This is a genomic window from Micromonospora fulviviridis, assembly GCF_014648395.1.
Classification (GTDB): domain Bacteria; phylum Actinomycetota; class Actinomycetes; order Mycobacteriales; family Micromonosporaceae; genus Micromonospora; species Micromonospora fulviviridis.
The window spans coordinates 1-47373 of sequence record NZ_BMRA01000004.1; the positions used below are offsets into that span (position 1 = coordinate 1).

The 47373-nt window shown below is 74.1% G+C and carries 39 protein-coding genes; 31 read left to right on the forward strand and 8 right to left on the reverse strand.

Going from position 1 to position 47373, the window contains the following annotated elements; translation table 11 throughout:
- Positions 1-695: 695 nt before the first annotated feature.
- The gene (locus tag IEY96_RS11365; protein ID WP_373293564.1) at positions 696-2396 is read right to left on the reverse strand and encodes a beta-N-acetylhexosaminidase; all 1701 of its coding nucleotides are present in this window, start codon (positions 2394-2396) and stop codon (positions 696-698) included.
- Positions 2397-2787: 391 nt separating this feature from the next.
- Here IEY96_RS11365 and ppdK point away from each other — a divergent pair, with 391 nt between their 5' ends.
- The 4 genes from ppdK to IEY96_RS11385 all read left to right on the forward strand — a co-directional run bounded on the left by ppdK (position 2788) and on the right by IEY96_RS11385 (position 8132).
- Positions 2788-5496: a pyruvate, phosphate dikinase gene (ppdK, locus tag IEY96_RS11370; protein ID WP_189194798.1), complete on the forward strand. Its 2709-nt coding sequence runs from the start codon at positions 2788-2790 to the stop codon at positions 5494-5496.
- A 125-nt stretch (positions 5497-5621) separates the two neighbouring features.
- Positions 5622-5972, forward strand: coding sequence for a VOC family protein (locus IEY96_RS11375; RefSeq protein ID WP_091269257.1), 351 nt, complete (start codon positions 5622-5624; stop codon positions 5970-5972).
- A gap of 3 nt (positions 5973-5975) precedes the next feature.
- Positions 5976-7220: a deoxyguanosinetriphosphate triphosphohydrolase gene (locus tag IEY96_RS11380; protein WP_229791538.1), complete on the forward strand. Its 1245-nt coding sequence runs from the start codon at positions 5976-5978 to the stop codon at positions 7218-7220.
- 72 nt (positions 7221-7292) lie between these two features.
- A complete protein-coding gene (locus tag IEY96_RS11385) occupies positions 7293-8132 on the forward strand; it encodes a siderophore-interacting protein (RefSeq protein WP_189194799.1) in 840 nt (279 codons plus the stop codon).
- A gap of 20 nt (positions 8133-8152) precedes the next feature.
- On the opposite strand, the gene IEY96_RS11390 is transcribed toward IEY96_RS11385, so the two are convergent.
- Positions 8153-8830 (reverse strand): hypothetical protein, encoded by a 678-nt coding sequence (locus IEY96_RS11390; protein WP_189194800.1) that lies wholly within the window; start codon positions 8828-8830, stop codon positions 8153-8155.
- A gap of 82 nt (positions 8831-8912) precedes the next feature.
- Here IEY96_RS11390 and IEY96_RS11395 point away from each other — a divergent pair, with 82 nt between their 5' ends.
- The 5 genes from IEY96_RS11395 to IEY96_RS11415 all read left to right on the forward strand — a co-directional run bounded on the left by IEY96_RS11395 (position 8913) and on the right by IEY96_RS11415 (position 13495).
- On the forward strand, positions 8913-9887 hold the full coding sequence (locus IEY96_RS11395; protein WP_189194801.1) for an ABC transporter ATP-binding protein: 975 nt from the start codon (positions 8913-8915) through the stop codon (positions 9885-9887).
- On the forward strand, positions 9884-10735 hold the full coding sequence (locus IEY96_RS11400) for an ABC transporter permease (protein WP_189194802.1): 852 nt from the start codon (positions 9884-9886) through the stop codon (positions 10733-10735). Before IEY96_RS11395 ends, IEY96_RS11400 begins: the two co-directional genes overlap by 4 nt.
- Before the next feature lie 10 nt (positions 10736-10745).
- On the forward strand, positions 10746-10997 hold the full coding sequence (locus IEY96_RS11405; protein WP_189194803.1) for a helix-turn-helix transcriptional regulator: 252 nt from the start codon (positions 10746-10748) through the stop codon (positions 10995-10997).
- A gap of 69 nt (positions 10998-11066) precedes the next feature.
- On the forward strand, positions 11067-12959 hold the full coding sequence (gene dnaG, locus IEY96_RS11410) for a DNA primase (protein ID WP_189194804.1): 1893 nt from the start codon (positions 11067-11069) through the stop codon (positions 12957-12959).
- A complete protein-coding gene (locus tag IEY96_RS11415; RefSeq protein WP_091319361.1) occupies positions 12959-13495 on the forward strand; it encodes a hypothetical protein in 537 nt (178 codons plus the stop codon). Before dnaG ends, IEY96_RS11415 begins: the two co-directional genes overlap by 1 nt.
- A gap of 4 nt (positions 13496-13499) precedes the next feature.
- On the opposite strand, the gene IEY96_RS11420 is transcribed toward IEY96_RS11415, so the two are convergent.
- The 5 genes from IEY96_RS11420 to IEY96_RS11440 all read right to left on the reverse strand — a co-directional run bounded on the left by IEY96_RS11420 (position 13500) and on the right by IEY96_RS11440 (position 20554).
- Positions 13500-14468, reverse strand: coding sequence for a TAXI family TRAP transporter solute-binding subunit (locus tag IEY96_RS11420; protein ID WP_189194805.1), 969 nt, complete (start codon positions 14466-14468; stop codon positions 13500-13502).
- Entirely contained in the window at positions 14465-14857 is a 393-nt protein-coding gene (locus IEY96_RS11425; RefSeq protein ID WP_091319365.1) for a roadblock/LC7 domain-containing protein, read from the reverse strand. Before IEY96_RS11425 ends, IEY96_RS11420 begins: the two co-directional genes overlap by 4 nt.
- The gene (locus tag IEY96_RS11430; RefSeq protein WP_189194806.1) at positions 14854-17322 is read right to left on the reverse strand and encodes a sensor histidine kinase; all 2469 of its coding nucleotides are present in this window, start codon (positions 17320-17322) and stop codon (positions 14854-14856) included. Before IEY96_RS11430 ends, IEY96_RS11425 begins: the two co-directional genes overlap by 4 nt.
- Before the next feature lie 65 nt (positions 17323-17387).
- Positions 17388-18407, reverse strand: a complete 1020-nt coding sequence (locus IEY96_RS11435; RefSeq protein ID WP_189194807.1) for a TAXI family TRAP transporter solute-binding subunit — start codon at positions 18405-18407, stop codon at positions 17388-17390.
- A complete protein-coding gene (locus tag IEY96_RS11440; protein ID WP_189194808.1) occupies positions 18404-20554 on the reverse strand; it encodes a TRAP transporter permease in 2151 nt (716 codons plus the stop codon). The genes IEY96_RS11435 and IEY96_RS11440 overlap by 4 nt, the downstream gene beginning before the upstream one ends.
- A 406-nt stretch (positions 20555-20960) precedes the next feature.
- Here IEY96_RS11440 and IEY96_RS11445 point away from each other — a divergent pair, with 406 nt between their 5' ends.
- Positions 20961-21893, forward strand: coding sequence for an ABC transporter ATP-binding protein (locus IEY96_RS11445; RefSeq protein WP_189194809.1), 933 nt, complete (start codon positions 20961-20963; stop codon positions 21891-21893).
- A 57-nt stretch (positions 21894-21950) separates the two neighbouring features.
- Positions 21951-22484, forward strand: coding sequence for a hypothetical protein (locus IEY96_RS11450; protein WP_189194810.1), 534 nt, complete (start codon positions 21951-21953; stop codon positions 22482-22484).
- 79 nt (positions 22485-22563) lie between these two features.
- On the opposite strand, the gene IEY96_RS11455 is transcribed toward IEY96_RS11450, so the two are convergent.
- On the reverse strand, positions 22564-22809 hold the full coding sequence (locus IEY96_RS11455) for a flavin reductase (protein ID WP_189194811.1): 246 nt from the start codon (positions 22807-22809) through the stop codon (positions 22564-22566).
- A gap of 270 nt (positions 22810-23079) precedes the next feature.
- Between IEY96_RS11455 and IEY96_RS11460 the strand changes: the two genes are divergently transcribed.
- The 20 genes from IEY96_RS11460 to IEY96_RS11555 all read left to right on the forward strand — a co-directional run bounded on the left by IEY96_RS11460 (position 23080) and on the right by IEY96_RS11555 (position 47371).
- Positions 23080-23883, forward strand: a complete 804-nt coding sequence (locus tag IEY96_RS11460; RefSeq protein ID WP_229791539.1) for a helix-turn-helix domain-containing protein — start codon at positions 23080-23082, stop codon at positions 23881-23883.
- On the forward strand, positions 23874-24065 hold the full coding sequence (locus IEY96_RS11465) for a DUF397 domain-containing protein (protein ID WP_189194812.1): 192 nt from the start codon (positions 23874-23876) through the stop codon (positions 24063-24065). Before IEY96_RS11460 ends, IEY96_RS11465 begins: the two co-directional genes overlap by 10 nt.
- 157 nt (positions 24066-24222) lie before the next feature.
- On the forward strand, positions 24223-25017 hold the full coding sequence (locus IEY96_RS11470) for an ABC transporter permease (RefSeq protein ID WP_373293547.1): 795 nt from the start codon (positions 24223-24225) through the stop codon (positions 25015-25017).
- A gap of 12 nt (positions 25018-25029) precedes the next feature.
- Complete coding sequence (locus tag IEY96_RS11475; protein ID WP_189194814.1) at positions 25030-25839, forward strand: ABC transporter permease; 810 nt, start codon at positions 25030-25032, stop codon at positions 25837-25839.
- A 64-nt stretch (positions 25840-25903) separates the two neighbouring features.
- Positions 25904-26920, forward strand: coding sequence for a YihY/virulence factor BrkB family protein (locus tag IEY96_RS11480; RefSeq protein WP_189194815.1), 1017 nt, complete (start codon positions 25904-25906; stop codon positions 26918-26920).
- Between the two features lie 241 nt (positions 26921-27161).
- Positions 27162-28340: an ROK family transcriptional regulator gene (locus IEY96_RS11485; RefSeq protein WP_189194816.1), complete on the forward strand. Its 1179-nt coding sequence runs from the start codon at positions 27162-27164 to the stop codon at positions 28338-28340.
- A 29-nt stretch (positions 28341-28369) separates the two neighbouring features.
- Positions 28370-29932 (forward strand): sugar ABC transporter ATP-binding protein, encoded by a 1563-nt coding sequence (locus tag IEY96_RS11490; RefSeq protein ID WP_373293548.1) that lies wholly within the window; start codon positions 28370-28372, stop codon positions 29930-29932.
- A complete protein-coding gene (locus IEY96_RS11495; protein ID WP_189194817.1) occupies positions 29929-31038 on the forward strand; it encodes an ABC transporter permease in 1110 nt (369 codons plus the stop codon). Before IEY96_RS11490 ends, IEY96_RS11495 begins: the two co-directional genes overlap by 4 nt.
- A gap of 91 nt (positions 31039-31129) precedes the next feature.
- A complete protein-coding gene (locus IEY96_RS11500) occupies positions 31130-32173 on the forward strand; it encodes a substrate-binding domain-containing protein (RefSeq protein ID WP_189194818.1) in 1044 nt (347 codons plus the stop codon).
- A 20-nt stretch (positions 32174-32193) separates the two neighbouring features.
- Positions 32194-33399: a Gfo/Idh/MocA family protein gene (locus IEY96_RS11505; protein WP_189194819.1), complete on the forward strand. Its 1206-nt coding sequence runs from the start codon at positions 32194-32196 to the stop codon at positions 33397-33399.
- 258 nt (positions 33400-33657) lie between these two features.
- The gene (locus tag IEY96_RS11510; protein WP_189194820.1) at positions 33658-34806 is read left to right on the forward strand and encodes an inositol-3-phosphate synthase; all 1149 of its coding nucleotides are present in this window, start codon (positions 33658-33660) and stop codon (positions 34804-34806) included.
- Complete coding sequence (locus IEY96_RS11515) at positions 34803-35690, forward strand: SCO3242 family prenyltransferase (RefSeq protein ID WP_189194821.1); 888 nt, start codon at positions 34803-34805, stop codon at positions 35688-35690. The genes IEY96_RS11510 and IEY96_RS11515 overlap by 4 nt, the downstream gene beginning before the upstream one ends.
- Positions 35687-36937, forward strand: a complete 1251-nt coding sequence (locus tag IEY96_RS11520) for a sugar phosphate isomerase/epimerase family protein (RefSeq protein ID WP_229791540.1) — start codon at positions 35687-35689, stop codon at positions 36935-36937. The genes IEY96_RS11515 and IEY96_RS11520 overlap by 4 nt, the downstream gene beginning before the upstream one ends.
- Positions 36938-36969: 32 nt before the next feature.
- The gene (locus IEY96_RS11525) at positions 36970-37590 is read left to right on the forward strand and encodes an EboA domain-containing protein (RefSeq protein WP_189194822.1); all 621 of its coding nucleotides are present in this window, start codon (positions 36970-36972) and stop codon (positions 37588-37590) included.
- Positions 37590-38441: a TatD family hydrolase gene (locus tag IEY96_RS11530; protein ID WP_189194823.1), complete on the forward strand. Its 852-nt coding sequence runs from the start codon at positions 37590-37592 to the stop codon at positions 38439-38441. The genes IEY96_RS11525 and IEY96_RS11530 overlap by 1 nt, the downstream gene beginning before the upstream one ends.
- Positions 38441-39628: a metabolite traffic protein EboE gene (eboE, locus tag IEY96_RS11535; RefSeq protein WP_189194824.1), complete on the forward strand. Its 1188-nt coding sequence runs from the start codon at positions 38441-38443 to the stop codon at positions 39626-39628. The genes IEY96_RS11530 and eboE overlap by 1 nt, the downstream gene beginning before the upstream one ends.
- A complete protein-coding gene (locus tag IEY96_RS11540; protein ID WP_189194825.1) occupies positions 39625-41019 on the forward strand; it encodes an alkaline phosphatase family protein in 1395 nt (464 codons plus the stop codon). Before eboE ends, IEY96_RS11540 begins: the two co-directional genes overlap by 4 nt.
- Positions 41016-42083 carry a polyprenyl synthetase family protein gene (locus IEY96_RS11545; RefSeq protein WP_189194826.1) on the forward strand — a complete coding sequence of 356 codons (1068 nt, stop codon included), beginning with the start codon at positions 41016-41018 and terminating at the stop codon, positions 42081-42083. Before IEY96_RS11540 ends, IEY96_RS11545 begins: the two co-directional genes overlap by 4 nt.
- Positions 42084-42369: 286 nt before the next feature.
- Positions 42370-45204 carry a ricin-type beta-trefoil lectin domain protein gene (locus IEY96_RS11550; protein ID WP_189194827.1) on the forward strand — a complete coding sequence of 945 codons (2835 nt, stop codon included), beginning with the start codon at positions 42370-42372 and terminating at the stop codon, positions 45202-45204.
- Between the two features lie 58 nt (positions 45205-45262).
- Positions 45263-47371 carry a lectin gene (locus IEY96_RS11555; RefSeq protein ID WP_189194828.1) on the forward strand — a complete coding sequence of 703 codons (2109 nt, stop codon included), beginning with the start codon at positions 45263-45265 and terminating at the stop codon, positions 47369-47371.
- Positions 47372-47373 lie beyond the last annotated feature (2 nt).

Genomic DNA, 47373 nt, shown 5'->3' on the forward strand with positions numbered 1-47373 from the left:
CCGGTGGTGCGTGGTCCGGGGGATGTTAACGACCGGCGGGGGCCGGTCATTCCGACCGGCAGCCCCTGGGGGCGGGTACTGCGCGGTCTGCCATGTACAACGACCCCGACCCCCGCCATGATTCCGCCCCGGCGGTGGCCCCGACCACCCGTCATCCCGGTCGAAACGGGACACCAGCGAGTCAACCCGCCCACCGCGAACCGGACATCAACCCCAGGCCACGCAGCCGGGCGTCCCGGCTGCACACCCTCGCCTCGGCGGCCTAGCCCCCGCACGGAGCGGGCCGCGACTTTCGGCGTTGATCAAGAGGTTTGCGTCGTACATGGGGCGGTTTCAGACGCAAACTTCTTGGTCAACTCGGGTGGGCGTGTGGGCGTGTGGGCGCGTGGGCGTGGGGCTGGGTCAGGGATGGGGTCGGCCGTGGCGGCGAGAGGGCGGCCGGTACCTGGCACCGCGACGGTCTTCCGCGATCTTGGACAGTTTCCGTTCGCTGCGAACGGAAACTGTCCAAGATCCGCGCGAGTCGCGTTGCAGGCGCACAGCCGACGAGGCGGTGAAGGCCAACCCTGAGCGGTCAGCGAGGTTCGAACCGGACATCCACTCAGCTCGTCCCGGGGGTTCGGACGGTGAGTGGAACGCCATGGGTGTCTCGTGGGGCCTGAGACACCCATGGCGTTCCACTGGAGCGCCGGCGATCAGTGGGTGTCGGCGGTGGTGTCGCGGGTGCGTTGGGTGGGAACGGTGGGCGTCGTGGGCCAGGGGACGTCGGGGGAGGGGTGGAAGGTGATGCCGGCAGCCGTCCAGCGCGGGCCGTGGCCCGCGAGCCGCTGGCGGAACCCGGCCCAGTCGTGCGTCGACCGGGGCGACCAGGCCAGTTCGGCGACGGCGGGCAGGCGGGGGAAGAGCATGAACTCCACCTCGGCCAGGGTGGCGACCGACTCGGTCCAGAGCGGCGCCTCCACACCCAGCACCGCCTCGGCCGGTACGCCGGTGAGGTGGGTGCCCGGATCCCAGTCGTACGCGCGGTGCACGTCGATGAGGCCGGCCCAGTCGTGCCCGATCGGGGTGTCGGCGGCGTACTTCATGTCCAGGTAGACCCGGTTGCCGGGGGAGAGGATGAGGCGGGCGCCCCGGCGTACCGCCTCGGCGGTCTCCGGGTCGTCGCCGTTGGTGCCCCACCACTGGAGCACCCGCCCGTCGACGTGCCCGGCGGGGGCGAGCTGGTGCCAGCCAACCACGGTCTTCCCGGTCGCGGCGACCAGTGCCTGGGCCCGCTCGACGAAGGCGCGGTAGGTGTCCGCCGGCACCTTGAACGCCTCGTCGCCGCCGAGGTGCAGCCAGGGGCCGGGGGTCAGGGCGGCCACCTCGCCGACCACGTCGGCGACGAAGGCGTACGTGCGCTCGTCGGCGGGGTCGACGTAGCTGAAGCCGACCTCGGTGCCGGTGTACGGCGGCGGCGGGACCTTGCCGGGTGCCAGCTCCGGGTAGGCGACCAGGGCCGCGTTGGTGTGCCCCGGCAGGTCGATCTCCGGCACCACGGTGACGTGGCGGCGGGCGGCGTACGCGACGATGCGCCGGTAGTCGGCCTGCGTGTAGCAGCCGCCGGGGCCGCCGCCCACCTCGGTGGCGCCGCCGACCTCGGCGAGGCGGGGCCAGGAGTCGACGGCGATCCGCCAGCCCTGGTCGTCGGTGAGGTGCAGGTGCAGGTGGTTGAGCTTGTACCGGGCCAGGTGGTCGACCACCCGGAGCACGTCCTCGACCGGGAAGAAGTGGCGGGCCACGTCGAGCATGGCGCCCCGGTAGGGGAAGCGCGGCCGGTCGACGATGGTGCCGCCGGGCACCGCCCAGCGCTCGGCCGCCGGGGTGGCGCCGTCGATGGCGGCGGGGAGGAGCTGCCGCAACGTCTGCGCGCCGTGGAACAGCCCGGCCGGGGTGGCGGCCGTGATCCGCACCCCGGACCCGGTCACGTCGAGCCGGTAGCCCTCGTCACCCCACCCGTCGACCGAGCCCCCGTCACCGGCGCCGACCGGAGCCGCCGCGTCGACCGGAGCCGCCGCGCCGACCGGGCCTGCCGCGTCGACCGGAGCCGCCGCGCCGACCGCATCTGCCGCGCCGGCGAGGGGCGCCTCCGACAGGGTCAGCACGAGCGGGCCGTCGGCTTCAGGCGCGTCGGTGACCGGCAGTGGGAACCCGGTGGCGGGGCGCAGCCACTCGGCGAGCTGCTCGGAGACGTCCCGGCCCGCCGGGCTCACCCGGATGACGGCGTCCGCGGTCAGCGTGAAGTCGGCCGCCGGGTCGGGGAGCACCCGCTCCGGGGCGGGCACCACGTCGCCGAGCCGGACCGGTGCGGGCGGGGCGAGCAGGTCGCCGGCCCGGCGGGCGGCGGTGCGGGCCAGCTCGGCGGCGTCCGGCTGCTGGCCGGGGAGGCGGTCGAGCGGCTCGCGGCCGCTCTCGGTGGGGGCGGCGGGGTTGGTCGGCACGGCGACGGCTCCGGGGTGTATTTGCGCGGGATATGGCAAAGGTCAGGTTCAGCAAAACCAGTGCCGTCAAGAGTACGAGGGGATCGGAATTGCGTGATCGTGCGCGTGGAAGCGTTCCCAAAAACCGGTACGGACGCGGATAGTGGTGACCGTTGTGCCGATTGTCACCGAACGGTCCCAGGCCACTCGAAGTTCGCTTAACCTTCGCCCACCGATCGCTGACGAGCCGGGATTACCGGTGGTCGCTCCCGGGGTATGTCCGAACTGAACCTTCGTTAAGTGTCAATGGCGCGCGTGGGAGGCTCTGGTGGCAGCGCAAGAGACGGTCGAGCACAAGTACGTCTACGACTTCGCCGAGGGCAACAAGGACCTCAAGGACCTGCTCGGCGGCAAGGGGGCCAACCTGGCCGAGATGACCAATCTCGGCCTGCCGGTCCCGCCCGGCTTCACGATCACCACCGAGGCCTGCAAGGCGTACCTGACGACCGGCCGGGAGCCGGACGGGCTGGCCGCCCAGATCGAGGCGCACCTGGAGTCCCTGGAGCGGGAGATGGGCCGCAAGCTCGGCGACCCGCAGGACCCGCTGCTGGTGTCCGTCCGCTCCGGCGCCAAGTTCTCCATGCCCGGCATGATGGAGACCGTCCTCAACGTCGGCCTCAACGACCGCAGCGTCGTCGGGCTCAGCGCGCAGGCGGGTGGGAACGACCGGTTCGCCTGGGACTCCTACCGGCGGCTGATCCAGATGTTCGGCAAGACCGTCTGCGAGGTGCCGGGCGAGGAGTTCGAGCACGCGCTGGACGAGGCCAAGCGCGCCAAGGGTACGCAGAACGACCTCGACCTGGACGCCGACGACCTGCGCGGGCTGGTCGACGCGTACAAGAAGATCTTCGCGAAGCACACCGGGCGCGAGTTCCCGCAGGAGCCGCGCGAGCAGCTCGACCTGGCCATTCGCGCGGTCTTCGAGTCGTGGAACGCCGAGCGCGCGGTGGTCTACCGCCGGCAGGAGCGGATCCCGGCCGACCTGGGCACCGCGGTCAACGTGGTGGCCATGGTCTTCGGCAACCTCGGCTCCGACTCCGGCACCGGCGTGGCCTTCACCCGCGACCCGGGCAGCGGCGCGCAGGGCATCTACGGCGACTACCTGGCCAACGCCCAGGGCGAGGACGTGGTGGCCGGCATCCGCAACACCGTGCCGTTGCAGGAGCTGGAGCGGATCGACAAGAAGTCCTACGACGAGCTGCTCGACTACATGGCGCGGCTGGAGGAGCACTACAAGGACCTCTGCGACATCGAGTTCACCATCGAGCGCGGCAAGCTCTGGATGCTCCAGACCCGGGTCGGCAAGCGCACCGCCGCCGCCGCGTTCGTCATCGCCGGACAGCTGGTCGACGAGGGCCTGATCGACCTGGACGAGGCGCTGCACCGGGTCAACGGCGCGCAGCTCGCCCAGCTCATGTTCCCGCGCTTCCAGCTGGACCACGAGTTCCAGCCGGTGGCCAAGGGCATCGGCGCCTCGCCGGGCGCCGCCTCCGGCAAGGTGGTGTTCACCTCCGCCCGCGCGGTCGAGCTGGCCGCCGAGGGGGAGTCGGTGATCCTGGTCCGCCGGGAGACCAACCCCGACGACCTCAACGGCATGATCGCCGCCAAGGGCATCCTCACCTCGCGCGGCGGCAAGACCAGCCACGCCGCGGTGGTGGCCCGGGGCATGGGCAAGACCTGTGTCTCCGGCGCGGACGAGCTGGACGTCAACGTGCCGGCGAAGAAGTTCATCGTGGCCGGGCAGACCGTGAACGAGGGCGACATCGTCTCGATCGACGGCACCACCGGCAAGGTGTACCTCGGCGAGGTACCCGTCATGCCGTCCGAGGTGGTGCAGTACTTCGAGGGCGAGCTGGACCCGGAGCGGATCAACGACGCGCTGGTGAAGGCCGTACACCGGATCATGACGCACGCCGACGCCCAGCGGCGGCTGCGGGTCCGGACGAACGCCGACACGGGCGCCGACGCGGCCCGGGCGCGGCGGTTCGGGGCCGAGGGCATCGGCCTGTGCCGCACCGAGCACATGTTCCTCGGCGACCGCCGGGAACTGGTCGAGCGGCTGATCCTCGCGGCCACCGACCAGGAGCGGGAGACGGCGCTCGCGGCCCTGCTGCCGCTCCAGCGGGAGGACTTCATCGAGATCTTCCGCGAGATGGACGGCCTGCCGGTCACCGTGCGGCTGATCGACCCGCCGCTGCACGAGTTCCTGCCCCCGCTGGAGCAGCTCGCGGTCAACGTGGCGGTCGCCCAGGAGCGCGGCGAGGACGTGGCCAAGGAGGAGGCGCTGCTCGCCGCCGTGCGGCGGATGCACGAGGAGAACCCGATGCTGGGCCTGCGCGGCGTCCGGCTCGGTCTGGTCATCCCGGGCCTGTTCGCCATGCAGGTCCGCGCGATCGCCGAGGCCGCCGTCGCGGTCGTCCAGGCCGGCGGCACGGCCTGCCCGGAGATCATGGTCCCGCTGGTCGGCGCGGTCCAGGAGCTGGAGACGGTACGCGCCGAGGCCGAGAAGATCATCGCCGAGGTGGTCGGGAACAGCGGCGTCGAGGTGCTGATCGGCACCATGATCGAGGTGCCCCGGGCGGCGCTGACCGCCGGGCAGATCGCCGAGGCGGCGCAGTTCTTCTCCTTCGGCACCAACGACCTCACCCAGATGGGCTGGGGCTTCTCCCGGGACGACGTCGAGGGCGCGTTCTTCTGGCGCTACCTGGAGCTGGGCATCTTCGGCATCTCGCCGTTCGAGTCGATCGACCGGGAGGGCGTCGGCCGGCTGGTCCGGATCGCCGCCGAGGAGGGCCGGGCGGCCCGGCCGGGGCTGAAGCTCGGCGTCTGCGGCGAGCACGGCGGCGACCCGGACTCGGTGCACTTCTTCCACGAGGTGGGTCTCGACTACGTGTCCTGCTCGCCGTTCCGGGTGCCGGTCGCCCGGCTGGAGGCCGGCCGCGCGGCCATCACCACCACCGGCTCCGACTCCCGCTGACCGCGTGACGTATCCGGGGCCGCCGGCGCTCAGGTCGGTGGCCCCGCTCGCGTCCAGGCGCGCCATTCCGGCCCGCCGGGCGTAACCTGGGCTCCCGCGTACTGTCGATCAGGAAGGGTGGCCGCATGACCAGCGTCTGGGAGAACCTGACGGTCGACGCCCAGGACCCGTCCCGGCTCGCCCACTGGTGGGCGGAGGCGCTCGGCTACCAGGTGATCAGCGACAAGCCGGACGAGGTGGAGATCCGCCGCACGCCCGACACGCTGCCCGGCATCGTCTTCGTCCCGGTCAGCGGCCCCAAGGAGGGCAAGAACCGGCTGCACATCGACCTGCGCCCGGCCGACCTGGAGGCGGAGGTGGAGCGCCTGGTCGACATGGGCGCCCGGCACGTCGACATCGGGCAGGGCGAGGTGGACTGGACCGTCCTGTCCGACCCGGAGGGCAACGAGTTCTGCGTCCTGCGCCAGCGGGGATGACGGTTGACCGCCGGTTCCGGCCCTGACGACGCCGCGCGCCTGGTCACCGAGGCGCCCAAGGACACCGGGTACGGGCGGTCGCCGTACGAGCGGGACCGGGCCCGGGTGCTGCACTCGGCGGCGTTCCGGCGGCTCGCCGCGAAGACCCAGGTGCACACCGCCGGCACCAACGACTTCCTGCGTACCCGGCTGACCCACTCGCTGGAGGTGGCGCAGATCGCCCGGGAGATGGGCGCGCGCCTGGGCTGCGACCCGGACGTCGTGGACACCGCCGGGCTGGCGCACGACCTCGGCCACCCGCCCTTCGGGCACAACGGCGAGGAGGCCCTGGACGCGCTCGCCGCCGACTGCGGCGGCTTCGAGGGCAACGCGCAGACGCTGCGGGTGCTCACCCGGATGGAGGCCAAGGTGCTCGCCCCGGACGGCCGCTCCGCCGGGCTGAACCTGACCCGGGCCTCGCTCGACGCGGTGGGGAAGTACCCGTGGGAGCGGCGGCCCGGCCGGCGCAAGTTCGGGGTGTACGCCGACGACCGCCCGGTCTTCGCCTGGCTGCGCGAGGGCGCCCCGCCCGGGGACCGGCGCTGCCTGGAGGCGCAGGTGATGGACTGGGCCGACGACGTGGCGTACTCGGTGCACGACGTCGAGGACGGCATCCACGGCGGCTACGTCAGCCTGCGCCCGCTGCTCGTGGACGCCGACGAGCGGCGGGCGCTCTGCGCCGACGTGGCGGCCGCGTACTCCGGGGAGGCCCCCGAGGACCTGGGTGAGGTGCTTGCCGAACTGCTCGCCGAGCCGGTGCTCGCCCCGCTCGCCGCGTACGACGGCAGCCACCGGGCCCTCGCGGCGCTGAAGACCACCACCAGCGTGCTCACCGGCCGCTTCGTGTCGACCGTGGTGGCCGCCACCCAGGAGCGCCACGGCCCCGGCCCGCACCGGCGGTACGCGGCCGACCTCGTGGTGCCCCGCCGGATCCGGGCCCAGTGCGCGCTGCTCAAGGGCATCGCCCTGCGCTACGTCATGCGCCGCCCCGGCGCCGGCCACCGGTACGCGCAGCAGCAGGAGATCCTCGCCGACCTGGTCGCCGCCCTGCTCGACCGGGCACCGGAGGCGCTCGACCCGGTCTTCGCGCCGCTGTGGCGGGCCGCCCCGGACGACGCCGCCCGGCTGCGCGTGGTGGTCGACCAGGTGGCCTCGCTCACCGACCCGGCCGCCCTGGCCTGGCACGGCCGCCTGGTCGCGGGCCGCTGACCCGCCCGCTCGCCGGTCCGCAGTCGGACAGCCCGGTGGGGGAGGCCAGCGACTTAGGCTAGCCTAAGAAGCATGACGGAGCAGCGCCCCAAGAAGCTCACCGCCGCCACGGTCGTCCGGACCGAGCGGCCCACCCCGCACCTGATCCGCCTCGTGCTCGGCGGTGCGGAGCTGACCGGCCTGCCGGTGGGCGCCTACACCGACCACTACGTGAAGTTCGTCTTCCCGCCGGCCGGGGTGCGCTACCCGCACCCGACCGACCTGGCCACCATCAAGCGCGAGTTCCCGGCGGCGCAGTGGCCGCGGCTGCGGGCGTACACGGTGCGGGCCTGGGACGCGGCGGCCGGCGAGCTGACCGTGGACGTGGTGCACCACGGCGACGAGGGGCTGGCCGGGCCGTGGGCGGCCGGGTTGCGCCCCGGCGACCGGGTGCTGTTCACCGGCCCCGGCGGCGCGTACGCCCCGGACCCGACGGCCGACTGGCACCTGCTGGCCGGGGACGAGAGCGCGCTGCCGGCGATCGCCGCCGCGCTGGAGCGGCTGCCCGCCGGCGCGCCCGCCAAGGTCTACGTCGAGGTGGCCGGCCCCGCCGACGAGCTGCCGCTGGCCAGCGCGGGCGCGGTCGAGCTGCGCTGGCTGCACCGCGCCGGCCGCCCGGCGGGCGAGCCGCTGGTCGAGGCGCTCCGGGCCATGGAGTTCCCGGCCGGCCGGGTGCACGCCTTCGTGCACGGCGAGGCCACCGCGGTCAAGGAGTTGCGCCGGCTGCTGCGGGTCGAGCGCGGGGTGCCCCGGGGCGACCTGTCCATCTCCGGCTACTGGCGGCGCGGCATGGACGACGAGGGCTGGCGTTCCACCAAGGCGGCCTGGAACGCGCAGGTCGAGGCCGAGGAGTCGGCGGTCGTCGCCGCCTGAACCGGTCCCCTGCCCGCTGATCAGGACCTGGTCGGCGCCGCTGCCGGCGGCCCGGCCGTGGACGGCGGCGTGAGGGCGCGGCCGGTGAGGACCGTGCCCACCCGGGCGGCGGAGGCCGCGATCCGGCGGCGGATCACCCGCAGGTGCAGCGCGATCACGGCCGGCACGAGCAGCGCCGCGGCGGTCGCCGCGAGCCAGGGCGGGGCGACCGCCAGGACGCCCAGCGCGGCGGCCAGGCCGACCAACGCGCTGTTCATCAGGGCGATCATGCCGGCCTGGCTGACCAGGTCCCGGAACCAGTGCCGGCGGAACGGCTCGGGCGCGAACGGCCCCGGGTCGTCCAGCGTCGGCATGACCAGGTAGGGCGCCAGTTCGGGCGCGCGGCGGGCCAGGTACGTGCGCAGCACGGTGGCGGCGACGGCGTACCGGCGGCCCCGGTCGTTCAGCTCGACCTGCCGGGCGAAGACCGAGACGCCGAGCAGCAGCACCAGCAGGCCCAGCCCGGCCATCACGGCGGGGGCCACCCGGCCGCCCGGCGGGCCGGTGCTGATCAGCCCCGCCGACACGGCGGTCGCCGCGGACGCCACCGCCAGGAAGAACGTGAACCGGGCGGCGGACTGGTCGTGCACGGCGCGGCTCAGCTCGCGCAGGTGCTCGTACTCGGCGAGCGCGACGGTCAGGTCGGTGTCCTCGGTCATCGGTCCCACCGTATCCAAGATCCGCAATGGCCGGCGACGCGGGTGTACCTCGGCTTGTAGTAGAGGTGCTACATTTCGCGGTATGACTGCGGTCGAACTGCCGGGGGCCGTCGCGTCTCCCCATCCCCCCGACGAGGATCTGGTCCTCGACGTACGCGACCTGCGCATGCGGTACGGCACCGTCGACGTGCTGCACGGGGTCGACCTCACCGCGCGGCGCGGCGAGGTGCTCGCCCTGCTCGGCCCCAACGGCGCCGGCAAGACCACCACCATCGAGATCCTGGAGGGCTTCCGGCTGCGCTCGGCCGGGTCGGTCCGGGTGCTCGGCGTCGACCCGGGCCGGGGCGACGAGCGCTGGCGCGCCCGGATCGGCGTGGTGCTCCAGTCCTGGCGCGACCACGGCAAGTGGCGGGTCCGGGACCTGCTGGCCCACCTCGGCGACTTCTACGCGCCGTACGCCACCGACCGGATCCCCCGGCCCTGGCCGACCGACGACCTGCTGGACACGGTGGGCCTCACCCCGCACGCCGGCAAGCGGGTGCACCAGCTCTCCGGCGGCCAGCGCCGCCGGCTCGACGTGGCCGTCGGCATCGTGGGCCGCCCGGAGCTGCTCTTCCTGGACGAGCCGACGGTCGGCTTCGACCCGGCCGCCCGGCGGGAGTTCCACGAGCTGGTGCACCGCCTCGCCGACCTGGACGAGACCACCATCCTGCTCACCACGCACGACCTGGACGAGGCCGAGAAGCTGGCCGACCGGATCCTCATCCTGGCCGGTGGCCGGATCATCGCCGACGGGTCGCCCGACGAGCTGTCCCGCCGGGTCGCCGGCGACGCGGAGATCCGCTGGACCCGGGACGGCGAGCGCTTCGTGCACGCCACGGCCGACGCCACGGGCTTCCTGCGCGACCTGCTCCGCGAGCACGGCGACCGGGTGCAGGAGCTGGAGGTCCGCCGGGCCAGCCTGGAGGACGCCTACATCACGCTGGTCCACGAGGAGGAGTCCGGGCTGCGGGCCGGCCGTGCCGCCCGGGTCTGGCAGCAGGGGAGCGAACGATGAACCCGACCGCGACGGCCGTCCGGGCCGGTGTCCGGCGCGGCGTGATCGAGCTGCGCAACACCTTCACGAACGCGCAGGACCTCTGGAACTACTTCTTCCCGACGGCGGTCCTGCTGGTCGCCATGTTCTTCATGCGCGGCTCCACGGTGCCCGGCACCGACTTCTCCCTCGGCGCCCGGGCGCTGCCCAGCACGATCGGCATGGGCCTGATCTTCGGCGGGCTGCTCGGCCTGTCCCAGCAGCTCATCGTCGACCGGGAGGACGGCACCCTGCTGCGCGCCAAGGCGACGCCGAAGGGGATGCTCGGCTACCTGATCGGCAAGATCGTGCTGATCTCGGCGGTGTCGCTCATCGGGGTGGTGCTCCAGCTCACGCCGGGGCTGTTCTTCCTGGACGGGATCCGGCTCGGCGACGCCGGCGCCTGGCTCACCCTGGCCTGGGTGGTGCCGCTCGGGCTGGTGGCGACGCTCCCGCTGGGCGCCGTGATCGGCTCGCTGATCGAGAACCCCCGGAACATGGGCCTGGTGGTCCTGCCGATCTTCGGCCTCATCGCGCTCTCCGGCATCTTCTATCCGATCAACGGCCTGCCCGGCTGGCTCCAGGGCGTCGCCCAGGTCTTCCCGGTCTACTGGCTAGGGTTGGGCATGCGCTCGGCGCTGCTCCCCGCCGACCTGGCGGCGGTCGAGCTGGGCGGCTCCTGGCGCCACCTGGAGACCCTCGGCGTGCTCGGCGCGTGGGCGGTGCTCGGGTTGGTGCTGGCCCCGGTGGTGCTGCGGCGGATGGCCCGGCGCGAGTCCGGCTCGCGGGTGGCGGCCCGGCGGGAACGGGCCATGCAGCGGGTCGGATGAGAGGGCGCCGATGAGCGAGACCGTGCACAACCGGATCGCCGTGCTGCGCGCCGAACGGGGGATCTCCCGGCGGCAGCTCGCCGACGCGCTGGGCGTGCACTACCAGACGGTCGGCTACCTGGAGCGGGGCGAGTTCCGGCCCAGCCTGCACCTGGCGCTGCGGATCGCCGCGTACTTCGAGGTGCCGGTCGAGGTGGTCTTCTCCATCGAGCCGTTCCCGCGGATCGGGGACGCCGCCACCGGGGCCGGTCGCTCGGCCTGACCGGGGGCGGGCGGTGTCCGCCACACGCCCGTCCCCCCGACCGCCGGATCGTCGGTCCGGCAGGGCAGGATGTACGCCGAGGAGGTGGCGGAGATGGCGGGGCGGATCCGGGACGAGGACATCGCGCTGGTCCGCGAGCGCACCTCCATCGCCGAGGTCATCTCCGACACGGTGACGCTCAAGTCGGCCGGCGGCGGCAACCTCAAGGGGCTCTGCCCGTTCCACGACGAGAAGAGCCCCTCGTTCAACGTCTCGCCGGCCCGCAACGTCTGGTACTGCTTCGGCTGCGGGGCGGGCGGCGACGCGATCAAGTTCCTGATGGACGCCGAGCACCTGAGCTTCGTCGAGTCCGTCGAGCGGCTCGCCGCCCGCGCCGGCATTCAGCTGCGCTACGTCGAGGACGACCGCTCGGCCCCGCGCCCCCGCCCGCAGCAGGGCCAGCGGCAGCGCCTGGTGGCCGCGCACGCCGCGGCGGTCGACTTCTACCGTGCCCAGCTCAGCACGGCCGGCGCCCGGCGGGCCCGGGAGTTCCTCGCCGAGCGGGGCTTCGACCGGGCCGCCGCCGAGCGCTACGGCTGCGGCTTCGCCCCCGACGCCTGGGACCTGCTCACCAAGCACCTGCGCCAGCAGGGCTTCACCCACGACGAGCTGGTCACCGCGGGGCTGTCCCGCCCGTCCCGCTCGGGCAGCCTGATCGACCGGTTCCGGCGCCGCCTGCTCTGGCCGATCCGCGACCTCACCGGCGACGTGATCGGCTTCGGCGCCCGCAAGCTCTTCGACGACGACGACGGCCCGAAATACCTCAACACCCCCGAGACGCCGATCTACAAGAAGTCGCACGTCCTCTACGGCATCGACCAGGCCAAGCGGGAGATCGCCAAGCAGGGCAAGGTGGTGGTGGTCGAGGGCTACACCGACGTGATGGCCTGCCACCTGGCCGGCGTGCCCACCGCCGTGGCGACCTGCGGCACCGCGTTCGGCGCCGATCACATCGGGGTGCTGCGCCGGCTGCTCATGGACACCGACGCGGTGGCCGGCGAGATCATCTTCACCTTCGACGGCGACGCCGCCGGCCAGAAGGCCGCCCTGCGCGCCTTCGAGGACGACCAGCGCTTCGTCGGGCGTACCTTCATCGCGGTCAGCCCCGACAACATGGACCCGTGCGAGCTGCGCCTGGCCAAGGGCGACCTGGCGGTCCGCGACCTGGTCGCCCGCCGCGAGCCGCTTGTCGACTTCGCGCTCCGCCACATGATCAACCGGTACGACCTGGACACCGTCGACGGCCGGGTCGAGGCGATGCGCCGGGCCGCCCCGCTCGTCGCCAAGATCAAGGATCGGGAGAAGCGCCCCGAGTACGTCCGCAAGCTCGCCGGCGACCTCGGCATGGAGATCGAGCCGGTGCAGCGCGCGGTGCTGGCCGCGGCCAACGGGCAGCCCGCCGGCGGGTCCACCGCGCCGGCCCGGCCCGCTCCCGCCACGCCCAGCGTGGACAGTCCACGCTCGATGGTCGAGCGCGAGGCGCTGAAGCTCGCCCTCCAGGAGCCGGTGCTCGCCGGCCCGATGTTCGACGCGGTGGAGGCGGCCGAATACCGGCACCCGGTGCACGCCGCGGTCCGCGCGGCCATCGCCGCGGCCGGCGGGGCGGCGACCGCCGCCGGCGGCGCGGTCTGGATCGAGCAGGTCCGCGACGCCTGCGACGACCTCGCCGGCCAGGCGCTCGTCGGCGAGCTGGCCGTGGAGCCGCTGCGCATCGACGGCGAGCCCGACCCCCGGTACGTCTCGGTCACCATGGCCCGCCTCCAGTGGGGCTCGGTGACCGGGCGGATCAAGGACCTCAAGTCGAAGATCCAGCGGATCAACCCGGTGAGCAACAAGGACGAGTACTTCGCCCTCTTCGGGGAACTGCTCTCGCTGGAGCAGCACGCGCGGGCGTTGCGCGAGCAGGCCGCCGGAGGGCTCTGATGGGATTGTTCAGCCGCAAGCCGAAGCTGCCGCCGGCCGACCGGCCGCCGTTGCGCGCCGACGAGCGGGTGCTCGCCTGGGCCGCCGTCGGCAACGGCGAGGGCGACGGCGTGGTGGTGGCCAGCAACCTGGGGCTCTGGCTGCCCGGCCGGGGAGAGCGGATCGGCTGGCACGACGTCCTCAAGGCGGTCTGGTCCGGCCGCGAGCTGACCGTCACCCCCGCCGACCGGGTCGCCGAACGGGACGGCTACCTGGTGGTCGCCGACTGCCCGGCCGAGACCTACCTGCTGCTCGACCCGGGGGAGCTGCCGCACCAGGTGCGGGCCCGGGTCACCCGCTCGGTCGCGTACACGGCGCACCACCCGGTGCCCGGCGGCGCCGGGCGGATCGTCGCCCGCCGGGTGCCCGGCGCGGACGGTCTGACCTGGACGGTGCGGTACGACCCGGGCACGCCCACCGACGACGAGGCGGTGACCGCCGAGACGGACCGGCTCGTCGCCGCCGCCCGGGCCGCCACCGCCCCCGCGGACCTCTGAGCCGTCAGCCGTTGCGGTAGTAGCGCACGGCGCCCGGGTGCAGCGGGATCGGCTCGGTGACGGCGGCGCTCTCCCGGGTGAAGTTCGCCGCCTCCGGGTGCACCCTGATCAGCTCGCCCTGCCAGGTGAAGAGCACCCGGGTCAGGTCGTACGCGAGCTGGTCCGGCATGTCCGCCGCCACCAGGATCACGTTCGCCACCGTGATGGTCGGGGTGGGCACCGGGGTGCCGTAGACCTCCTTGGGCAGCGTGGCCGTCGTGTAGACCGAGCCGTAGCGGGCGGCCAGCGGCTCGACCAGTTCGGTGAGCGGGAGCAGCCGGAACGCCCCGGGCGCGCTGGAGAGCAGGTCCTTGATGCCCGGGGTGGGCAGGCCACCGGAGAAGAACATCCCGTCCAGGCTGCCCGCCCGCATCCGCTGCACGGTCTCCGGCAGCGACAGGTTGAGCCGCTGGATGTCCCGGTCCGGGTCGATCCCGCCGGCGGTCAGCAGCCGCCCGGCGATGATGTCCGTGCCGGACCGGGGCGAGCCGGTGGAGATCCGCTTGCCGCGCAGGTCGGCGAAGCTGTCGATCTTCCCGCCGGCCCGGACGATCACGTGCGTGTAGTTGCTGTAGACCCGGGCCAGTGCCCGTACCGGCTGCGGCTGGCCGTCGAACGCGCCCCGGCCGCTGACCGCGTCGGCGGCCGTGTCGGCCAGGCTGAAGGCGATCTCCATGTCGCCGCCGGCCAGCCGGGTGATGTTCTCCACCGAGGCGCCGGTCGGCTCGGCCCGCGCCTCGTAGCCGGGCAGGTGCCGGCTGATCAGGTCGGCGTAGCCGCCGCCGAGCTGGTAGTAGACGCCGGTGGTGTTGCCGGTGGCCAGGAAGATCCGCCCGTCGTGCCAGGCGCGCGGCCCGGTGTCGGCCCCGCCGCAGCCGGCCAGCAGGGCGGCCAGCAGGAGCGCGGCGACCAGCCGCAGCGGGCGGGGGGTCACCGGCGGGCCGCCGGTTCCAGCGCCTCCGCCACCCGCTGCACCAGCGTCGCCGTCTCGTAGCCGATCTGGCCCAGGTCGCAGCCCGGCGCGGCGAGCACACCGAGCAGTGCCCGCTCGCCGACCGCCATCACCAGCATCACCCCGCCGTCCATGTCGACGATCTGCTGGCGTACCCGGCCGGCGGACATCAGCCGGGCCGCGCCCACGGTCAGGCTGGCCAGACCGCTGATCACGGCGGCGAGCTGGTCGACCTGGTCGGGCGCGAGGTCGGGGGACGCGGCGAGCCGCAGGCCGTCCTCGGACACCGCGAGGGCGTGCGACACGTCCGGCACCTGCTCGGCGAAGTTCGCCAGCAGCCAGTCGAGTCCGGCGGTCACGGGTGGGGTCATGGATTTCTCCCGGTGGGTGTGGTGTTCGGGGCACGGCGCATCGCGCTGGCGACCCCCTCGGCGAGGGCGGACAGGCGGGCGCGTACCACCTCGGGGTCGAGCAGGTCGTCCGCGGGCCGCGGTGGCGGGGCGGTGGTGGGCAGCGGTGCGGGAAGCTGCCCTCCCCGGGTCCGGCGCGGCAGCCCGGTGCCGGTGGTCGGCGGTGGCGCCGGCGGGGCGCTGGCCGGCCGGATCCGGGCGGTGCTCGGCGCCAGCAGGGCGGCGCCCGGCGGGCGTACCGCGGCGACGCCCCGGACGGCGACGGCGGGCGACGGTCCGCCGGCCACCGGCCCGACGGGCGCGCGATCGTCGGCCTCGGCCGCCGTACCGGGCGGCGGCCGGAGCCCCAGGGCGGCCGGCTCGGGGGCGGTGGTGACCAGGTCCCGGGCGCCGGTGGCCGGCCGCCGTGACGCCGGGCCGGTGGCCTTGGGCCGGAACCAGGGGGCGCCGCGGCGGGCCGGCGGGCGGGCGTCGGCGGCCGGCCGCCGGGTCACCGACTCGACCCGGGTCAGCACCGCCTCGGGCACCTCCACCTGGGCGACCGTGCCGCTGGCGGTGTGGTGCAGCTGCACCCGGATGCCGTGCCGGGCGGCCAGGTGCGCCACCACGTGGAGGCCCATGCTGCCGGCCGCGGCGCTGGACAGCGTGGCCGGCGCGGCGAGCCGCTCGTTGATGGTGGCCAGCCGGGTCTCGCTGATGCCGATGCCCTGGTCGTGCACCCGCAGGGTGAGCCCGTCCACGGTGCGCCGCCCGTCGACCAGCACCCGGGCGTCCGGTGGGGAGTAGACGGTGGCGTTCTCCAGCAGCTCGGCCAGCAGGTGCACCAGGTTGCCGGCCGCCGCGCCGTGCACGGCGGCGGTCGGCACGTCGATCTCCACCCGCGGGTAGTCCTCGATCTCGGAGGCGGCCGCCCGGACCACGTCGTCGAGGAGCAGCGCGCCCTCGTGTCCCCGGCCGGGCTCGCCACCGGCGAGGACCAGCAGGTTCTCCCCGTTGCGGCGCAGCCGGGCGGCGAGGTGGTCCAGGGCGAAGAGCCGGGCCAGCGCGTCCGGGTCGGTCTCCTCGCGTTCGAACTCGTCGAGCAGGCGGAGCTGGCGGGTGATCAGCGTACGGATGCGCCGGGCCAGCGCCTCGGCCATCCGGGTCACGTCCAGCCGCAGCTCGGCCTGCTCGCCGGCGAGCCGCAGCGCGGCCTTGTTGACCGTGTCGAACGCCTCGGCCACCTGGGCCACCTCGTCCCGGTCCCGGCGGATCCCGTCGGTCAGCCGGGTGGCCGTGTCGGTGACCGGCGTGCCCTCGCCCGCGGCGATGGCGGTGATCCGCTCCGGCAGCTCCCGGTTCGCCATGGTGAGGGCCGCGACCCGCAGCCGGCGCAGCCGCCGGCTGGTCCGGACCGCCAGCAGCACGGCGGTGAGCAGCGAGCCGAGCGCCACGGTGCTGGTCGCGCCGGCGGTGAGCAGGGCCCGCTGCCGGGCGATCCGGGCCAGCGCGGCCGCGTCCCGGTCCAGCCCGTCGGAGAGTTCCCGGCCGAGCAGGTTGTAGCGGCGGATGGCGCCGCTCTGCGCCACGTACCAGGCGTCGCCGTCGGTCTTCAGCGACTCCGGCGCGCCGTCGGTGTCCAGCACGGCGTCGCGTATCCGCCGCGACGTCTCGACGTCGGTGCCGTCCACCAGGCGGTACCAGGCGGAGTTGGCCGGGCCGGCGGCGATCCGGAGGAACTCGGCCTGGCGCTGCTCCCGGGCGCCCCGGAGCCGGCCCAGCCCGGCGAGCTCGCCCCGGACCAGCGCGCCCCGGACGAACACCCCGCGCAGCAGGTCGCGTTCCAGCGCCGAGAGGTGTTCCTGGGCGGTGACCGCGGCCACCTCCCGCGCCTCGTTGGCCAGGTCGGCGTCGCGCAGCTGGGCGGGCAGCGCGTCGGCGACGGCGAGCAGCGACTCGACAAGCGTCCCGTACGCCGGGTCGCCGCCGTCCCCGCCGAGCGCCAGGTCGCGGGTCGGCGCGAGCTGGCCGAGCCGGCCGTCCGCGTCGTTGAGCACCGGGGTCAGGTCCGGGGCGGCCCGCCGGGCGTCGCCGCTCGCGGCGCGGTAGCGGGCGACCGCCGCGTCCACCCGGCGCCGCTGCGCGTCGACCAGCGGCCGGCCGGCGGTGCCGCCGCGCTGGCGCAGCGCCGCCGTCTCACCCAGTTCCCGTTCCAGCTCGTGCACCAGCCGCACGGTGGCGGTGGCGGTGCCGGCGAGCACGCGGGCCCGGTCGGCGTCGGCGGAGGCGTCGAGCGCGGCGTCGGTCTGGGCGGCGCCGAGCACCACCAGGCCGACCGTGGCCACCAGGATGGGCGCGAGCAGTTGCACCCGCACCGAGCGGAGGTGCCCGGTGCGGTCCGCGGGCCGGTGGTGCCGGCGTACGCGGGCGGGGTGGGGCAGCGGCACGGGGGTCTCCCGGTCGATGTCGGTGGGCCGGGCCCGGACGCTCGATCCGGGCCCGGCTAGTCGGGTCAGCTCGCGCCGAGGTCCTTGAGCGCCCGGTCCGCCCCGCGGTGCAGCCCCACCGGGTCGGTCTTGCGGGCGTTGGCCAGGTCGATGCCCTTGGCGGCCGGGTTGGCCTGGGCGAGCGTGTCCTTCTTCTCGAAGACCGTCTTCGTGATCACGCAGGCCACGTCGGCGTCGAGGTTGTCCCGGACCAGCAGCACGTTCGGCACCACGATGGTGGGCACGTCGGCGCCGGTCCGGTAGATGTCCCTGCCGATGGTGCCGGCCTGGTACGCCGGGTTCAGCTCGGTCATCTTCGGCAGCAGCGGGCTGATGTCGATGAACTTCACCTTGTCGCCGGCCGTGGTGAACAGGTCGGTCACCCCGCCGGTGGGCACGCCGCCGGACCAGAAAAAGCCGTCGATGCTGCCGTCCTTCATCCCGTCGACGGTCTTGGTCAGGTCGAGCCGCTGCGCCTGGATGTCCTTGGCCGGGTCCAGCCCGGCGGCGGTGAGCAGTCGGTTGGCGATGACCTCGGTGCCGGACTTGGGCGAGCCGGTGGAGATCTTCTTGCCCTTCATGCCGGCGACCGAGGTGATCCCCGAGTCGGCCCGGACGACCACCTGGGTGTAGTTGTCGTAGATCCGGGCCAGCGCCTTGACCGGCTGCGGGGAGCTGAAGCTGCCCTTGCCCTGCACGGCGTTGACCGCCGTGTCGAAGAGGGAGAACGCCACGTCGTACTGGCCGGCCACGAGCTGCTCGACGTTCTGCACCGAGGCGCCGGTCTCGGCGGCGGTGCCGGTGAGCTTGCCTCCGGTGGTCGCGGAGAGCTGGCCGGCCAGCGCGTTGCCGACCACGTAGTAGACCCCGGTGGCGTTGCCGGTGGCGATGCCGACCCGGGTGTCCTTGGTGACCTTGCAGGTGATCTCGCGGGCGGCGTCGTCCTTCGCCGCGCCGTCCTGACGGCCCCCGCATCCGGCGGCGCCGGCCGCGACCAGGGCCAGTGCCCCGACGCCCGCGGCGATCCGCACCTCGATCCGTCTCACGCTTTCTCCTCCCGGTGGTCCACCAATTCAGGGACCGACGGGCCGCCGGCGCGGCCGGCGGATCCACGTCGGACGAGCACGCCCGCGACGGCCAGCGCGGCGAGCACCGCGCCGACCGCGACGGGCAGGGGTTCCAGCCAGAGCAGCACCAGCCCGGCGACCGCGCCGAGGATCCGCTCCGGCGGGCCGGGCGGCCCGACGCCGGGCAGCCAGCCGCCGGCCGCCACGGCCAGCACGGTGACGCCGAGCGCGGAGACCACGGCGGCCACCGCGATCCGGCCCACCCCGCCGATGCCGAGCAGGCCGAGGCCGGTCGGCGTGATCACGAAGGCGATCGGGATGAGGTACGCGGGCAGCGCGTACCGCAGGGTCTGCCACATGGTCGGCACCAGCCGGCCGCCGGTGACCGCGGCGGCGGCCACGGCGGCGAGCGCGGTCGGCGGGGAGACCTCGGACAGCACCGCGAAGTAGAAGACGAACATCGCCGCGGCGGGGGCGGCGACGCCGAGGTGCAGCAGCGCCGGGCCGATGATCACCCAGCCGATCACGAAGGACGCGGTCACCGGCACGGCCAGCCCGAGCAGGGTGAGCGCGACCGCGGCGAGCAGCGCGGTGAGGGCCAGCACCACGGCCGGCTCCGAGCTGACCGCCTGCGCCCCGCTGACCAGCAGCGCGGCGGCCTGCGGGCCGAGGCCCGTCTTGGTGGTGGTGGCCGTGATGATGCCGGCCGCGGCGCAGACCGCGCTCACCGCGAGCACCCCGCGTACGCCGCCGCTGAGCGCCTGGACCAGCCGGGCGGGGGTGAGCCGGTGCCGGCGGTCCAGGAAGGAGAGCGCGGCGGCCAGCACGGTGGCGATCACCACGGCCCGGGTCGCCGAGGCGCCGGTCGCGAGCACCACGATGATCACGATGAGCGAGAGGAAGTGGTAGCCGAAGCGGAGCAGCAGCCGCCCGGCCGAGCCGGTGTCGATGACCACCGGGCGGACCCCGGAGCGGCGGGCGTCGATCTCGACGGAGAGCAGGATGCCCAGGTAGTAGAGGACCGTCGGCACGGTCGCCCAGCCGAGCACCTGGAGGTACGACACGCCCAGGTACTCGGCGATGATGAAGGCCGCGGCGCCCAGCGTGGGCGGGGAGAGGATCGCGCCGACGCCCGCGGCGGCCAGCATGCCGCCGGCCCGCTCCGCCGGGTAGCCGGCGCGGCGCAGGATCGGCCAGGTCACCGCCCCGATGCTGACCGTGGTGGCCGCGCCCGAGCCGGAGACCGTGCCGAGCAGGAAGCCGGAGGCGACGGCGGTCCGCCCGGCGGCGGTGCGGGAGCGGCGGAACGCGGCGGCGGAGAGCTCGACGAAGAACCGGCCCGCCCCGGAGAGGTCCAGCACCGCGCCGTAGATGGTGAACAGCACGATGTACGAGGCGGCCACGTCCAGCGGGGTGCCGTAGAAGCCGCTGTCGGAGTTGTAGAAGGCGTCGACCAGTTGCGCGAAGTCGAGCCCCGCGTGGGCCACCGGCCAGGACTGCGGCAGCAGCCCGCCGTAGTAGCCGTAGGCAAGGAAGAGCAGGCAGACGGCGGGGAGGATCCAGCCCGTGGTGCGCCGGCACGCCTCCAGCAGCAGGAGCAGCAGCACGGTGCCGAGCGCCACGTCCAGCGGCTCCAGCAGGCCCTGCCGGTCGAGGAACGCGTCGTAGCCGCCACCGCCCGTGCCCAGGGTCACCGGCAGCACAGGGTAGAGGCAGGCCAGCAGGGCGGTGAGGGCGAGCAGCCAGTCGACCGGGCTGGGGCCGCGCCGCTCCGCCGGCCCGTCGTCGGCCGGCCGGTCCGCCGGCCGCCGGCGCAGCCGCACCCCCGACGGGTACGCCAGGAAAACCATCGGCAGCACGCCGGCGAGGAAAATGATGAGGTAGTACTTGCTGCCCTCCGGAAGCGGGAAGAACACCTGCCAAAGGGCGAGCAGGGCGACCGCGACGGTGCCGCCGGTGAACAGCAGTCCGACCGGTCCGGACAGCACCCGTCCCGGTTTCTCGTCCTCGAACCGGGCCGCCAGTTCCCGGGTGTCGTGGTGCGCTTCCACCGGTCCGTCGTCGGCCCACACCGGGTCGGTGGTGGCGCCCGCGTCCAGCGGGAGCGGCACCGCAGCGGTGTCCACGTCGGACGGCGTGGTCCAGGCCGCGGCGGAGCCGGGCGGCGGGGGAGTCGCGTCGGAAGGGCGAACGGGCGGCACGTGGGGGCACGATACGCGAATCGTCTACATCATGGGAACATTGCCCGGCATGATTGCATTGAGTGACCGGAATGAACGGTCAATCACTCACCGCATGCTGATTCTGAGCTGTCTTCACAATTGTTGCGCGAAAAGCGGCAACAATTTTCCGGCAGGCGCCCGTGGCCGGAGGGCATCCGTCCACTATGGCGAGTTAGGTCCGTTCCTCGACCACCGGCGGCCGGTCCTTCGATGACCACCTTCCGTAGCGGGCGTCACCCTCCGTGTCCGTTCGCATGCGCCTCCGCGTTAACCGGTCGAGCCTGTCGGACCGGGCGGTTAGGGTCGGCCGGTGACCAGCACGCAACCACTCATCCAGGCGCGGGGGCTGGTGAAGCGGTTCGGCGACTTCACCGCCGTCGACGGCATCGACGTCGAGGTGCGCCCCGGCGAGGCGTTCGGCTTCCTCGGCCCCAACGGCGCCGGCAAGTCCTCCACCATGCGCATGATCGGCTGCATCTCGCCACCCTCCGGCGGCGAGCTGCGCATCCTCGGCATGGACCCGGTCCGCGACGGCCCGGCGATCCGGGCCCGGCTGGGGGTCTGCCCGCAGCTCGACAGCCTCGACCCGGAGCTCAGCGTCCGGGAGAACCTCACCACCTACGCGCGCTACTTCGGCATCCCGCGCCGGGTGGCCCGCGAGCGGGCCGCCGAGCTGCTCGACTTCGTCCAGCTCACCGAGCGGGCCGAGAGCAAGGTGGAGCCGCTCTCCGGCGGCATGAAGCGGCGGTTGACCATCGCCCGCGCGCTGGTCAACAACCCCGAGATCGTGCTGCTCGACGAGCCGACCACCGGCCTCGATCCGCAGGCCCGGCACCTGGTCTGGGAGCGGCTGTTCCGGCTCAAGCAGCAGGGCGTCACGCTGGTCCTCACCACGCACTACATGGACGAGGCGGAGCAGCTCTGCGACCGGCTCGTGGTGATGGACGGCGGCCGGATCGTCGCCGAGGGCTCGCCCCGGTCGCTGATCGAGCAGCACTCCACCCGCGAGGTGGTCGAGCTGCGCTTCGCCGCCGAGTCCCAGGAGCCGTTCGCCGGCAAGCTCGGCGGGCTGGGGGAGCGGGTCGAGGTGCTGCCGGACCGCGTCCTGCTCTACGTGGCCGACGGCGACGCCGCGGTGGCCGAGGTGACCGCGCGCGGCCTCGTCCCGGCCGGCGTCCTGGTCCGGCGCAGCAGCCTGGAGGACGTCTTCCTCCACCTCACCGGCCGCACCTTGATCGACTAGGGTGGCAGGTCCCGGTCCGCCACCTCGGGCGGCCGGGGGTTGACGGGGGTGTCCGACATGGTGGGTCTGCCGCGGCGTCAGGCCGGGCTCACGGCGCTCTACCTCGGTGTGTTCGCCACCGTCTGGTTCAGCGTCCCGAAGGCCGATCCGCCGCTGCGGTCGCTGCTGGTGGTGGGCAGCGTCGGCGGGCTGCTCGCCGCGGCCGTCGGTGCCGTGCTCGTGGTCCGGGCCGGGCGCCGGCCGGCCGGGGAGCGCGACCGGGCCGCCGACCGCCGCTACGGGCTCATCGTCGCCGCCGAGATCGCCGTCGGCCTGATCGGCGTCCTGCTCCTGGCCGCCGCCGGGCTCGCCGGCTACGTCCCGGTGCTGGTCTGCGCCGTGGTCGGCGTCCACTTCGTGCCGCTGGCCCCGGTGCTGCGCGACCGCCTGCTGGTGCCGCTCGGGGTGGCCGTCACGCTGGTCGCGCTCGCGGGCCTGGTCGTCGACCTCGTCTCGGCGGTCCCGGCCGGCCTGGTCGTCGGCGCCGGCGCGGGCACCCTGCTCCTGGCCTACGCCGTGCTCGCCCTGTTCCGCGCGCATCGGGTCGCCTGACCGGCCGGTCCTCGCGGAGCGCGACCCGCTCCCCGTCCGCCCCACCCCGGCCGGCTGACCGGGCCGCGTTCCACGGGCGTCACCGCGCCCGCGCCCAGTTGACGAACCGGTCGGCCAGCCGCCGCGGCGCGTCCCGCCCGTGCGGGTCGGCGAGGTCCGCCGTCGCCTCGCACAGGAGCGTGCCGAGGTGAACCAGCAGGGCGATCCGGTCCTCGCGGTACTCCCCGAGCAGCGCCAGCCGCGCCGGCGAGCACGGCCACGGAGCCCCGCAGGCCCGGCAGCGCCAGGACGGCCGCGCAGCGACGTGCGGGCGGTAGCGGGGCATCAGCGCACGCCCTCCTCGCCGCCGCGCGGCTTCGGGCCCCGGAACCTGGGTCGCATGGGATGGGCCTCCGTCGTTGGGATGGGGGTGCCCGCGCACCTCGTCGTGCGCGGGCACCCCCGGCCTGGTTCCGCCCGCCGTCCGGTACCCGTGAGCGGTTCCGCTGCGTGACAGTCTGGTGACCTTCCGACTACGGTGGGAGATCCCGCGCGCCGACGACCAGGGCGTACGGCGGCCGGCCGGAAGCGGTACGAAGATGTACGGAGGCTGTCCGTGGACCGTTCGTCCATGCTGGACCACTTCGCCGAGGAGCTGCGGCTCGCCCGGGCCACCAGTGGCCTGTCCCAGAGCGCGCTGGCCGAGGCCCTGAGCTACTCGGGCGCGCTGGTGGCCAAGGTGGAGACCTGCGAGCGCCGGCCGGGCCTCGACTTCGCCCGCCGGTGCGACACCGTGTTCGGCACGGACGGGCGGTTCGAGCGGATCCAGCGGCGGATCAGCCGCGAGACGGTGGTGCCGTGGTTCCGCGACTGGGCCGGCATCGAGCAGGAAGCTCGTGCGCTGCGCACATTCGAGCCGCTCTGTGTGCCCGGCCTGTTGCAGACCGAGGGCTATGCACGAGCGATCCATGCCGGTGGCGGCCTGTTCGCGGCGGACGAGATCGAGCGGCAGGTGGCGACTCGGCTGGACCGGCAGGCGGTGCTCACCCGCGACCGGCCGCCGCTGCTCAGCGTGGTCGTGGACGAGTCTGTGCTGCGCCGCCGCATCGGCGGGCCGGAGGTGATGCGCGAGCAGATGCGGCATCTGGTGAAGCTGGGCACCGCGCTGCCCCGGGTCCGTATCCACGTCGTGCCCATGTCGGCTGGCGCGTACCCTGGGCTCGCCGGACCCTTCGTGATCGCCACCTTGCCCGCCGGGGAGGACGTCATCTACCTGGAGGGGCAACGCCATGGCCAGGTGGTCGACCGAACCGACTTCGTGCAGCAGATGGTCGAGGTGTGGGAGTCGATCCGGGGCGAGGCACTATCGCACCAGCAGTCCCTCGACCTGATCGCGGAAGTGGCGGAGACATGGACCTGAGCGGCGCCCGGTGGCGGAAGAGCACCCGTAGCAGTGGCCAGGGGGGCAACTGCGTGGAGGTGGCCGGGAACCTGCCCGGCGTGGTCGCCGTACGCGATTCCAAGGACCCGGCCGGTCCCGTGCTGACGTTCGGCCCGGACGCGTGGCGCGCGTTCGTCACGCGGCTCGCCGGCCGGGCGTAGCGACCCGCTCCACGCGGCGGACGGAAGCGGTCCAGAGTTCCCGTCGCGCGCCGAAAACCGTGGCGACACCGTGCGCCGCCCGTCGTAGGGTGACCGGCGGCCTGTCGTACCCGAGCGGTAGGAAGGGCGACATGCGCGGAGGACGGGGGTGGTCCAGGTGACCGTGGCGGAACGGGCGGGTCCGGGGCTGCCCCGGGTGCCGGCGCTGGCGGTGCTCTCCCACCACCTGGTCGGCTACCGCCGGACCTGGCGGGCGGGTGTCTTCTCGTCCTTCCTGCTTCCGGTGCTCACCGTGCTCGGCTTCGGCGTCGGGGTCGGCGCGTACGTGGACCAGGGCGTGGGCGGGGTGAGCTACCTCGACTGGCTGGTGCCCGGCCTGATCGCCTCCACCGCCTTCCAGGTCGCCGTCGCCGAGTCGACCTGGCCGGTGCTCAGCAACTTCCGCTGGATCCGCACCTACCACGCTCAGGTGGCGGCGCCGCTGCGGATCGGCGACATCCTCGCCGGCCACCTCGCCTTCGTGCTGTTCCGGGTGCTCACCAGCACGGCGGCCTTCCTGCTGGTGACGGCGCTGTTCGGGGCGCTGCGCTCGCCGTGGGCGCTGGCCGTCCTGCCGGTGAGCCTGCTGCTGGGCCTGGCGGTGGCCGCGCCGGTCTTCGCGTTCGCCGCGGCGGTGCCGGGCGACAGCTACCTGGCCCTGCTGTTCCGGTTCGCGGTGATCCCGATGACCCTCTTCGCGGGGGTGTTCTTCCCGGTCTCGTCGCTGCCCGACGGGCTGCGCCAGTTCGCCTACGCGACCCCGCTCTGGCACGGGGTGGACCTCTGCCGGGCCGCCACGCTCGGCGTGGCTCCGCAGTGGTCGGTCACCGGCCACCTGCTCTACCTCGCCGTCTGGGCCGCGGCCGGCTGGTGGCTGGCCCGGCGCGTGTTCCACCGTCAGCTCGTCGTCTAGGGGAGGGATGTCGTGGTCAGTCTCGTCCTGCCCCGGCTGGTCAGCTTCGAGGGCGCGCCGCGTCGCTCCGCCTCGGTGGCCGAGCGCAACCTCACCGCGCTGCGCAGCGCGTACTGGCTGGTGCTGCTCTCCGGCTTCCTGGAGCCGGTGCTCTATCTCTTCTCGATCGGCGTCGGGGTGGGCGCGCTGGTCGGTGACCTGCCCCTGCCCGGCGGTCAGGTGGTCTCCTACGCGGCGTTCGTGGCCCCGGCCATGCTCGCGTCGTCGGCCATGAGCGGGGCGCTCGCGGAGACCACCTTCAACTTCTTCGGCAAGATGAAGTACATGAAGCTGTACGACGGGATCATCGCGACCCCGGTGCAGCCGTTCGAGATCGCCCTCGGCGAGCTGGGCTGGGCGATGATCCGGGGCGGCCTCTACTCGGCCGCGTTCCTCGTCATCATGGTGGCGATGGACCTGACCACCGCCGGCCGGGCGCTGGCCGCCTTCCCGGCGGCGGTGCTGGTCGGCTTCGCCTTCGGGGCGCTCGGCATGACGGTCTCCACGCTGATGCGCAGCTGGCAGGATTTCGACCTCATGGGGTCGGCCCAGTTCACCCTCTTCCTCTTCTCCGGCACGTTCGTTCCGGCCGAGGCCTATCCGGCGGTGCTGCGCTGGCTGGTCGAGGTGACCCCGCTCTACCGGTCGGTGCACCTGATCCGCGGCATCAGCGTGGGCGCGTCCGGCTGGTCGTGGCTGCTCGACGTGGCCTACCTCGTGGCGCTGACCGTCGGGATGCTCGCGCTGGCCTCCCGACGGATGAGCAGGTTGCTGTACAAGTAGGTGGTTAACCGGCCCTCCCGCCGGGGCATGTCGTGGGGACGACACCGACGACGAGGGAGGGGCGATGGCCGCCGACGAGTCTTCCGCCCGGCATGGGCGCGACCGGACCGGGCCGGTCGGCCCGGACGAGGGGCCGGACAGTCCCACCGACCTGCCGGGCACCGGATGGGTGGCGACGCTCAAGCGCACGCTCCGCGAGTTCCAGGACGACAGCCTGACCGACTGGGCGGCCGCGCTCACCTACTACGGGGTGCTGTCGATCTTCCCGGGGATGCTGGTGCTGATCTCCGTGCTCGGCCTGCTCGGGGAACGGGCCACCCAGGGGGTCAAGGACACCGTGGACCAGGCGGTGCCCGAGGAGAGCGTCCAGAAGATCATCGAGAGCGCCATCGACCAGGCCGGCGCCTCCGGCGGGCTGGCCAGTTTCGCCGCGATCATCGGTCTGGTGGCCGCGTTCTGGTCCGCCTCGGGCTACGTGGCCGCCTTCATGCGCGCCTCGAACAGCATCTACGACGTGCCGGAGGGGCGGCCGATCTGGAAGACCCTGCCGATCCGGCTCGGCGTGACCGCGGTCATCGGCGTGATGCTGCTGGCCAGCGCGGTGATCGTGATCTTCACCGGTGGTCTCGCCGAGCAGGCGGGCAACGCCATCGGGCTGGGCTCGACCGCCGTCACCGTCTGGAACATCGCCAAGTGGCCGGTGCTGCTGGTGCTGGTCAGCCTGATGTTCGCGATCCTCTACTGGGCCTCGCCCAATGCCCGGCACGGCGGCTTCCGCTGGGTGAGCCCGGGCGGGATCCTGGCCGTGGTCATCTGGCTGGTCATCTCCGGCCTGTTCGCCCTCTACGTCGGCAACTTCGCCTCGTACAACAAGACCTACGGCGCGCTGGCCGGGGTGATCATCTTCCTGGTGTGGCTCTGGCTGAGCAACATCGCCATCCTGCTCGGCGCGGAGTTCGACGCCGAGCTGGAGCGCAGCCGCGCCATCGCGGCCGGGCACCCGGCCGACGAGGAGCCGTACGTCGAGCTGCGCGACGACCGCAAGCTGAAGAAGAAGCGCAACGCCGCCACCCGCCGCTGACCGACCCAGGCCCACCCGCCGCCCCCGCCGCAGTTCAGCGCCGGGGGCGGCGGCCCGTGGTGCGGCAGCGCCCGGTCGGGGAGTTTCCAAGATCCAACACGCGCTTTTGCTCAGATGGACAAAAGTTTGGCCCGGATGTGCCGAAGCTATGGACACGTGACCCGGAAGGCTCCTACTGTGTCGGACACGACACATCGCCGTTGCGTCGATGTGAACGACTCCGATGCGGAGGTGAGTCCCGGTGCGGACGGTCGACCCCCTGCACGTACAGCTCCTGCGAACGCTCCGGGACGAGGGGGCGGTCTCCCGGGCCGAGCTCGGCGACCGGCTCCAGATGCCCCGCCCCCGCCTCCTCGCCGAGCTGGAACGCCTGGTCAACCTCGGCTACGTGGCCGAGGCCGGGCTGGCCGCGTCCCGCGGCGGGCGCCGCTCCACCCTGGTCGAGCTGAGCCCGCACCTGCGCTTCGCCGCCGTCGATCTGGGCGCCAGCTCGATCGACGTCGAGGTGGTGAACGGCCGGCTGGAGCCGGTGGCCGCCTACACCGAGCCCGCCGACATCCGCTCCGGCCCGAAGGTGACCCTCCAGCGGGTCAACGAGCTGCTGCACAAGGCCAAGGTGGACGGCGCGTACGAGCGGCTCGACGCGATCGGCATCGGCGTTCCCGGCCCGGTGAGCTTCCGGGACGGGGTGCCGGTCTCCCCGCCGATCATGCCGGGCTGGGACCGCTTCCCGGTTCGTGAGCTGCTCACCCGCGAGCACGGCTGCCCGGCGGTGGTCGACAACGACGTCAACATCATGGCGATCGGCGAGCGGCACGGCGGCGTCGCCCACTCGGTGGACGACTTCCTGTTCATCAAGATCGGCACCGGCATCGGCTGCGGCATCTACCTCAACGGCGAGGTCTACCGGGGCACCGACGGGTGCGCCGGCGACATCGGCCACATCCAGGTCGACCCGAACGGTCCGATGTGCTCCTGCGGCAACCTCGGCTGCCTGGAGGCGGTGTTCAGCGGGGCCGCGCTGGCCCGGGCGGCCACCGCCGCGGCCCGCGCCGAGGTGTCGCCCGCGCTCGCCGAGCGGCTCGCCGCCCGGGGCACGGTGACCGCGCTGGACGTGGCGCAGGGGGCGGTCGAGGGGGACGTCACCTGCATCCAGCTCATCCGCGACGGCGGCCGGCGGGTCGGCAGCGTGCTGGCCGGCCTGGTCAGCTTCACCAACCCGTCGATGATCGTGATCGGCGGCGGCCTCGCCCAGCTCGGCCACATCCTGCTCGCCGAGATCCGCAGCGTGGTCTACCGCCGCTCGCTCCCGCTGGCCACCGGCAACCTGCCGGTCGTCCTGTCCGAGCTGGGCCCGCGCGCCGGTGTCGCCGGCGCCGCCGTGCTCGCCAGCGACCTCGCCTTCGGGGAAGCGGCATGAGCGCGGGAAACGATGGCGAGGAGATCGAGGTGACGAACGAACCGCTGGTCGAGGCGCCCGCCGACACCGTCGCGGGCGAGGTGGTCCTGCGCCTCACCGACGTGGTCAAGACCTTCCCCGGCGTACGCGCGCTGGACGGCGTGCAGCTGGAGGTGCGGGCCGGCGAGGTGCACTGCCTGCTCGGGCAGAACGGCGCCGGCAAGTCCACCCTCATCAAGGTGCTGGCCGGGGTGCACCGGCCGGACTCCGGCGAGGTGGTGTGGCGCGGCGAGCCGGCCGCCTTCGCCAACCCGCAGGCGGCCATGCGAGCCGGGATCGCCACCATCTACCAGGAACTCGACCTGGTCGAGGACCTGTCGGTGGCGGAGAACGCCTTCCTGGGCCACGAGCCGCGCCGCCTCGGCTTCGTCCGGCGCGGGCACATGGCCCGGCGGACCCGGCAGATCCTGGCGCGGCTCGGCCACCCGGAGATCCCGCCCGGACGGCTCGTCCGGCACCTGCCGGCCGCCGGCAAGCAGATCGTCAGCATGGCCCGCGCGCTCTCCCACGAGGCCCGGCTCATCATCATGGACGAACCGAGCGCGGTGCTCGCCCACGACGAGGTGGGCAACCTGTTCCGGATCATCCGGGAACTCACCGCGCAGGGCATCGCCGTCATCTACATCTCGCACCGCCTGGAGGAGATCCGCGAGATCGGCGACCGGGTCACCGTACTCAAGGACGGCCGGACCACCGCGGCCAACCTGCCGGCCCGCGACACCCCGACCCGCGACCTGGTCTCCCGGATGACCGGCCGGACCATCGAGTACGTCTTCCCGGACCGCCCCGCCGACGACCCCGCCGGCGCCGAACTGCTGCGGGTGGAGGGGCTCACCCGGCACGGCGAGTTCGCCGACGTCTCGCTCGACGTGCGGGCCGGGGAGATCGTCGGCATCGCCGGCCTGGTCGGCTCCGGCCGCTCGGAGCTGCTGGAGACGATCTACGGGGCCCGCCGGGCGCAGGCCGGCACGGTGCGGATGGGCGGGCGGACGCTGCGACCGGGCAGCGTCGGCGCGGCGGTGCGGGCCGGCATGGGGATGGCCCCCGAGGAGCGCAAGAGCCAGGCCCTGCTGCTCGGCGAACCGATCTACCGCAACGTCACGCTGGCCACCTTCGGCCGGTACGCCCGCCTCGGGTTCACCGACGCCGGGCGGGAACGGGCCGCGGCGGACCGGATCGCCGCCTCGCTGGAGCTGCGCCCCCGGGACGTCCGCCGGCCGGTGCGCACCCTCTCCGGCGGCAACCAGCAGAAGGTGGTGGTCGGCCGGTGGCTGCTCGGGGACACCCGGCTGCTGCTGCTCGACGAACCGACCCGGGGCGTGGACGTGGGCGCCCGGGCCGAGTTGTACCAGGTGATCCGGGAACTCGCCGCGCGGGGCGTCGGGGTGCTGCTGGTCTCCAGCGAGGTGCCCGAGGTGCTCGGCCTGGCCGACCGGGTGCTGGTGATGCGGGAGGGCCGGGTGGTCCGCGAGGCCCCGGCCGGCGAACTCGACGAGAACACCGTGCTCGACCTCGTCATGGCGGGGTCCCTCATGGAAGGCGCGCCAGCATGAGCGACATGACACCCACCGCGGCGCCGGAGCGGGCGGCGGACCTGCCCGCCCAGTCGCCGCCGGTCGACCCGGCCGAGACCGCGAAGGCCGACGCGGGCGCACGGCTCTCCTGGTGGCGCGGCGACGGCGGGGAGGGCGCCAAGCGCAACCTCGGCCTGCTGGCGACCCTGGTGGTGCTCGTGGTCATCGGCATCCTGACCCGGCCCGACCTCTACGGCGACGCGAGCTGGGTGTGGGGCAACACGCTCACCATCCTCAAGCTCGCCTCGGTGGTCGGCGTGGTCACGGTCGGGATGACCTTCGTGATCATCGGCGGCGGCATCGACCTCTCGGTCGGCGCGATCGTCGCGCTCGCCGGGGTCTGGTGCACCACGGTCGCCACCCAGAGCTACGGCGCCGGCGGCATGATCTTCAGCGCGCTCACCGTCGGGCTGGCCGTCGGCGTGGTCAACGGGCTGCTCATCTCGTACGGGCGGCTGGTGCCGTTCATCGCCACGCTGGCCATGATGGTCGCCGCCCGCGGCCTGGCCGCCGAGATCTCCGACAAGCAGACCCAGGTCTCCAACGACAGCTTCATCAACGGCATCGCCACCGTGAAGCTGCTCGGCATCCCGCTGCTGGTCTACATCCTCGCCGCGGTGGTGGCGGCCGGCTGGGTGCTGCTCAACCGGACCACCTTCGGCCGCCGCACGGTGGCCGTCGGCGGCAATCCCGAGGCGGCCCGGCTCGCCGGCATCAACGTCCGCCGGCACACCGTGCTGCTCTACGCGCTCTCCGGCCTCTGCTGCGGCATCGCCGCGATCATGCTGACCGCGCAGGCCACCTCCGCCCAGGCGGCGATGGCCAACCTCTACGAGCTGGACGCGATCGCCGCCGCGATCATCGGCGGCACGCTGCTCAGCGGCGGGCGGGGCACCATCATCGGCTCCCTGCTCGGGGTGATCATCTTCTCCACGATCACCAACCTCTTCGCCATCAACGGCCTCTCCACCGAGGCCCAGAACATGGTCAAGGGCGGCATCATCGTCGCGGCCGTCCTGGTCCAGCAGGTGCAGTTCCGCAGCCTCTCCCAGTTCCTCACCCGCAACCGGGCCACCACCACCTGATCCCATCGCGTCCGCCAGACCGCCGTCAGCCGACGGTGGTCCGGCCCGCCGCACCCGAAAACACCCCACCACCTCATTTCAGGAGGCCGTCATGACAAGTGACCTGTCGCGCCGCCGGCTGCTCTTCGGCGGAGCCGCGCTCTCCGCCGGAGTGCTGCTCGCCGGCTGCACCAGCAACGAGCAGACGCCGACCGCCGCCCAGACCAAGGCCGCGGCGACCGGCGCCAACAGCGAGCCGGGCAAGAAGGTGACCATCGGCTTCTCCGCCCCGGCCGCCGACCACGGCTGGATCGCCGCCATCACCAACAACGCCAAGGCGCAGGCCGGCGCGTACTCGGACGTGGAGCTGAAGAGCGTGGAGGCCGGCGCGGACGCGGCGGCCCAGCGCGCGGCGCTGTCCACCCTGATCTCCCAGAAGCCCGACGTGATCGTGCTGCTGCCGCACGACGGCAAGGAGCTCAACGCGTTCGGCCTGGAGGCCATGAAGGCCGGCATCCCGGTGGTCAACCTGGACCGGGCCTTCCCCGACGCGCGGGCCTACCGGCTCCAGATCAAGGGCGACAACTACGGCATGGGCGTGGCCGCCGCCACCTACATCGCCGAGCAGCTCAAGGCCAAGGGCGTCAGCAACCCGGTGATCGGCGAGATCCCCGGCATCGACTCGCTGGAGCTGACCCAGGAACGCTCCAAGGGCTTCGCCGACACGCTGGCCTCGCTCGGCCTCAAGGTGGCCAACCGCCGCCCGGCCGAGTTCACCGCCGACTCCGGCCAGCAGGCCGCCACCGGCCTCTTCCAGGCGCTGCCGAAGATCGACGCGCTCTGGAACCACGACGACGACCAGGGCATCGGTGTCCTCGCCGCGGTCAACCAGGCCAACCGCAAGGAGTTCTTCATGGTCGGCGGCGCCGGCTCGAAGAAGGCCATGGAGGACATCGCCGCCGACAACACGGTGCTGAAGGCCACCGTCACCTACAGCCCCTCGATGGCCTCCTCGGCCATCTCCCTGGCCCGCCTCATCGGCCAGGGCAAGGGCATGTCCGACCTGGTCGAGCTCCAGGTTCCGAAGGAGATCGTCCTCGCCTCCGAGACGATCACCAAGGAGAACGCGGGCAACTACCTGAAGCTCGGGTTCTGACACACGGGGGGAGACCCACCTTGTCCACTCACGACAACGTCCTGCGGGTCGGCATGGTCGGCTACGCGTTCATGGGCGCCGCGCACTCCCAGGCGTGGCGCACCGTGAACCGCGTGTACGACCTGCCGGCGCGGGTGCGGATGGCACTCGTCTGCGGCCGGGACGAGCCGAAGGTGGCCGAGGCCGCCGGCCGGCTCGGCTGGGACGGGCACACCACGGACTGGCGGCGGCTCGTCGAATCCGACGAGATCGACGTGGTCGACATCTGCACACCGGGCGACAGCCACTGCGAGATCGCCCTCGCCGCGCTGGCCGCGGGCAAGCACGTGCTGTGCGAGAAGCCGCTGGCCAACACCGTCGAGGAGGCTCGGGAGATGACGGCCGCCGCCGCCCGGGCCCGGGCCGCCGGGGTACGCGCCATGTGCGGCTTCAACTACCGGCGGGTGCCCGCGGTCACCCTGATGCGGCGGCTCGTCGCCGACGGGCGGCTCGGCGAGATCCGGCACGTCCGGGCGGTCTACCTCCAGGACTGGATCGTGGACCCGCAGTTCCCGCTGGTCTGGCGGTTGCAGAAGGACAGGGCGGGCTCCGGCGCGCTCGGCGACATCGGCGCGCACATCATCGACCTGACCCAGTTCGTGACCGGGCAGCTCATCACCGGGGTCAGCGCGGTCACCGAGACGTTCGTCAAGGAGCGGCCGCTGCCGGCCGGGTCGAGCGGCCTGGCCGCGCAGGCCGACGGCAACGGCCGGGCGACCGGCCGGGTCACCGTGGACGACGCCGCGGTCTTCGTGGCCCGGCTCGACGGCGGCGCGCTCGCCACCTACGAGGCCACCCGGTTCGCCACCGGCCGCAAGAACGCCCTGCGTGTCGAGATCAACGGCTCGCTGGGCAGCGTGGTGTTCGACCTGGAGCGCCTGAACGAACTGGAGTTCCTCGACGCCACGCGGCCCGCCGCCGAGCAGGGCTTCAGCCGGATCCTGGTGACCGAGCCGGAGCACCCGTACCTGTCGGCCTGGTGGCCGCCCGGCCACATCATCGGCTACGAGCACTCCTTCACCCACCAGATGCGCGACTTCGTCGAGGCGGTCGCCACCGGCGTCGACCCGACGCCGTCGTTCGCCGACGCGTTGCAGGTCCAGCTCGTGCTCGACGCCGTGACCCGCTCCGCCGAGCGGGCCGCCTGGACGGAGGTGGAGCCCGCGCTGGCCGAGCTGGCCGCCTGACCGATCCGCCCCGCGGCGCCCCGCGCGCCGCCCGACACCGCTGTCCACGCGGCGCGCCCGCGCCGCCCGAAGGGCTTTCCGGCGCCGGCCGGCGAGGGCCCGCCGCGGTTGCGCCCCGCGGCGGGGACGAGGCCGGCCCCGGGGAGCGTGCCGCCGGAACCCTCGGCCGGCACGAACCAGCACGGCCGTCCGGTGCGGCCGGACCGGGATTCCCCGGCCGCACCGGCGGTCCGGTCCGACGACGGGGAGGCAAGCACGATGCGTACGGGTGTCTGGCTGGTGGGAGCGCGCGGCTCGGTCGCGACCACCAGCATGGTCGGAGCGCTCGCCCTGCGGGCCGGGCTCGCCGAGCCGACCGGCTGTGTCACCGAGCTGCCCGAGCTGCGCGGGCCCGCGCTGCCGTCCTTCGCCGACCTGGTGTTCGGCGGTCACGACGTGGTGGCCACCCCGCTGCCCAAACGCGCCGAGGCGCTCGCCGCCGCCGGGGTGCTGCCCGGCCGGGTGGTCGACGCCCTCGCCGGTGAGCTGGCCGAGGTGGAGGCGGCGCTGCGGCCCGCCCCGACCGGCGGCAGCCCGGCCGAACGGGTCGCCGCCGTGGCCCGCGACCTGTCCGAGTTCCGCCACCGGCACGCGCTCGACCGGGTGGTGGTGGTCAACGTCTCCGCCACCGAGCCGGCGCCCGAGCCGCACCCCGCCCACCACGACCTCGCCGCGCTGCGGGGCGCGCTGGCCGGCCCCGCCGAGGTGCTGCCGCCCAGCTCGCGGTACGCGTACGCGGCGTTCACGGCCGGCTGCCCGTACGTGGACTTCACCCCGTCCACCGGGGCCCGGCTGCCTGCCCTGGCGGCACTGGCCGAGGAGCGCGGCCTGCCGTACGCCGGGCACGACGGCAAGACCGGGGAGACCCTGGTCAAGTCGGTGCTCGCGCCGATGTTCGCGATGCGGCACCTGGCCGTGCGCTCCTGGTCCGGGGTGAACCTGCTCGGCGGCGGCGACGGCGCCACGCTCGCCGAACCGGCCGCCAACGCGGCGAAGGTGGCCAGCAAGCAGCGGGTGCTCGGCGAGACCCTCGGCTACGTCCCGGAGGGCGACACCCGGATCGACCACGTGGCCGAGCTGGGCGACTTCAAGACCGCCTGGGACCTGGTCACCTTCGCCGGCTTCCTGGGCACCGGCATGCGGCTGGAGTTCACCTGGCACGGCTGCGACTCGGCGCTCGCCGCCCCGCTCGTGCTCGACCTGGCCCGGCTCACCGCCGCCGCGCACGCCGCCGGCCGGACCGGGCCGCTGACCGAGCTGGCCTTCTTCTTCAAGGACGGGATCGACGCGCCCACCCACGCGCTGGCCGAGCAGTGGACCCTGCTGCGGGAGTTCGTCGCCGGGCTGCACGCCGGGGCCGGCCGATGACCCGCCTGGCCGACCTCGCCGAGCTGGTCCGGGCGCCGGCCGCGCTCTCCGTGCCGGGGGACGTGCTGTCCGGCGCGGCGGCGGCCGGCGCGCTGGACCGGCGTACGCCCGCGCTGGCCGGGGCCTCGGTGCTGCTCTACTGGGCCGGGATGGCCGCCAACGACTGGGCGGACCGGCGGCTGGACGCCGTCGAGCGCCCCGAGCGGCCGATCCCCTCCGGCCGGGTCCACCCGGCCGCCGCGCTCGGCGTCGCGGCCGGCCTGACCGCCGCCGGGCTCGCCGTGGCCGGCGCCGCCGGGGGCCGGCGGGCCACCGCCGTCGCGGTCCCCCTCGCCGCCACCATCTGGGGGTACGACCTGCTGGCCAAGAACACCGCCGCCGGCCCGGCCGTGATGGCCGCCTGCCGGGGGCTGGACGTGCTGCTCGGCGCGAGCGTCGGGCCGGCCCGCGGGCGCGGCGGGCGGGACGCGCCACCGGCCGCCCGCGGGCTGGTCCGGGCGCTGCCGGCCGCGCTGACCGTGGCCGCGCACACCTGGACCGTCACGGCGCTGTCCCGCCGCGAGGTCTCCGGCGCCGACCGGCGGCTGCCCCGGGCCACCCTGGCCGGGACCGCGCTGGTCGCGGCCACCGCGCTGGGCCGCCCCGACCTGGTGCCGATGGCCCTGGCCGCCGGCTACGCCGGCCGGTACGGCGCCGCGCAGGCCCGGGTGCTCGCCGACCCGTCGCCGGCCCGGGTGCGCGCCGCCGTCGGGGCCGGCATCACCGGGCTGCCCGCGTTGCAGGGTGCGCTGACCGCCCGGGCCGGCGCCCGGCTGCTCGGCCTCGCCGTCGCCACGGCCGCCCCGCTCGGCCGCCGCCTGGCCCGACTGATCTCACCGACATGACCGCCCCACCGGCCCCCGCGCCCGCCGCACCGGACCACCCGGCCGGACGGAACCACCCGGCCGGCTCGGGTCGCGCCGCCGCACCGGACCGCCCCGCCGGACCGCACCGCTCGCCGGCACCGGACCGCCCCGCCGGACCGGATCGCGGCCCCGGGCCGCTCGACCCGGCCGCGCTGCGCCTCGGTTACGGCACCAACGGCTTCGCCAACCACCGGCTCGGCGACGCGCTCGCCGTCCTGGCCGACCTCGGCTACCAGGGGGTGGCGCTCACCCTGGACCACGACCACCTGGACCCGTTCACCCCGGGGCTGGCCCGGCGGGTGGCCGCCGTGCGCCGCCGGCTGGACGCGCTCGGCCTGGCCGTGGTGGTCGAGACCGGGGCCCGCTACCTGCTCGATCCCTGGCACAAGCACGCGCCCACGCTGCTGCACGACGACCCCGCCCTGCGGATCGAGTTCCTCCGCCGGGCCGTCCGGATCGGCGCGGACCTGGGCGCCGAGGCGGTTTCGTTCTGGGCCGGCGTCCGCCCGCCCGAGGTGCCGGCGACGCGCGCCTGGCAGCGCCTGGTGGCCGGCTGCGCCGCCGTCTGCGCCGAGGCCGAGGCGGCCGGCGTGCCGCTCGGCTTCGAGCCCGAGCCGGGCATGCTGGTCGAGGACATCGCCGGCTGGCGGCGGCTGCGGGAGGCGCTCGGCGCCCCGCCCGGCCTCGGCATCACCCTCGACATCGGACACTGCCGCTGCCTGGAGCCGCAGCCGGTGCCCGACTGCGTCGCGGCGGTCGCCGAGCACCTCGTCAACGTGCAGATCGACGACATGCGCCGGGGCGTGCACGAGCACCTGGAGTTCGGCGCGGGCGAGATCGACTTCCCGCCGGTGCTGCGCGCCCTCGCCGCCGCCGGCTACCGCGGCCTCGTCGCCGTGGAACTGCCCCGGCACTCGCACGCCGCCCCGGCCGTCGCGGCCGGCTCGCTCGACTTCCTGCGCGCCGCCGCCCGGACGGCCGCGGCCAGTGCCCCGGATGCGGCCAGCGCCCCGGATGCGGCCAGCGCCCCGGCCGCGGCCAGCGCCCGGGATGCGGCCAGCGCCCCGGATGCGGCGACCGCCCCGGATGCGGCGACCGATCCGGCCGCTGCCGGCGGCGACCAGCACCGGACCACCGACTCGGCCCCTTTGCTCTGCAGCCACGGAGGCAACACCTCCGGATCTTCCGTGCTGCGTGGGGGGCTGCAGAGCAAAGGCGGTGGTTGAGCACCTGCCACCCGGCTCAGAGGGGAGACGGCATGACACCCGACCGACTGCGCGCCGCGCTGCGGGGCGTACCCGATCCGCAGTGGCTGGACGCGGCCCTGCGCCGCGTCGCGGCCGATCCCGCGGCGATCCCGCGGCTGTTCGCCATCGCGGCCCGGCGGTGCGGCCGGGGGCCGCTGCCCGACCCGCCCGGCTGGACCGTCGACGAGGCCGTCCGGGCGCTGCTGCTCACCGCGCTCCCCACCGGCCACGCCACGGCGGCCGAGGCGCTCTACCGGCACGGCGACGCCGCCGAGAAACGGGCCGTGCTGCGCGCCCTGCCGCTGCTGCCGATCGGGGCGGAGTGCGTGCCGCTGCTGCACGACGCGATCCGCACCAACGACACCCGCCTGGTGGCCGCCGCGCTCGGCCCGTACGCCCGGCACCTGGAGCAGCCGGCCTGGCGCCAGGCGGTCCTCAAGTGCGTCTTCACCGGCGTGCCGCTGGCCGTCGTCGACGACCTCGACGGGCGGGCGGACGGCGAACTGGCCGCGATGCTGGCCGCGCTCGCCGCGGAGCGGACCGCCGCCGGCCGCGCCATGCCCGCCGACGCCACCGAGCTGCTCGACCGGCTCGGCGCCGGCTCGCACCCGACCACCGCCAGGGAGGCGTGATGCGCATCTTCGACCCGCACATCCACATGACGTCCCGGACCACCGACGACTACGAACGGATGGCCGCCGCCGGGGTACGCGCCGTGGTGGAGCCGGCGTTCTGGCTGGGCCAGCCGCGTACCAGCGTGGACACGTTCGTCGACTACTTCGACTCGCTGATCGGCTGGGAGCCGTTCCGGGCCGGCCAGTTCGGCGTCCGGCACCACGCCACCGTGGCGCTCAACCCGAAGGAGGCCAACGACCCGCGCTGCCGCCCGGTGCTCGACCTGCTCCCGCGCTACCTCGACAAGGACGGCGTGGTGGCGGTCGGCGAGATCGGCTACGACTCGATGACCCCGGCCGAGGACGCCGCCTTCGCCGGCCAGCTCGCCCTGGCCGTGGCGCACGACCTGCCCGCCCTCGTGCACACCCCGCACCGGGACAAGGCGCACGGCGTCGAGCGCACCCTCGCCGTGGTCGCCGAGTCCGGCATCGACCCCGGGCGGGTGCTGGTCGACCACCTCAACGAGATCACCGTGAAGCTGGTCCGGGACACCGGCTGCTGGCTCGGCTTCTCGATCTACCCGGAGACGAAGATGTCGCCGCCGCGGATGGTCGAGCTGCTGCGGACGTACGGGACCGAGCGGATGCTGGTCAACTCCGCCGCCGACTGGGGGCGCTCCGACCCGCTGCTCACCCGGGCCACCGGGGAGGCCATGCTGCTCGCCGGGTTCACCGACGACGACGTGGACCGCGTGCTGTGGCGCAACCCGGTGGAGTTCTACGGCCAGTCCGGCCGGCTGGACCTCACCGACCTGGAGGACTCCGCCGTCACCTTCGCCGGCAACTCGATCCTGCGCGGAGGCGAGTGATGCGGCTGCGGCACACCGACGGGACGACCGTCCACCTCGGCTACTGCACCAACGTCCACCCCGCCGAGGACCTGCCCGGAATCCTCGCCCAACTCGACACGTACGCCGTCCCCGTACGCCGGGCGCTCGACACCGACCGGCTGGGGCTGGGGCTCTGGCTGGCCGCCCCGGTGGCCGCCGCGCTCGCCGCCGACCCGGCGGCCCGCCGCCGGCTCCGCCACGAGCTGACCGTACGCGGGCTGGAGGTGGTCACCCTCAACGGCTTCCCGTACGCGGCGTTCCAGGCGCCGGTGGTCAAGGGCGCCGTCTACCACCCGGACTGGACCACCCCGGACCGGCTGGCGTACACCCTGGACCTGGCCCGGGTACTGGCCGACCTGCTCCCCGACGACGCGGCCCGCGGCTCGATCTCCACCCTGCCGCTGGCCTGGCGCACGCCGTGGGACACCGGCCGGGCCGAGGCCGCCCGCCGCCGCCTCGACGCCCTCGCCGCCGGACTGGCCGCGGTGGAGCGGGAGACCGGCCGCGGTGTCCGGGTGGGCTTCGAACCGGAACCGGGCTGTCTGGTGGAGTCCACGGGACAAGCACGCGAGGTATTGTCAGCCATGGATACCGACCGGCTCGGGATCTGCTTGGACCTGGCGCACCTCGCCTGCGCCTGGGAGGAGCCGGTCGAGGCTCTCGCGCGGCTGCGCGACGCCGGGCTGCCGGTGGTCAAGGTGCAGGTCTCCGCCGCCGTCGAGGCGCCCGACCCGGCCGGCTCGGCCGGTGCGCTGCGCCGCTGGGTCGAACCGCGCTTCCTGCACCAGACCCGGGCCGCGGGCTGCGCCGGCGCCGCCGACCCGGCGGACCCGGCGTACGCGGCCGACGACCTGGACGCCGCCCTCGCCGCGCAGCTGCCCGGGGCGTGGCGGGTGCACTACCACGTGCCGCTGCACGCCCCGCCCGAACCGCCGCTGCGCTCCACCGTGCCGGTGCTGAGGGCCGCCCTCGCCGCGCTCTACGCCGGCCCGGTCGCCGGCTGCGACCACCTCGACGTCGAGACGTACACCTGGGGGGTGCTGCCGGCGGCGCGGCGGCCGCGCACCGACGCGGAGCTGGCCACCGGCATCGCCGCCGAGCTGGCCTTCGCCCGCGACGAGCTGGTCGGCCTCGGCCTGGCCGCGACGGCGGGGGTGCGCTCGTGAGTCGGCGGCTGGTGGTGCTCGACGTGGTGGGGCTGACCCCGCGGCTGCTGGCGCACATGCCCCGGCTGCGCGCGGTCGCCGAGGCCGGGTTCGCCGCCGAGCTGGGCACCGTGCTGCCGGCGGTGACCTGCTCGGTGCAGTCCACGTTCCTCACCGGCGAGCCGCCGGCGGGGCACGGGATCGTCGGCAACGGCTGGTACTTCCGCGACCTCGGCGAGGTGCTGCTCTGGCGGCAGCACAACGCCCTGGTGGGCGGGGAGAAGCTGTGGCAGGCGGCGCGCCGGGTCGAGCCCGGCTACCGGGTCGCCAACGTCTGCTGGTGGTACGCCATGGGCGCCGACGTGGACTGGACGGTCACCCCGCGCCCGATCTACCACGCCGACGGGCGCAAGGAGCCGGACTGCTGGACCGACCCGCCGGAGCTGCACGACGAGCTGACCGACGCGCTCGGCACGTTCCCCCTGTTCACCTACTGGGGGCCGGGCGCCGGGCTGCCCTCGTCGGCCTGGATCTGCCGCGCTGCGGAGAAGATCCTGGCCGACCACGCGCCCGACCTGACCCTGGTCTACGTCCCGCACCTCGACTACGACCTGCAACGCTTCGGCCCGTCCTCGCCCCAGGCGGCCGCCGCGGCGGCCGAGCTGGACGCGGTGCTCGCCCCGCTGCTCGACGCCGCCGGGGAACGGGACGCCACGGTGGTGGCGCTGTCCGAGTACGGCATCACCGACGTCTCCCGGCCGGTGGACGTCAACCGGATGCTGCGCGCCGAGGGCCTGCTGCGGGTCTACACCCAGGGCGGCATGGAGTACCTGGACCCGTGGACGTCGCGGGCCTTCGCGGTCGCCGACCACCAGGTGGCGCACGTCTACGTGAAGGACCCCGCCGACGTGCCCGCGGTGGCGAAGCTCTGCGCGGCGCTGCCCGGGGTGGCCGAGGTGCTCGACCGCGCCGGCCAGGCCGGGTACGGGCTGGACCATGCGCGCTCCGGCGAGCTGGTGCTCGTGGCCGAGCCGGACGCCTGGTTCACCTACTACTACTGGCTGGACGACGCCCGGGCGCCCGACTTCGCGCGGCTCGTCGAGATCCACCGCAAGCCCGGCTACGACCCGGCCGAGCTCTTCTTCGACCCCGCCGCACCGAACGCGGCGAAGCGGCGGGCCGCCGTCGCGCTGGCCCGCAAGAAGCTCGGGATGCGCTACCTGATGAGCGTGGTGGGGCTGGACGCCGGCGCCCGCGCGGTCCGCGGCTCCCACGGCCGGCTCCCCGCCGACCCGGCCGACGGGCCGGTGCTGCTCTGCTCCGACCCGGCCGCGGCCCGGGACCGGGTCGCCGCGACCGACGTCAAGGCGTTGCTGCTCCACCTCGCCGGACTGGCCCGGGAGGCCCCGTGACCGTGACCGTCGCACCGACCGACCCGGCCCTGCTGCGGGACCGCTTCGACGCGGCGCTCGCCGCGTTCCTCCGCGAACGCAGGCCGGGTCGGCCGGACGACGGCACGGAAGCCGTGCACGCCGTGCTCCGCCGGTTCGTCCTGGCCGGCGGCAAACGGCTGCGGCCCCTGTTCTGCTACTGGGGCTGGCGGGGCTTCGGCGGCCCCGACGGGACCCCGATCGTGGTGGCCGCGGCGGCGCTGGAGCTGTTCCACGCCTTCGCGCTCATCCACGACGACATCATTGACCGCAGCGACCGCCGGCGCGGCCGGCCCACCGTGCACCGGGTCTTCGCCGACCGGCACACCCGGGCCGGCTGGCGCGGCGACCCGGAGGCGTACGGCCGGCAGGCGGCCCTGCTCTGCGGTGACCTCTGCGCCGCCTGGTCCGGGCAGATGTTCCACGGCTGCGGGCTGGACACCGAGCGGCTGCGCCGGGGCCACGCCCTGCTCGCCCGGATGCGGGCCGAGGTGATCGCGGGGGAGTACCTCGACGTGGTGGCGGCGGCCGGCGACGGTTCGGTGGAGAGCGCCCTCGCGGTGGTCCGGCTGAAGACGGCCCGTTACACGGTGACCCGCCCGGTGCAGGTGGGCGCCGCCCTGGCCGGGGCGGACCCGGAGGTGGTGGCGGCGCTGGCCGGGTTCGGCGACCCGCTGGGGGACGCCTTCCAGCTCCGCGACGACCTGCTCGGCGTCTTCGGCGACCCGGCGGTGACCGGCAAGTCCAACCTGGACGACCTGCGGGAGGGGAAGCCGACCGTGCTGCTGGCGCTGGCCCGGGCGCACGCCGGGCCGGCCGGGCTGGCGCGGCTGCGGGCACTGGTCGGCGACCCGGCGCTGGACCCGGCGGGCGCCGCCGAGGTGCGCGGCATCGTCGAGGCGTCCGGGGCCCGGGCGGCGGTGGAGCGGATGATCCGGTCGCGGGCCGATGCCGCGCTGGCCGCCCTGGACCGGCTGCCGCTGGCCGAGCCGGCCCGGGCGGCGCTCGCCGACCTGGCGGCCCGGGCCGTGGACCGGCGCCGCTGACACCAACTTTTGTCGACAGTCGACGAAAGTAGTCCCGGAACCGTCGGAAGCTATGGACAGTCGGATCGAAAGGTCTTAATGTCGTGCGCAAGCACAGAGCTGTTTCGTCGAGGTGAACCGCCCGCAACCGGCACCCTCGTCGAGGTGACCTCCGGCCGGCCGCAACCACCGGTGGCCACGGCCCGCCGAGCCTCATCCGGCGGGCCCGGCGCAGCATCCCCGCACGGCATCCGGCGCGACGCGCGCCCGATCCTGGCTGCGCGCGTCAGGAAGGGACAGCAGAGGCATGTCCAGCCCCCACCACACCCCCACCCCACGATGGCTCCCCGCCGGATCGGCGCTGCTGCTCGCGGCGGCCGCCGGCGCGGTCGGCCTGGCCGCGACCCCCGTCCCGGCGTCCGCGCACCCCATCACGGCGGCCGACTTCCAGCAGGTGGAACTCGCCCGCGGCGTCGCCGAGACCGGCGAACCGATGTCCCTCGCGGTGCTGCCCGACCGTTCGGTCCTGCACACCGCCCGCAACGGCACGCTGCGGCGCACCGACGCCGTCGGCGTCACCACCGTGATCGGCACCCTGCCCGTCTACACCCACGACGAGGAGGGGCTCCAGGGCGTCGGCGTCGACCCCGGCTTCGCGAGCAACCGCCAGATCTTCCTCTACTACGCGCCCCCGCTGTCCACCCCGGCCGGCGACGCCCCCGCCACCGGCACCGACTTCTCCGCCTGGCGGGGCGTCAACCGGCTCTCCCGGTTCACCCTCAACGCCGACTTCACGCTCAACCAGGCCAGCAAGGTCGACGTGCTCGACGTGCCCGCCGACCGGGGCATGTGCTGCCACGTCGGCGGCGACATCGACTTCGACGCCGCCGGCAACCTCTACCTCTCCACCGGCGACGACACCAACCCGTTCGACTCCGGCGGCTACGCCCCGATCGACGAGCGGACCGACCGCAACCCCGCGTACGACGCGCAGCGCAGCGCCGGCAACACCAACGACCTGCGGGGCAAGATCCTGCGGATCAAGGTGAACGCCGACGGGTCGTACGCGATCCCCTCCGGCAACCTCTTCCCGGTCGGCACCGCGAAGACCCGGCCCGAGATCTACGCCATGGGCTTCCGCAACCCGTTCCGGATGAGCGTCGACAAGGCCACCGGCGCCGTCTACGTCGGCGACTACGGCCCGGACGCCGGCACCAGCTCGACCCGCGGCCCGTCCGGACAGGTCGAGTTCGACCGGGTCACCGCGCCGGGCAACTACGGCTGGCCGTACTGCACCGGCACCAACACGGCGGCCGAGACGTACGCCGAGTGGGACTTCGCCTCCGGCACGGCGGGCGCGAAGTACAACTGCGCGGGCGGCCCCACGAACAACTCGTTCCGCAACACCGGCCAGAGCACCCTGCCGGCCGCGAAGCCGGCCTGGATCCGGTACGCGGGCGACGCCGGCAGCCCGCCCGAGTTCGGCGGCGGCTCCGAGTCGCCGATGGCCGGCCCGGTCTACCGGTACGACGCCGCCAACCCGTCCACCACGAAGTTCCCGCAGTCCTTCGACGGGCAGTTCTTCGCCACCGAGTTCGGCCGGGGCTGGATCAAGCCGATCCACCTCAACGCCGACGGCACGCCCGGCACCATCGACGCCTTCCCGTGGACCGGCAAGCAGGTGATGGACTCCGCGTTCGGGCCGGACGGCGCCTACTACGTGCTCGACTACGGCACCGGCTACTTCAACGGCGACGCCAACTCGGCGCTGTACCGCTTCGACTACCTCGGCGGCGGCAACCGTGCGCCGGTGGCCCGGGCCGCCGCCGACCGGACCTCCGGCACGGCCCCGCTGGCCGTCGCCTTCTCCTCGGCCGGCTCGTCCGACCCGGAGGGCGGGGCGCTCACGTACGCCTGGGCGTTCGGCGACGGCGGCACCTCGACGGCGGCGAACCCGTCGCACACCTACACGGCCAACGGCCGGTACACCGCCACGCTGACCGTCCGGGACCCGCAGGGCGCCACCGGCACCGCCAGCGTGATCATCACGGTCGGCAACACCGCGCCGACGGTCACCGTGAACAGCCCGGGCAACGGGCAGCTCTTCTCCTTCGGCGACACCGTGCCGTTCCGGATCACCGTCACCGACCCGGAGGACGGCACCGTCGACTGCGCCCGGGTCAAGATGACCTACGTGCTCGGCCACGACCAGCACGGCCACCAGATCACCTCGGCGACCGGCTGCACCGGGTCGATCAGCATCCCGGTCGACGGCGAGCACGACGACGCGGCGAACATCTTCGCGGTCTTCGACGCCGAGTACACCGACTCCGGCGGCCTCACCACGCACACCCAGCACACCCTCCAGCCCCGGCACCGGCAGGCCGAGCACTTCAAGACCTCCGCCGGAATCAACACCTTCGACAAGGCGGCCGCCGAGGGTGGCCGGACCGTCGGCGACATCCACAACGGGGACTGGATCGCGTTCGAGCCCTACCAGCTCGGCAACGTCACGGGGTTCAGCGTCCGGGTCTCCTCGGCCGGGGTCGGCGGCACCCTCCAGGTCCGGGCCGGCTCGGCGACCGGCACCGTCCTCGGCTCGGCCACCGTGCCGGTGACCGGGGCGTGGGACACGTTCACCACGGTGACCGGCGCGATCGCCAACCCGCCCGCCGGGACCACCACCCTCTACCTCACGTTCGCGGGCGGCGCCGGCGCGCTCTACGACGTGGACTCCTTCACCTTCACCACCTCCGGCGTACGCACCGGGCCGATCCGGGGGCTGGCCGGCAAGTGCCTCGACGTCCGCAACGCCGCGACCGCCGACGGCACTCAGATCCAGCTCTACACCTGCAACGGCACCGGGGCGCAAAGCTGGACGGTGACCCCGAACTCGACGGTCAAGGCGCTCGGCAAGTGCCTGGACGTCTCCGGCGGCGCGACCGCCGACGGCACCAAGATCCAGCTCTGGACGTGCAACGGCACCGGCGCGCAGAACTGGTCCGCCCAGGCCGACGGCACGCTGCGCAACCCGCAGTCCGGCAAGTGCCTCGACGTCTCCGGCAACAACTCCGCCGACAGCACCCCCGTACACCTCTGGACCTGCACCGGCGCCGCGAACCAGAAGTGGACCCTGCCCTGATCCGACGGTGCGGGGCCGGGTGGCCGGCCCCGCACCCCGTCCGGCACTGGAGAGCGACATGAGACTCCTCCGCACCGCCCTCGGCGCGGCCACCGCCGTCCTCGCCACCCTCGCCTGCACCACACCGGCCACCCCGGCGGCCGCCGCCGACGCCCCCTACGACGTGCTGGTCTTCTCCAAGACCGCCGGCTTCCGGCACGACGCCATCCCCGCCGGGATCCAGGCCATCCGCGACCTCGGGGCGGCGAACAACTTCACCGTCACCGCCACCGAGGACGCCGCCCAGTTCACCACCGCGAACCTCGCCCGGTACGAGGCCGTGGTCTTCCTCAACACCACCGGCGACGTGCTCGACCCCACCCAGCAGGCCGCCTTCGAGGCGTACGTCGGCGCGGGCGGCGGCTACGTGGGCGTGCACGCCGCCGCCGACACCGAGTACGACTGGCCGTTCTACGGCAACCTGGTCGGCGCCTGGTTCGCCTCCCACCCGGCGATCCAGCCGGCAAACGTGAAGGTGGAGGACCGGGCGCACGCCGCCACCGCCCACCTGCCGCAGACCTGGAACCGCACCGACGAGTGGTACAACTACCGCACCAACGCCCGGTCCACGGCGCACGTGCTGGCCACCCTCGACGAGTCGTCGTACTCCGGCGGCGCGATGGGCGGCGACCACCCGCACGCCTGGTGCAAGGCGTACGCGGGCGGGCGGTCCTTCTACACCGGCGGCGGCCACACCCAGGCGTCCTACGCCGAGCCCGCGTTCCGCGCCCACCTGCTCGGCGGCATCCGGTACGCGGCCGGCCGCGCCAAGGCCGACTGCCGCCCGGAGACCGGCTACACGGCGCTCTACAACGGCGCCACCACCGGCTGGTCCCAGGCCGGGCCGGGCAGCTTCGCCAACGCCGACGCCACCCTCACCTCGGTCGGCGGGATGGGCCTGTACTGGTACAGCGCCAAGCAGTTCACCAGCTACTCGCTGAAGCTGGACTGGCGGCTGGCCGGCGACGACAACTCCGGCGTCTTCATCGGCTTTCCGCCGTCGAGCGACCCCTGGTCGGCGGTGAACAACGGCTACGAGATCCAGATCGACCCGACCGACAGCCCCGACCGGACCACCGGCGCGGTCTACACGTTCAAGTCCGCCGACCTCCCGGCCCGGGACGCGGCGCTCAACCCGGCGGGAGAGTGGAACACCTACGAACTGCTTGTCGAGGGGGAGCGGCTCCAGGTCTTCCTGAACGGCGTGAAGATCAACGACTTCACCAACACGGACCCGGCCCGGTCGCTCGCCGGCCACGTCGGCATCCAGAACCACGGCACCGGCGACGACGTCTCGTTCCGCAACATCCGGATCAAGGAACTGGGCACCACGCCGCCGACCGGGAACACCACCGTGCAGGCCGAGGCGTTCAGCTCGGCCAGCGGGGTCACCCCGTTCACCAAGGCCGGCGCCAACGGCGGGCAGACCCTCGGGTACGTCGACCCGGGCGACTGGGCCGCGTACCAGGGGCTCGACCTGACCGGGGTGACCGCGCTGCGGGCCCGGGTGGTCTCCGGCGGCCCGGGCGGCACCCTCCAGCTCCGCACCGGCTCCCCGACCGGCACCCTGCTCGGTCAGGTGGCGGTGCCGAACACCGGCAGCTGGACCACCTTCGCCGACGTCAGCACCGCGCTGACCGCCGTGCCGAGCGGCAGCCAAACCGTCTGGCTGACCTTCACCGGCACCGGCTCCGGGCTGTTCGACGTGGACGACTTCACCCTGGTCCGGGGCGGCGGGGGCGGCGGCGGGACCGGCCCGGTCCGGGGCCTGGCCGGCAAGTGCCTCGACGTGCGGGGCGGCGCCACCGCGGACGGCACCCAGGTCCAGCTCTACACCTGCAACGGCAGCGCCGCGCAGACCTGGACGGTGACCCCGAACTCGACGGTCAAGGCGCTGGGCAAGTGCCTCGACGTGTCCGGCGGCGGGTCGGCCGACGGCACCAAGATCCAGCTCTGGACGTGCAACGGCACCGGGGCGCAGAACTGGTCGGCGCAGGCCGACGGCACGCTGCGCAATCCGCAGTCCGGCAAGTGCCTCGACGTCTCCGGCAACAACTCCGCCGACGGAACCCCCGTACACCTCTGGACCTGCACCGGCGCGGCGAACCAGCGGTGGACCCTGCCCTGACC

What these genes read in the sequence shown, in the direction of transcription:
- IEY96_RS11455 (WP_189194811.1), bottom strand. Translation starts at nt 22,809, where the DNA reads ATGCCCCGCTACCGCCCGCACGTCGCTGCGCGGCCGTCCTGGCGCTGC.
- eboE (WP_189194824.1), top strand. Translation starts at nt 38,441, where the DNA reads ATGCGGCTGCGGCACACCGACGGGACGACCGTCCACCTCGGCTACTGC.
- IEY96_RS11400 (WP_189194802.1), top strand. Translation starts at nt 9,884, where the DNA reads ATGAACCCGACCGCGACGGCCGTCCGGGCCGGTGTCCGGCGCGGCGTG.
- IEY96_RS11405 (WP_189194803.1), top strand. Translation starts at nt 10,746, where the DNA reads ATGAGCGAGACCGTGCACAACCGGATCGCCGTGCTGCGCGCCGAACGG.
- IEY96_RS11555 (WP_189194828.1), top strand. Translation starts at nt 45,263, where the DNA reads ATGAGACTCCTCCGCACCGCCCTCGGCGCGGCCACCGCCGTCCTCGCC.
- IEY96_RS11525 (WP_189194822.1), top strand. Translation starts at nt 36,970, where the DNA reads ATGACACCCGACCGACTGCGCGCCGCGCTGCGGGGCGTACCCGATCCG.
- IEY96_RS11395 (WP_189194801.1), top strand. Translation starts at nt 8,913, where the DNA reads ATGACTGCGGTCGAACTGCCGGGGGCCGTCGCGTCTCCCCATCCCCCC.
- IEY96_RS11520 (WP_229791540.1), top strand. Translation starts at nt 35,687, where the DNA reads ATGACCGCCCCACCGGCCCCCGCGCCCGCCGCACCGGACCACCCGGCC.
- IEY96_RS11425 (WP_091319365.1), bottom strand. Translation starts at nt 14,857, where the DNA reads ATGACCCCACCCGTGACCGCCGGACTCGACTGGCTGCTGGCGAACTTC.
- IEY96_RS11500 (WP_189194818.1), top strand. Translation starts at nt 31,130, where the DNA reads ATGACAAGTGACCTGTCGCGCCGCCGGCTGCTCTTCGGCGGAGCCGCG.
- IEY96_RS11465 (WP_189194812.1), top strand. Translation starts at nt 23,874, where the DNA reads ATGGACCTGAGCGGCGCCCGGTGGCGGAAGAGCACCCGTAGCAGTGGC.
- IEY96_RS11550 (WP_189194827.1), top strand. Translation starts at nt 42,370, where the DNA reads ATGTCCAGCCCCCACCACACCCCCACCCCACGATGGCTCCCCGCCGGA.
- IEY96_RS11415 (WP_091319361.1), top strand. Translation starts at nt 12,959, where the DNA reads ATGGGATTGTTCAGCCGCAAGCCGAAGCTGCCGCCGGCCGACCGGCCG.
- IEY96_RS11515 (WP_189194821.1), top strand. Translation starts at nt 34,803, where the DNA reads ATGACCCGCCTGGCCGACCTCGCCGAGCTGGTCCGGGCGCCGGCCGCG.
- IEY96_RS11530 (WP_189194823.1), top strand. Translation starts at nt 37,590, where the DNA reads ATGCGCATCTTCGACCCGCACATCCACATGACGTCCCGGACCACCGAC.
- IEY96_RS11480 (WP_189194815.1), top strand. Translation starts at nt 25,904, where the DNA reads ATGGCCGCCGACGAGTCTTCCGCCCGGCATGGGCGCGACCGGACCGGG.
- IEY96_RS11375 (WP_091269257.1), top strand. Translation starts at nt 5,622, where the DNA reads ATGACCAGCGTCTGGGAGAACCTGACGGTCGACGCCCAGGACCCGTCC.
- IEY96_RS11385 (WP_189194799.1), top strand. Translation starts at nt 7,293, where the DNA reads ATGACGGAGCAGCGCCCCAAGAAGCTCACCGCCGCCACGGTCGTCCGG.
- IEY96_RS11390 (WP_189194800.1), bottom strand. Translation starts at nt 8,830, where the DNA reads ATGACCGAGGACACCGACCTGACCGTCGCGCTCGCCGAGTACGAGCAC.
- IEY96_RS11495 (WP_189194817.1), top strand. Translation starts at nt 29,929, where the DNA reads ATGAGCGACATGACACCCACCGCGGCGCCGGAGCGGGCGGCGGACCTG.
- IEY96_RS11450 (WP_189194810.1), top strand. Translation starts at nt 21,951, where the DNA reads ATGGTGGGTCTGCCGCGGCGTCAGGCCGGGCTCACGGCGCTCTACCTC.
- dnaG (WP_189194804.1), top strand. Translation starts at nt 11,067, where the DNA reads ATGTACGCCGAGGAGGTGGCGGAGATGGCGGGGCGGATCCGGGACGAG.
- IEY96_RS11510 (WP_189194820.1), top strand. Translation starts at nt 33,658, where the DNA reads ATGCGTACGGGTGTCTGGCTGGTGGGAGCGCGCGGCTCGGTCGCGACC.